The sequence below is a fragment of the Vibrio aestuarianus genome (genome assembly GCF_028858425.1).
Classification (GTDB): domain Bacteria; phylum Pseudomonadota; class Gammaproteobacteria; order Enterobacterales; family Vibrionaceae; genus Vibrio; species Vibrio aestuarianus.
The window spans coordinates 346,030-403,700 of sequence record NZ_JAKNYQ010000001.1 but is presented as its reverse complement, the minus strand read 5'-3'; the positions used below and the strand labels follow the sequence as shown (position 1 = coordinate 403,700).

46 protein-coding genes and 5 tRNA genes (1 of these 51 running past the window's edge) are annotated in these 57,671 nt (G+C 42.9%); 25 read left to right on the top strand and 26 right to left on the bottom strand.

What is annotated here, in order from left to right:
- Together murP and murQ are read right to left on the bottom strand one after the other, a co-directional pair.
- Positions 1-181: the 5' portion of a PTS N-acetylmuramic acid transporter subunit IIBC gene (gene murP, locus MCT08_RS01995; RefSeq protein WP_053309730.1), read on the bottom strand. The gene continues 1,271 nt to the left of window position 1, outside the view; 181 of the gene's 1,452 nt are visible here — the first part of the coding sequence; it begins with the start codon at positions 179-181; its stop codon lies off the left edge, out of view.
- A 27-nt stretch (positions 182-208) separates the two neighbouring features.
- Positions 209-1,111 carry an N-acetylmuramic acid 6-phosphate etherase gene (gene murQ, locus MCT08_RS01990; protein WP_168787091.1) on the bottom strand — a complete coding sequence of 301 codons (903 nt, stop codon included), beginning with the start codon at positions 1,109-1,111 and terminating at the stop codon, positions 209-211.
- Positions 1,112-1,351: 240 nt separating this feature from the next.
- On the opposite strand from murQ, the gene MCT08_RS01985 reads away from it, so the two are divergent.
- From MCT08_RS01985 to MCT08_RS01960, 6 genes are all read left to right on the top strand, one after another.
- Entirely contained in the window at positions 1,352-2,200 is an 849-nt protein-coding gene (locus MCT08_RS01985) for an SIS domain-containing protein (protein ID WP_274673471.1), read from the top strand.
- A gap of 165 nt (positions 2,201-2,365) precedes the next feature.
- Entirely contained in the window at positions 2,366-3,205 is an 840-nt protein-coding gene (gene kduI, locus MCT08_RS01980) for a 5-dehydro-4-deoxy-D-glucuronate isomerase (RefSeq protein WP_274673472.1), read from the top strand.
- A 43-nt stretch (positions 3,206-3,248) separates the two neighbouring features.
- Positions 3,249-4,238: a TRAP transporter substrate-binding protein gene (locus MCT08_RS01975; RefSeq protein WP_274673473.1), complete on the top strand. Its 990-nt coding sequence runs from the start codon at positions 3,249-3,251 to the stop codon at positions 4,236-4,238.
- Between the two features lie 52 nt (positions 4,239-4,290).
- Positions 4,291-4,815 (top strand): TRAP transporter small permease, encoded by a 525-nt coding sequence (locus tag MCT08_RS01970; RefSeq protein WP_172533467.1) that lies wholly within the window; start codon positions 4,291-4,293, stop codon positions 4,813-4,815.
- Between the two features lie 11 nt (positions 4,816-4,826).
- Positions 4,827-6,134, top strand: a complete 1,308-nt coding sequence (locus MCT08_RS01965; RefSeq protein ID WP_172533458.1) for a TRAP transporter large permease — start codon at positions 4,827-4,829, stop codon at positions 6,132-6,134.
- 261 nt (positions 6,135-6,395) lie between these two features.
- Positions 6,396-7,166, top strand: a complete 771-nt coding sequence (locus tag MCT08_RS01960; RefSeq protein ID WP_172533459.1) for an IclR family transcriptional regulator — start codon at positions 6,396-6,398, stop codon at positions 7,164-7,166.
- 12 nt (positions 7,167-7,178) lie between these two features.
- Here the strand turns inward: MCT08_RS01960 and MCT08_RS01955 are convergent, their stop codons facing one another.
- Together MCT08_RS01955 and recQ are read right to left on the bottom strand one after the other, a co-directional pair.
- Complete coding sequence (locus tag MCT08_RS01955) at positions 7,179-7,481, bottom strand: DUF3630 family protein (protein ID WP_274673474.1); 303 nt, start codon at positions 7,479-7,481, stop codon at positions 7,179-7,181.
- Positions 7,474-9,312 (bottom strand): ATP-dependent DNA helicase RecQ, encoded by a 1,839-nt coding sequence (recQ, locus tag MCT08_RS01950; RefSeq protein WP_274677769.1) that lies wholly within the window; start codon positions 9,310-9,312, stop codon positions 7,474-7,476. The genes MCT08_RS01955 and recQ overlap by 8 nt, the downstream gene beginning before the upstream one ends.
- Before the next feature lie 268 nt (positions 9,313-9,580).
- On the opposite strand from recQ, the gene rarD reads away from it, so the two are divergent.
- Both rarD and MCT08_RS01940 read left to right on the top strand, forming a co-directional pair.
- Complete coding sequence (gene rarD, locus MCT08_RS01945; RefSeq protein WP_261916379.1) at positions 9,581-10,510, top strand: EamA family transporter RarD; 930 nt, start codon at positions 9,581-9,583, stop codon at positions 10,508-10,510.
- Positions 10,511-10,524: 14 nt separating this feature from the next.
- Positions 10,525-11,184 (top strand): LysE family translocator, encoded by a 660-nt coding sequence (locus MCT08_RS01940; protein ID WP_053309735.1) that lies wholly within the window; start codon positions 10,525-10,527, stop codon positions 11,182-11,184.
- 770 nt (positions 11,185-11,954) lie between these two features.
- On the opposite strand, the gene uvrD is transcribed toward MCT08_RS01940, so the two are convergent.
- Entirely contained in the window at positions 11,955-14,129 is a 2,175-nt protein-coding gene (gene uvrD, locus MCT08_RS01935; RefSeq protein WP_274671360.1) for a DNA helicase II, read from the bottom strand.
- A 311-nt stretch (positions 14,130-14,440) separates the two neighbouring features.
- On the opposite strand from uvrD, the gene MCT08_RS01930 reads away from it, so the two are divergent.
- The 4 genes from MCT08_RS01930 to MCT08_RS01915 all read left to right on the top strand — a co-directional run bounded on the left by MCT08_RS01930 (position 14,441) and on the right by MCT08_RS01915 (position 16,926).
- Complete coding sequence (locus tag MCT08_RS01930; RefSeq protein WP_053309737.1) at positions 14,441-14,698, top strand: BufA1 family periplasmic bufferin-type metallophore; 258 nt, start codon at positions 14,441-14,443, stop codon at positions 14,696-14,698.
- A 103-nt stretch (positions 14,699-14,801) separates the two neighbouring features.
- Positions 14,802-15,704 (top strand): MNIO family bufferin maturase, encoded by a 903-nt coding sequence (gene bufB / locus MCT08_RS01925; protein ID WP_274677768.1) that lies wholly within the window; start codon positions 14,802-14,804, stop codon positions 15,702-15,704.
- Positions 15,701-16,474, top strand: coding sequence for an HvfC/BufC N-terminal domain-containing protein (locus tag MCT08_RS01920; RefSeq protein WP_274677767.1), 774 nt, complete (start codon positions 15,701-15,703; stop codon positions 16,472-16,474). Before bufB ends, MCT08_RS01920 begins: the two co-directional genes overlap by 4 nt.
- Before the next feature lie 2 nt (positions 16,475-16,476).
- Positions 16,477-16,926 (top strand): DoxX family protein, encoded by a 450-nt coding sequence (locus MCT08_RS01915; RefSeq protein ID WP_425609350.1) that lies wholly within the window; start codon positions 16,477-16,479, stop codon positions 16,924-16,926.
- 64 nt (positions 16,927-16,990) lie between these two features.
- Here MCT08_RS01915 and prlC read toward each other — a convergent pair whose 3' ends face one another.
- Complete coding sequence (gene prlC / locus MCT08_RS01910; protein ID WP_274671356.1) at positions 16,991-19,033, bottom strand: oligopeptidase A; 2,043 nt, start codon at positions 19,031-19,033, stop codon at positions 16,991-16,993.
- A gap of 182 nt (positions 19,034-19,215) precedes the next feature.
- On the opposite strand from prlC, the gene MCT08_RS01905 reads away from it, so the two are divergent.
- From MCT08_RS01905 to MCT08_RS01880, 6 genes are all read left to right on the top strand, one after another.
- The gene (locus MCT08_RS01905) at positions 19,216-20,055 is read left to right on the top strand and encodes a 23S rRNA (adenine(2030)-N(6))-methyltransferase RlmJ (protein ID WP_274677765.1); all 840 of its coding nucleotides are present in this window, start codon (positions 19,216-19,218) and stop codon (positions 20,053-20,055) included.
- Between the two features lie 50 nt (positions 20,056-20,105).
- Entirely contained in the window at positions 20,106-21,464 is a 1,359-nt protein-coding gene (gene gorA / locus MCT08_RS01900) for a glutathione-disulfide reductase (RefSeq protein WP_274677764.1), read from the top strand.
- 95 nt (positions 21,465-21,559) lie between these two features.
- A complete protein-coding gene (locus MCT08_RS01895; protein WP_096037394.1) occupies positions 21,560-22,879 on the top strand; it encodes a tyrosine-type recombinase/integrase in 1,320 nt (439 codons plus the stop codon).
- On the top strand, positions 22,872-24,623 hold the full coding sequence (locus MCT08_RS01890; protein ID WP_274677763.1) for a hypothetical protein: 1,752 nt from the start codon (positions 22,872-22,874) through the stop codon (positions 24,621-24,623). Before MCT08_RS01895 ends, MCT08_RS01890 begins: the two co-directional genes overlap by 8 nt.
- Positions 24,610-26,670: a hypothetical protein gene (locus MCT08_RS01885; protein ID WP_274677762.1), complete on the top strand. Its 2,061-nt coding sequence runs from the start codon at positions 24,610-24,612 to the stop codon at positions 26,668-26,670. Before MCT08_RS01890 ends, MCT08_RS01885 begins: the two co-directional genes overlap by 14 nt.
- Before the next feature lie 2 nt (positions 26,671-26,672).
- Positions 26,673-27,131 carry a hypothetical protein gene (locus MCT08_RS01880; RefSeq protein WP_274677761.1) on the top strand — a complete coding sequence of 153 codons (459 nt, stop codon included), beginning with the start codon at positions 26,673-26,675 and terminating at the stop codon, positions 27,129-27,131.
- Between the two features lie 347 nt (positions 27,132-27,478).
- On the opposite strand, the gene MCT08_RS01875 is transcribed toward MCT08_RS01880, so the two are convergent.
- From MCT08_RS01875 to MCT08_RS01815, 13 genes are all read right to left on the bottom strand, one after another.
- A complete protein-coding gene (locus MCT08_RS01875) occupies positions 27,479-28,630 on the bottom strand; it encodes a response regulator (RefSeq protein ID WP_274677760.1) in 1,152 nt (383 codons plus the stop codon).
- Positions 28,623-29,084: a response regulator transcription factor gene (locus MCT08_RS01870; protein WP_274677759.1), complete on the bottom strand. Its 462-nt coding sequence runs from the start codon at positions 29,082-29,084 to the stop codon at positions 28,623-28,625. Before MCT08_RS01870 ends, MCT08_RS01875 begins: the two co-directional genes overlap by 8 nt.
- The gene (locus MCT08_RS01865; protein WP_274677758.1) at positions 29,071-32,439 is read right to left on the bottom strand and encodes a GHKL domain-containing protein; all 3,369 of its coding nucleotides are present in this window, start codon (positions 32,437-32,439) and stop codon (positions 29,071-29,073) included. Before MCT08_RS01865 ends, MCT08_RS01870 begins: the two co-directional genes overlap by 14 nt.
- A gap of 599 nt (positions 32,440-33,038) precedes the next feature.
- On the bottom strand, positions 33,039-33,944 hold the full coding sequence (locus tag MCT08_RS01860) for an SPOR domain-containing protein (RefSeq protein ID WP_274677757.1): 906 nt from the start codon (positions 33,942-33,944) through the stop codon (positions 33,039-33,041).
- Positions 33,945-34,169: 225 nt separating this feature from the next.
- A complete protein-coding gene (locus tag MCT08_RS01855) occupies positions 34,170-35,108 on the bottom strand; it encodes an ABC transporter permease (protein ID WP_053309745.1) in 939 nt (312 codons plus the stop codon).
- 2 nt (positions 35,109-35,110) lie between these two features.
- Positions 35,111-36,088 carry an ABC transporter permease gene (locus tag MCT08_RS01850; protein WP_053309746.1) on the bottom strand — a complete coding sequence of 326 codons (978 nt, stop codon included), beginning with the start codon at positions 36,086-36,088 and terminating at the stop codon, positions 35,111-35,113.
- 197 nt (positions 36,089-36,285) lie between these two features.
- On the bottom strand, positions 36,286-37,842 hold the full coding sequence (locus tag MCT08_RS01845; protein WP_274677756.1) for an ABC transporter substrate-binding protein: 1,557 nt from the start codon (positions 37,840-37,842) through the stop codon (positions 36,286-36,288).
- Positions 37,843-37,950: 108 nt separating this feature from the next.
- Positions 37,951-39,666: a dipeptide ABC transporter ATP-binding protein gene (locus tag MCT08_RS01840; protein WP_053309748.1), complete on the bottom strand. Its 1,716-nt coding sequence runs from the start codon at positions 39,664-39,666 to the stop codon at positions 37,951-37,953.
- A gap of 743 nt (positions 39,667-40,409) precedes the next feature.
- Positions 40,410-40,486 (bottom strand) — tRNA-Pro (locus MCT08_RS01835).
- Between the two features lie 8 nt (positions 40,487-40,494).
- Positions 40,495-40,570, bottom strand: a tRNA-His gene (locus tag MCT08_RS01830).
- A gap of 42 nt (positions 40,571-40,612) precedes the next feature.
- Positions 40,613-40,689: transfer RNA gene (locus MCT08_RS01825), tRNA-Pro, on the bottom strand.
- An 85-nt stretch (positions 40,690-40,774) separates the two neighbouring features.
- Positions 40,775-40,850: transfer RNA gene (locus MCT08_RS01820), tRNA-His, on the bottom strand.
- A gap of 43 nt (positions 40,851-40,893) precedes the next feature.
- Positions 40,894-40,970 (bottom strand) — tRNA-Arg (locus MCT08_RS01815).
- A gap of 295 nt (positions 40,971-41,265) precedes the next feature.
- Here MCT08_RS01815 and MCT08_RS01810 point away from each other — a divergent pair.
- Entirely contained in the window at positions 41,266-41,673 is a 408-nt protein-coding gene (locus MCT08_RS01810; protein ID WP_053309749.1) for a c-type cytochrome, read from the top strand.
- Between the two features lie 75 nt (positions 41,674-41,748).
- On the opposite strand, the gene rep is transcribed toward MCT08_RS01810, so the two are convergent.
- A complete protein-coding gene (gene rep, locus MCT08_RS01805) occupies positions 41,749-43,764 on the bottom strand; it encodes a DNA helicase Rep (protein WP_274674937.1) in 2,016 nt (671 codons plus the stop codon).
- Between the two features lie 169 nt (positions 43,765-43,933).
- Here rep and MCT08_RS01800 point away from each other — a divergent pair, with 169 nt between their 5' ends.
- The 4 genes from MCT08_RS01800 to ubiK all read left to right on the top strand — a co-directional run bounded on the left by MCT08_RS01800 (position 43,934) and on the right by ubiK (position 49,147).
- A complete protein-coding gene (locus MCT08_RS01800; protein WP_274677755.1) occupies positions 43,934-44,515 on the top strand; it encodes a TetR/AcrR family transcriptional regulator in 582 nt (193 codons plus the stop codon).
- An 18-nt stretch (positions 44,516-44,533) separates the two neighbouring features.
- Positions 44,534-45,640 carry an efflux RND transporter periplasmic adaptor subunit gene (locus tag MCT08_RS01795; protein ID WP_168524768.1) on the top strand — a complete coding sequence of 369 codons (1,107 nt, stop codon included), beginning with the start codon at positions 44,534-44,536 and terminating at the stop codon, positions 45,638-45,640.
- An 11-nt stretch (positions 45,641-45,651) separates the two neighbouring features.
- Positions 45,652-48,774, top strand: a complete 3,123-nt coding sequence (locus tag MCT08_RS01790; RefSeq protein ID WP_274674935.1) for a multidrug efflux RND transporter permease subunit — start codon at positions 45,652-45,654, stop codon at positions 48,772-48,774.
- 121 nt (positions 48,775-48,895) lie between these two features.
- The gene (gene ubiK / locus MCT08_RS01785; RefSeq protein WP_168524770.1) at positions 48,896-49,147 is read left to right on the top strand and encodes a ubiquinone biosynthesis accessory factor UbiK; all 252 of its coding nucleotides are present in this window, start codon (positions 48,896-48,898) and stop codon (positions 49,145-49,147) included.
- Positions 49,148-49,490: 343 nt separating this feature from the next.
- Here the strand turns inward: ubiK and ilvC are convergent, their stop codons facing one another.
- On the bottom strand, positions 49,491-50,975 hold the full coding sequence (ilvC, locus tag MCT08_RS01780) for a ketol-acid reductoisomerase (protein ID WP_274673503.1): 1,485 nt from the start codon (positions 50,973-50,975) through the stop codon (positions 49,491-49,493).
- Between the two features lie 144 nt (positions 50,976-51,119).
- Between ilvC and ilvY the strand changes: the two genes are divergently transcribed.
- Positions 51,120-52,010 (top strand): HTH-type transcriptional activator IlvY, encoded by an 891-nt coding sequence (gene ilvY, locus MCT08_RS01775; protein ID WP_168787098.1) that lies wholly within the window; start codon positions 51,120-51,122, stop codon positions 52,008-52,010.
- A gap of 49 nt (positions 52,011-52,059) precedes the next feature.
- Here ilvY and hemN read toward each other — a convergent pair whose 3' ends face one another.
- The 5 genes from hemN to MCT08_RS01750 all read right to left on the bottom strand — a co-directional run bounded on the left by hemN (position 52,060) and on the right by MCT08_RS01750 (position 56,606).
- The gene (gene hemN / locus MCT08_RS01770) at positions 52,060-53,448 is read right to left on the bottom strand and encodes an oxygen-independent coproporphyrinogen III oxidase (RefSeq protein WP_274677754.1); all 1,389 of its coding nucleotides are present in this window, start codon (positions 53,446-53,448) and stop codon (positions 52,060-52,062) included.
- A 139-nt stretch (positions 53,449-53,587) separates the two neighbouring features.
- On the bottom strand, positions 53,588-54,076 hold the full coding sequence (locus tag MCT08_RS01765; RefSeq protein ID WP_274677753.1) for a DUF2489 domain-containing protein: 489 nt from the start codon (positions 54,074-54,076) through the stop codon (positions 53,588-53,590).
- An 8-nt stretch (positions 54,077-54,084) separates the two neighbouring features.
- The gene (gene yihI / locus MCT08_RS01760; protein WP_053309758.1) at positions 54,085-54,636 is read right to left on the bottom strand and encodes a Der GTPase-activating protein YihI; all 552 of its coding nucleotides are present in this window, start codon (positions 54,634-54,636) and stop codon (positions 54,085-54,087) included.
- A complete protein-coding gene (locus MCT08_RS01755) occupies positions 54,636-55,274 on the bottom strand; it encodes a class I SAM-dependent methyltransferase (RefSeq protein WP_053309759.1) in 639 nt (212 codons plus the stop codon). Before MCT08_RS01755 ends, yihI begins: the two co-directional genes overlap by 1 nt.
- Positions 55,275-55,988: 714 nt before the next feature.
- The gene (locus MCT08_RS01750; RefSeq protein ID WP_053309760.1) at positions 55,989-56,606 is read right to left on the bottom strand and encodes a c-type cytochrome; all 618 of its coding nucleotides are present in this window, start codon (positions 56,604-56,606) and stop codon (positions 55,989-55,991) included.
- Positions 56,607-56,773: 167 nt separating this feature from the next.
- Here MCT08_RS01750 and yihA point away from each other — a divergent pair, with 167 nt between their 5' ends.
- Positions 56,774-57,454 carry a ribosome biogenesis GTP-binding protein YihA/YsxC gene (yihA, locus tag MCT08_RS01745; RefSeq protein WP_053309761.1) on the top strand — a complete coding sequence of 227 codons (681 nt, stop codon included), beginning with the start codon at positions 56,774-56,776 and terminating at the stop codon, positions 57,452-57,454.
- Positions 57,455-57,671: the final 217 nt, after the last annotated feature.

Genomic DNA, 57,671 nt, shown 5'->3' with positions numbered 1-57,671 from the left:
GGTCACTTTCCACCACACCCATTACACCGGGAATCGCTTTTATGGTCGCTTGATCAGCCAAGGCATTATCATTCAATGTTAAACGTAAGCGCGTCATACAGTTGCCGCACTTGCTAATGTTATTGCTACCGCCCACTGCGCTCAGGAGCTTCACAATCATGCTTGAAGTTATTTTTGCCATGAGGACATCCTTTGGATAAATCCAGTTTTATTGGTCGTTAAGTGCCGCGCGAATAAATCCATTATGCTTAGCGAGTTTTTGTGTCGCTTGCTCAGCATTCATATCGGCAAGAATCATTAAAATGGCGGTTTTGCAATGACGCTGACAAGCATTGAGCGCCTGTTCTGCTTGATCGCTATTACAACCCGTTGCTTCGACAACAATGTTATTTTGACGCTGAATTAATTTGGCATTGGTGGCTTCAACGTCAACCATCAAATTACCAAACACTTTTCCAGAGCGGATCATGGCACCACTGGTCAGCATGTTGAGGATCAGTTTTTGCGCAGTGCCCGCTTTCATACGCGAAGAACCAGTAACTACTTCAGCGCCAACCACGGGGATAATCGCAATGTCGGCTTGTTGTTGCATCGCACATTGTGGGTTACACGCAATAGCCACCACCGTAGCCCCTACCGACTTGGCGTAAGCCATACCACCTAACACGTAAGGTGTACGGCCACTTGCTGCAATACCGACCACTACGTCTTTATCTGTTAGCTGGAGATGTTTCAGGTCGTCCTGCCCAAGCTCTGTATTGTCTTCCGCGTTTTCGACCGCTTTGAGAATCGCCTGATGGCCACCTGCAATTAAACCCACCACCAAATCTGGGTGAGAACCATACGTCGGCGGACATTCACTGGCATCTAAAATACCAAGACGACCAGAAGTGCCCGCACCCATATAAATCAAGCGTCCTCCCGCTTGGAATGCTAATACAATGGCATCTACGGCTTGTGCAACTTGAGGTAACGTTTTCTCTACAGCGAACGCGACTTTTTGATCCTCACGGTTGATCACTTGTAGCATTTCGAGTGTTGGAAGCGTGTCGATATCAGCACTGGCTGAATTGCGGCCTTCTGTGACCAACTGAGTTAAATCAATTTTCATCAAATCTTTCTCTATAGGAATTCGAAACTGAGGCGATTCTATGGAATAAAATATTCCAATTAAGTGACATAAATCACATCAAAGGTTATTCTTTGGGCTGTAAATGAGTGGAATAATGGTCCTTTATCGCGTGACCAAAACAACAGAAATAAAATAAATAAACATTAAATACAGCCACCTAGCTATTGGTTTAATTATTTCCACAGTGGAATAATTTATTCAAAAAATGAGAGGGAAATTATGTCTGTGATGAACAAGCTAATGAGCCGCCGTACGCAACTCTCTAGTAGTGGGTTAAAAATTGCGGATTGGATCATCGCTTATCCAGAAAAAGCCGCCACGGCGACTAGCCAAGCACTGGCTGACCACGCCCAAGTGAGCCAATCTAGTATTGTAAAATTCACTCAAAAAATTGGTTTTAAGGGATATAGCGAATTCAAGTTGGCACTGGCAGAAGAACTCGGCCGCAAGCAAGCGATGCACACCACCCCTTTGCACAGTAATATTTTGGTCGATGACCCCATCGCCGTTATCGCACAAAAACTAGTGCAGGCCAAAACTGACGCCATGTTCCACACCACCAATGCACTTTCATTTAGCCACTTTAACCAAGCCATTCAATGGATAAACCTTGCAAGCCGAGTACAAATAGTGGGGATCGGAGGCTCAGCTCTTACCGCAAAAGATTTAGCCTTCAAGCTGTTAAAGTTAGGCATCACTGCATTAACCGAGCAAGATAGCCACGTTCAAATCGCTACTGCACGTACTCTTTCGGCGCAAGATATCCAAATTGTGATTTCATTTTCTGGAGATAGGAAAGAGATTTTGGTGGCCGCAGAATCGGCTAAAGAGCAGGGTGCAAAGGTCATTGCTCTCACTTCACCGACAAAAAATCGATTACGCGAGCTGGCGGATCTCTCCTTTGATACCATCGCAGACGAAAGCGAACATCGCAGCTCTTCTATCGCTTCGCGTACCGCTCAGAACGTTCTCACCGACCTGATATTTATCACCCTAGTTCAACAAAGAGATGAATCCGCTCGGCAGTTGATTGATGATATTTCATCGGACATTCGGCAGATTTTCTGAAACTATCCTGTCCTTGAGTTGATTGCAAATCGATCAATGTCATGAAAAGAAACGGTGGTTCATAAAAAATAACACCACTGATCACAAATACAATTATTTATATATGAACGATATTGATCGTATTTGAAATGCGGGTAATCTGTTTTCATCATCAAGGAGACAGTTATGTTTATTAATTACAACAACAACCCCATCGACACTAAGCATTATGATACGACACGCTTAAGAGAAGAGTTTCTAACAGAAGAGCTCTTTAAAGAAGAAAGTATCGTCATGGTTTATAGCCACATTGATCGTGTTGTAGCGATGGGAGCTAGCCCTTCAATAAACACCTTGAAACTCAATGATTTTGTTGATGAAAAAGCATTTGGCACCGATTTTTTCTTACAACGCCGTGAATTAGGCATCATCAACCTTGGGGAAAAGGCCGAAGTTCGTTGTAAAAATCAGACTTATGTTCTCAACCATTTAGATGCACTTTATTTAGGTAAAGGAGAAGAGAATATTGAGTTTACATCGCTAGTCGATGGCAAGGTCGCAACGCTATATTGCTTAAGCGCGCCAGCTCACCATCAATATCCTTCAAGAATAATCAAGCGAAATGAAGCGAAACAAGTTGAGCTTGGCACACAACAACAAGCCAATGCTCGCATAATCAACCAATATTTACACCCAGACGTGTTACCAACTTGCCAACTATGCATGGGAGTCACGCACCTACAGACAGGCAGTGTCTGGAATACCATGCCAGCGCACACTCATGAAAGACGCATGGAAGCCTATTTGTATTTCAATATTAAACCAGAACAAGTTGTATTCCACTTTATGGGTGAGCCAAAAGAAACACGCCATATCGTGGTTCGTAACCAACAATTAATTTTGTCTCCAAGCTGGTCAATTCATTCAGGTTGTGGCACGCAAAACTACAGTTTTGTGTGGGGAATGCTAGGAGAAAACCAAACCTTTGACGATATGGATTTCGTTGATATGAACACTATCCGCTAATTCTAATACTTATAAATCTATACCTTACTTTGGAGACATCAAAATGTTTAAAACTAAAACGTTAAAACTTGCCACTATTGCTGCTGTTGTTGGTAGTACTTTAAGTTTTTCATCATTAGTGAGCGCTGCGACTGAAATCAAAGCGGCGTTCAATCAATCAGACAAACACCCACAATATCTCGCCCTAAAAGAATTTGGCCAGAAGCTCAATCAAGAAACAGAAGGTCGCTACAAACTAACAATTTATCCAAATGAATTACTGGGTGATCAGCGTGCAGCACTTGAATTGGTGCAAAATGGAGCAATTCAACTCGCTGTTGTAGCAAACCCATTGGTAGAAAATTACGACAAAACTTTCCGTGTGATTGGTTTGCCGTACATTTACACAGGCCCACAACACCAAGAAAAAGTATTCACATCAGGCGAGCTTGATCCACTCTTCAGCTCTACATCCAAGTTTGGTTTTGAAGTACTGACAGCGTATACCGCTGGTGCACGTAGCATGTACACCAAAAATGGCCCAGTAAGAAACGTTGTTGACATGAAAGGTCAAAAAATTCGCGTTATGCAATCTGACACTATGATTAAAATGCTTTCTTGTATGGGCGGTACCGGTGTACCAATGAGCCAAGGTGAAGTATATACCGCAGTGCAGCAAGGCGTACTCGATGGTGCTGAAAACAATGAAATTACCTATGCCGATCTAAAACAATACGAAGTTGCACCTTACTTCTCAACAACTCGCCACCTAATGGTTCCAGATTTAGTGGTGGCAAGCAGCTACTTCATCTCTAGCATGTCAAAACAAGACCAAGCGACTCTAAAAAAATTGGCTAAAGAGAGTACGGTTGCACAGTTCAGCATGTGGAATCAACAAATTGAAACAGCAAAGAAAACAGCAATGGATAAAGGGGCAACCTTTACTGAAATTGATAACACACCATTCCAAGAAAGCTGTAAGAAACTGCAAGATGACCTAATTGAAACAGCAGAGCAAAAAGCCTTATTCAAAACAATTCAATCAATGCAGTAATACCAGTAATTAAGGCTGGATACTTTCCAGCCTTTTAAGGATTTGATAAGTGATGACCAATAACAATGGCTTTTTTAGTAAAGTCGAAACCCTAAAAAGCTGGGTAGATAAGATTGTTTCTAGCATTTGCATTGCCGTAGTGGGAGCAATGACAATACTGGTGACTTACCAAGTTGTAGCGCGATACTTATTTAATAGCCCCAGCGCAGTCAGTGAAGTGTTATCGCGATACCTCTTCATTTGGTTGATTCTATTCGGCAGTGCTTATGTTTTTGGATTACGCGAGCACATGGCAATCACATTTATTAAAGATAAATTTAGCGAAAAAACCAAAGTATATATCGAAATGTTCACTGAGCTTGCTACGGTGGCTTTTGCTCTATCAATAATGATTTTTGGTGGTTACAGCAGTGCAGTACGTCAAATGTGGCAGCTTGATTCTGCATTACAAATTCCAATGGGCACGATTTACGCAGCCATTCCAATCAGTGGCGGATTAATGGTGTTCTACTTCTTGTACAACGAATTACGTTTATTCAGTCATTTACAACAACTGAACCGTTCAGTCACTCATTAAGAGGCTATGTTATGGATTTAGCATTAACAGCAGCCCTAATTATGTTTTGTGGTGCTCTATTTTTCCTAATTATTGGCGCCCCAATCAGTATTAGCGTTGGTATATCATCATTTGCCGCTATGTTGTCTATTTTACCCGCTCAAGGAGCGATGGTGACATCAGCACAGCGCATGTTTGTTGGCTTAGACTCTTTTGCTTTGCTCGCAATCCCTTTCTTCATATTGGCTGGCAACATTATGAATAATGGTGGTATCGCGATACGGCTTATCAATTTTTCAAAAATAATCAGTGGGTTTTTTCCTGGTTCACTTGCGCAAACTAACGTTGTTTCGAATATGTTGTTTGGCTCTATCAGTGGTTCAGGGGTGGCGTCAGCGGCTGCGGTTGGTGGCATTATGTCACCAATTCAAAAGAAAGAAGGCTATGACCCTGCATTCAGCACTGCGGTTAACATTGCTTCAGCACCAACTGGAATGTTGATTCCACCGAGTAATACTCTGATTGTTTACGCCACCGTCGCTGGCAGTGTTTCGGTTTCAGCACTATTCATGGGTGGCTATTTGCCAGGGATCTTATGGGGTTTAGGCGTCATGATCATGGCTGGCATTATGGCTAAACGTCGTGGTTATATTACTAAACACTCAATGACCTTAGCCGATTGTGCCAAAGTGACACTAGACGCGATTCCTAGCCTTTCACTGATTGTAGTGGTGATTGGTGGTATTTTAGGTGGAGTATTTACGGCTACTGAAGCATCAGCGATTGCAGTAGTTTACGCACTATTTTTGAGCCTCTGTTATCGAGGTATCGATTTAAAAAAATTGCCAAATATCTTCTTAAATACAGCTAAAATGTCGGCTATTGTTATCTTTATGCTAGCAACATCGTCCATCATGTCATGGGTAATGGCCTTTACTCAAATTCCAGGCATGATAGCTGATGGGCTACTTTCTCTAACCGATAATCCTATTATCATTTTATTGATAATCAATCTGGTGTTACTGTTTGTCGGCACCTTCATGGACCCAACACCGGCAGTCTTGATTTTTACCCCTATTTTCCTACCGATTTGTATGGGACTAGGCATGGATCCAGTACAGTTTGGTATTCTGTTGGTGTTTAACTTATCACTAGGGACGATTACGCCACCTGTAGGCCCAATATTATTTACCGGATGTAAAGTCAGTGGCATTAGCATTGATAGTGTTATCAAAACCTTGTTGCCATTCTTCGCTATTATCTTTTTAGTCTTGATGCTAGTGACTTATGTCCCTGCCATTTCAATGGCAATCCCTGAGATGATGGGGTTAATTAAGTAAGTTATTTACCATCCGTTTAAAAAGCGCCTCTTATGAGGCGCTTTTAGTTGATAACCCATCAATGATTGTATGTAATGCTTCTAGATGAGTTAATCTCCAACCTTATACCCAAACTACTTGGATTTGCAGGTAGACGACAAGTGAGTGCCCCCATGAGCATAGATAAACTATGTAATTGGGGGGAACGAACGCAGCCAACACCGTGGCGACTTCAAGTAGAATGGGGATAGTTTCTATATTACGTAATAATGATGCCCTTCAATGGAAAACAATAAGAAAACTGAATACAGAGCTCCAGCCTTAGAAAAAGGGTTAGAGATCTTAGAACTGCTAGCCTCTCATGAAGAGCCTTTAACTAAAAAGCAAATTGCCGATAAGCTAAACCGCAGCATCAATGAAATATTCCGGATGCTCTCCGTGCTTATCGAAAAACAGTACATTGAGTTTAATGACGACTCTTCTAGTTACTCTTTAACATTAAAAATGTTTGCCCTTTCCAACCAACATCCGCCCATTTCTCAACTTCTAAAGCGAGCAACACCTTTAATGGAGCAGCTATGCTATAAAGTCAACCAATCTTGCCATTTGTCCCGCTATAACAATGGAGAAATGGTAGTCATTGCGCGTCAAGAAAGCCCTTATAAAATGGGATTTGGTCTCAGGTTAGGGTCACGAATTGATGTCTGTTCATCTGGGTCTGGTATTGTATTAATAAGTTTCAGTTCAGAACAACAACGGGCAGAAATTTTATCCAAAGCAGTAGCAACCAAAGAAGAGATAAGCCATGCCCTCAGCCATGTAGAAGACACGCTCACAAATGGGTTTTATGTTGGGGCTAGTCCTCAAATATCAGGCGTAACCAATATTAGCGCACCGATTTTTGGCGTCCAAGGCGATATTTTTGCAGTAATCACCATTCCATTCATGACTCTGAACTCTCGCACCGTACATCACCACATTGAAGATATTGAAAATACGAGAATTGAACTGCTAAAAGTGGCCAAACAGCTCAGCCAAAACTTAATAAGTTAGGTCGTGGTGGCCTTACACACCACGAGCAAAAAGCTGCGCCAAGAAATCCATCTCTTGTTGGCTCTCTTTTATCGACAGTGCTTCTAACCACATACATTCGCTGTAATGTTCTGCTTTCAGAAATAGCTGACAACCTTCAAAGTCAATCAACCATGAATGAATGTCAGCGTCCCACTGTTTTTCAATGACGCTTGCCGAAAGCAAATCAACCAAACGCTCCCCAAATTGAGGAAAAGTATCAAAATCAAAACGTGGGGCGCTCAGGATTAGTCGCCCTTCCTCTTGTAGATAATGCGCTAAACCAAACTCAGCCATGGTGGGTTAAATGCTCCTGAATTAAGTCTAAAAATGGGTCGGCATATTTTTCAAGTTTGCGTTGCCCCACCCCATTAACCGCCAACATTTCACCATAAGAAGTTGGTAATATTTCTGCCATATCGATCAAGGTGGCATCACTAAACACCACGTAAGGAGGCAGACCATCTTCATCAGCGATCGACTTACGCAACTTACGTAACTTGGCAAACAGAGCTTTGTCGTAATTCTTATTGGACAATTTATCTGATTTCGCAGCACGAGCAGCAGTATCAAGTCTTGGGATAGCAAGCTCTAACGACATTTCACCACGCAATAATGGCCGCGCTTCTTCGGTAAGCTGCAAGGTCGAATTGCGGGTAATATTTTGTTGCAGCAATCCTTTGTGGATCAACTGACGAAAAATACTGACCCAGTAGTCGTGGCTGTGATCTCGACCGATGCCATAAGTAGTGAGCTTATCGTGGCCATTTTCACGAATACGGATATTTTGCATACCGCGCATCACTTCTACTACGTAGCCAATACCAAACCCTTGATTGACACGATAAACACACGATAACGCTTTTTGAGCCTCTTGCGTGGCATCGAAATGTTTGGGTGGATCTAAGCAAATATCGCAGTTACCACACGGCTTCTCACGGTACTCACCAAAATAATTCAACAGTACTTGGCGGCGACAGGTTTGTGCTTCAGCAAACGCATTCATTGCCCCCAGTTTATGGCTTTCGACCTGTTTTTGCGGCCCTTCTGGTTTTTCATCTAACATACGACGAAGCCAGCTAATATCGGCCGGGTCATAAAGCATCATCGCTTCAGCCGGTAAGCCATCACGCCCTGCTCGCCCTGTTTCTTGGTAATACGATTCAATGTTGCGTGGGATATCAAAATGGGCAACAAAGCGTACATTGGGTTTATTGATCCCCATACCAAACGCCACCGTTGCCACCACGATTTGAATATCATCACGTTGAAAAGCTTCTTGTACATAAGCGCGCTCATCCGCATCCATCCCCGCATGGTAACTGGCCGCGCGAATATGGTTGTTGCACAGTTTTTCAGTCAACATTTCAACTTTTTTACGGCTACCACAATAAATAATGCCGCAATGACCTTTTTGAGTATCGAGATAACGGATGATTTGCGAAACCGGCTTATGTTTTTCAACCAAGGTATAGCGAATATTCGGGCGATCAAAACTGCCCAAGTAAACATGAGGTTCTTGCAGTTGTAGACGATGTAAAATGTCGCTGCGAGTAGCATCATCAGCGGTGGCGGTTAAAGCCATAAATGGCACATGCGAAAATTGCTGTTTTAACTGGCCAAGGGCGGCATATTCAGGTCGAAAATCATGCCCCCACTGTGAAATACAGTGCGCTTCATCAACCGCAATCATGGCTAACGGTAAGCTGTGTAAACGCTCGATAAAATCACGCATCAACACACGTTCTGGCGAGACATAAATCAGCTTTAGCTGCCCTGAATTCATCCGGTTATAAACCGAGATCAACGCCTCTCGTGACATGGTTGAATTGACACATTCAGCCGCCACGCCATTAGCTTTAAGTTGGTCTACTTGATCTTTCATCAGAGAAATCAGCGGCGAAATGACCAACGTAATGCCATCTTTCACTAAAGCGGGGATCTGATAGCAGAGTGATTTACCACCACCCGTCGGCATAATTACCAAGCTATCTTGCCCTGCTAATGCCGCCTCAATGACCTCTTGCTGGCCAACGCGAAAAGTCTGATAACCAAAAACAGTCTGTAAAATACTGCTTGAGCTATCAGGCGCGGGATCAGCTTGTTGAGCAATTAAAGTGGCGGTCATGAAGTTTCCAAGGTGGTAGTGATAAGCAACGGCAGCGGAGCTTGTTCAAGCCCAAGCAACAAAGCGTCTTATTGTAGTGGTGTTCGATGGTGAATAAAACCGCAAAATGTGTGTGCTATACAATTGATCGGCGTTGTCATGCTTTCTCACCAACTGTGCTGGCCAGCCTCTTTAGCTTATTAACAAAGATGCAACTAAAACTCGGATAGGTATATACTGTCGAATCGTTTCGCTGCACAGCGGTCACCCCCTCCGAGAAAGATAGTAAATGACTCCAGAAGAAGAACAGCAACGCTCACGACAGGGTGTTCTATTAGCCATCGGTGCTTATACCATGTGGGGCATTGCTCCCATTTATTTTAAAGCGATCGGCGCGGTTTCCGCGTTAGAGATCCTCAGCCACCGTGTCGTCTGGTCATTTTTCCTGCTCGCTGCATTATTGCATTTTGGCCGTAGTTGGCGCAGCGTACGCGATGTGATGACCAATAAAAGCAAAATGCTCTATTTAATCACAACCTCGCTTTTGGTCGGCAGCAACTGGCTTATTTTTATCTGGGCAGTCAATGCCAACCATATGCTAGATGCCAGCTTAGGCTACTATATCAATCCACTACTCAATGTGGTGCTTGGGATGCTATTTCTTGGCGAGCGACTGCGTAAACTGCAATGGGTCGCCGTTGCACTGGCTGCGATTGGAGTAACCATTCAGCTGGTGGTTTTTGGTTCAGTGCCCGTTGTGGCCATCGCGTTAGCCACCACCTTTGGTTTTTATGGATTGTTGCGTAAAAAGGTAGCACTGGATGCACAAACTGGTTTGTTCATTGAAACCTTAGTGATGCTGCCTGCGGCGGCTATTTATTTGCTATTTATTGCCGATTCAGCCACCTCAAACATGGCTACTAACCCCACAAGTCTTAACATTTTGCTGGTTGCAGCAGGGGTTATCACGACTCTACCACTGTTGTGTTTTACCGGTGCTGCAACTCGTTTAAAACTATCTACACTGGGGTTTTTCCAATATATCGGCCCAAGTTTGATGCTTTTACTCGCCGTTTTGGTTTATGGAGAAGCCTTTACTAGTGACAAAGCGATCACTTTTGCCTTTATTTGGGGCGCGTTAGTGCTGTTTAGCTTTGATGGTTTGACTTATAAGCGCAAGCTGACTCCTGAAATAACCACAACCTCATCAAAACTCTAGAGAAATCACGTTACATGAACGAAACCAGTATTTTAATTACCCTTGCCAGCGTCCACTTTGTGGCGCTAATGAGCCCAGGGCCAGATGTCGCGTTAGTAGTACAAAACGCCACGCGCTATGGCCGTCAAACAGGTGTATTCATTGCACTTGGGTTGTCATGCGGCATTTTATTTCACTCCCTACTCAGTTTGACGGGGGTGAGCTACCTAGTGCACCAGCATCCAACGTTATTTGCCATTCTACAGTTGGCTGGCGGTAGCTACCTGCTTTACCTTGGGATAGGAGCACTAAAAGCCACATACTCTCAGTGGAAAAGCCCTTCAAGTAACGAGATTATCGAAAACCCTGCGTTATTGTTGAGCAATAAACGCCAAGCTTTCTCTCGTGGCTTCATGACTAATATCCTTAATCCCAAAGCTTTGGTGTTTTTTATCAGCCTGATGTCGAGTTTAGTCCCTGCTGGCATGTCGCTATCCGGCAAGGCAAGCGCACTGCTCGTTCTATGGGGGCTTTCATTGCTGTGGTTTGCCAGCCTTGCTTGGATGCTGTCAACTAAGCGATTACAAAAGCGTTTACAATCACTTAGCTCCTACATTGATGGCCTGTGTGGGGTTATTTTCACTGCTATTGGCGGGCTTATTGTACTGCAAGCATTCACGGTCTTTGCAGCCTAATGCAGTGATCAACGTTCCTTCTTGTGAGAGATCTCTTACAAACAAGTAAGCAAATATCACTTTTTCCATAGAAGAAACACCCACAAAATAAGATAACCATTTGATTTATAACAAATATAGTACTGTAAGCCAAAAAAAAACATTACGAAATCGTTTTCCTAGCATTGCCGATAAATTAGAGATGGGTAATATGTACCTCGTCGGAAGGATTCTGACACGGAACAGGAAAGCACCAAGGATTTGGTCATCTTCAGGATGAAGAGACGACTACTCAGGATGAATGGTCGGCATGGAAAGCGAATTGGACATTGAATGGACGCAATAGTAACTAGGATGGTTGCTACTAAGGAAAGACAATGGACACCTCTGGATGAGGCAAGGACTGAACATCAGGATGATGTAAAGGACACCGCTCAGGGAACAAGTGATGAACGCTAACGTGGATTGTTGGCAGACCAGGAAGGTCAAAAAAGGACACCGCTAGGAAGGCGACGTAAGGAATAAGCTGACGGAATACAGCACACTATCATGGATTTGATGCATGGAGCACTTTTGTAGCTGGATTGCTGCGAGTAAGACTATAACCCCGCAGGGCTTTTGCCCTCGGGGTTTTTCTTTATTGGGCTATATCCAAATATCTCGTCTTACAAAGACTCTTGCTTCATTCAATGCATTGCCTTAAGCATATGTATAACCAATGCTCAAGGAAGCCAATGGCCTAATAGTAAGCGTTTGTGCCATTGGCCAGTCGACCATCAGTTACTTAGTGATCATAGCCTTTCTAGTTTAGCGTAAGCCGTCACTAACCATTTAATACCTTCGCCGTTAAAAGCCACTTGAACACGACTTTGTGGACCACTGCCTTCAAAGTTGATAATGGTACCTTCACCAAAAATCGGGTGTTTGACGCGCGCCCCTAAACTAAAACCCGTTTCGTTAAAAGTCTCTTTAACCACGCTTTGACTAAAGCGTCCGGCGCTGGCTGGTCGACTGACTTGCGCTTTCATACGAACTTCATCTAAGCAAGCTTCTGGCAGTTCACGAATAAAACGCGAGGGTTTATGGTATTTATCTTGACCATACAAACGGCGAATTTCAGCATAAGTGATGTACAACTTTTGCATGGCTCGTGTCATACCAACGTAGCAAAGGCGGCGCTCTTCTTCCAAACGCCCTGCTTCCTCAGCCGACATTTGGCTAGGGAACATACCCTCCTCAACCCCAACCATAAATACCAATGGGAATTCCAATCCTTTGGCACTGTGCAGGGTCATTAATTGTACCGCATCATCAAACTCGTCGGCTTGGCCATCACCAGCTTCAAGTGCCGCATGCGTCAAAAATGCCGTCAGCATGCTCATTTCATCCGCTTCTTCTGGCTTTTCAAACTGACGTGTAGCAGTCACGAGTTCTTCTAAGTTCTCAATGCGCGCCTTTGATTTTTCGCCTTTCTCTTGCTCATACATGGTGTATAAGCCCGATGTTTTGATCACATGGTCGGTCTGGGTATGCAATGGCATCTCTGCGCTATCATCTTCTAGCGCATTCACTAGCTCAATAAAGCGGCTCAACGCACCCGCTGCGCGGCCAGTCAGTACTTTCTCATCAAGTAGAACTAAACTTGCATCCCACATGGTGCAGCCGCGATCGCGCGCTGCAAAACGAATAGTTTCTAGCGTTTTATCACCCAAACCACGCGTCGGTGTATTCACCACACGTTCAAAAGCGGAGTCATCATTGCGGTTTGCCATCAAACGTAGGTAGCTTAGCGCGTCTTTGATTTCCTGGCGTTCGAAGAAGCGCATACCGCCATAAATTCGGTATGGTAAACCCGCTTGAATTAATGCTTCTTCAAGTACACGTGATTGGGCGTTATTGCGATACAACATTGCACAGTCGTTAAGTGAGCCGCCTTTATCTTGCCACTCTTTGATTTTATTGACCGTAAAACGCGCTTCATCAAGGTCGTTATATGCTGAATAAACGGAAATAGGTTCGCCTTCAATGCCGTCAGTCCACAATTCTTTACCCATACGCTCGGTGTTGTTAGCGATCAGCGCATTGGATGCATCCAAAATGGTTTTGGTCGAACGGTAGTTTTGTTCCAGACGAATCGTATTCACACTTGGGAATTCTAGCGTGAACTTCTCGATATTCTCAATTTTAGCACCACGCCAACCATAGATAGATTGGTCGTCATCCCCAACAATCATCACGTGGCAATCACGACCAGCCATCATGCGCAGCCAAGCGTATTGGATGTTATTGGTGTCTTGAAACTCATCCACCAAAATATGTTTGAAGCGAGCCTGATAATGCTCGCGAATGTGCTTTTTATCGCGTAGCAGTTCATGCGTGCGCAGTAATATTTCGGCAAAATCGACTAACCCTGCGCGGTCACATGCGTCTTGATACGCGGTATACAGTTGCAAGTAGGTTTGCGTAACTGGATCGCGATACGCGTCGATATGCTGCGGACGTAACCCCTCGTCTTTCTTGCCGTTAATCCACCAGCAAACTTGTCGTGCCGGCCACTGCTTCTCGTCGAGGTTCTGCGCTTTAATCAAACGTCGTAGCAAACGCTGTTGATCTTCTGAATCTAGAATTTGGAAATCTTCTGGCAACTTAGCATCAAGATAATGTGCACGCAGAATGCGGTGACAAATTCCGTGGAATGTCCCGTTCCACATGCCAGATGCGCTGCCCATCATTAACTCTTCAATTCGACCGCGCATTTCTGCGGCAGCTTTATTGGTAAAGGTCACCGACATGATAGAAAACGGTGAAGCTTGTTCAACCGACATCAACCACGCAATGCGGTGCACCAATACGCGTGTTTTACCACTCCCCGCACCGGCAAGTACTAATAGGTTTTCTAAAGGTGCAGCAACAGCTTCACGCTGTTTATCGTTCAAACCATCGAGTAAAAGAGAGGGATCCATCATAACTAAGCTACTGGTTATTTATACATAATTGCGATGATTATAACCTCAAATGGCGTAAAGATGCTCGTTTCTATCGCAATTTATTGTTATGGATAAACTGCCACTTCATGATTTTATTTCCATATTTATCAAAATTTAATCACTTAAAAATCAGCCACTTCAATAAAAATTGAGAATGCATTTCGGATTTCTCATTCAGGAGGTGAAAGTTTTTGCGTGCTTTTTCCATCTTTTCTAGTAAGCAAGTTGAACGTTAACAAATTATTAACTTGCGAACTCAACTACATGGACAAAGTCTCGAGGAAATTATTATGAAAAAATCTAATCTTGCTGTTACTGCTGCGGTTACTGGTCTACTTGCTCTAGGTGGCACAATGTTAACAGCGGCTCCTGCTTTCGCTGCTGAGAAAGAAAAATGCTATGGCGTGGCTAAAGCAGGCAAAAATGATTGCGCAACTAAAACAAGCTCTTGCGCTGGCACAGCAAAAGAAGATCACCAAAAAGACGCGTTTGTTGTGCTACCAAAAGGCTTGTGCGGCAAACTGGCTGGCGGCATGACTGAAGGTTAAACCTCGGCTTTATAAGAGGTGTGCTGCGGCTCAACCAGCGCACCTTCTTTTTAGGGTTAACAACCTTTCAGATTTACAGCACATCCGTTTGGGAGAGTGAATTGTGACCAACACACAACAGCACACTACGCAATGTCCACCAGCACAATCTCACACAGAACAACACCGTAAAGTCGGCGTTGGTTTACGCCATCCACATCTCGATTTTTTCACTGAGCAACCCAATCTAACTGGCTGGCTTGAAATCCACAGTGAAAATTATTTCCAACCACATTCGAATGCTCGCCAACAATTGCAAAACTTAGCTCAGCGCTACCCTATTAGCTGCCACGGTATTGGTTTATCTCTCGGTTCGGTAGAACGAGTAAGCCGCAAACATTTGCAGCAGTTAAATGCATTGGTACATGAAATCGAGCCTATTTTTATTTCTGATCATTTAAGTTGGAGCCAAAATGGCGGCCATTACTTCAATGATTTGCTACCGCTTCCCTACACCGAAGAAGCCCTACAAGTGTTTTGCCGCAATGTGCTAGAGGTTCAAGAGTATCTTGGTCGTCCATTGTTGATTGAAAACCCGTCGAGCTATTTGAAATTCCAACACTCAACCATCAGCGAGTGGGATTTTTTAAGTGAAGTGCATCAACGCACCGATTGCCGCTTATTGCTCGACCTCAATAATGTACATGTCTCCGCCTTCAATCACGGTTTTAGCAGCGAAACATATCTGGCTAACATTCCAGCGCAAGCTGTCGATGAAATTCATTTGGCGGGTTTTACCATCAAACACCTCGACCAGGGCGAGCTGTGGATAGATACCCATAGCCAACCAGTGAGCGCTGAAGTATGGCAACTGTTTGAGTCGTGGATAGCACAACACGGTACTTGTCATACCCTTATTGAATGGGATCTTGATATTCCACAACCGCAAGTGCTGTTAGCTGAAGCGAGTAAAGCAAGCGAGAGAATGCTCACCACCGAACTCCGCGCGACAAGGAGAGCCTCATGAGCCCTTCTCTTGCCGATATACAAACACAATTTGCGCAAGCATTGCGCTACCAAGCCAGCGCAGATGACTGCCATATTGTTAGCGACCATTTTTCTGCCGAACAACGGATGCAGGTGTATCGCAATAATTTCGTCATCAGTTTAAGTGAGGTGCTTCAGGCTACCTATCCAATGCTGGAAGCCTTAGTGGGAGAAGAGTGCTTTGCCGGTTTGGCTCGCCAGCATGTACTGACTCACCCTCTGCAGGAAGGAAGTGTCACTCACTATGGTCAAGGGTTTGATCAAACCGTTAATCAGTTTCCTGCCGTCATTGAGGCTGCGCCTTACGCCAGCGAAGTCGCGCGTTTTGAATGGGCGAATGATCTCGTACAACAATATTACGCAAATGCCCCTTCCCATACTTACCAACCTTTAACGCAACTGGCCGCTATAGAGGAAGAAAAACACGGCCAGATCATCTTGCATGTCAAGGCAGACGTTATTGCCTTTGATTCCCCTTACGCACTTTTTGCGCTGCAAAAGGCCATTCAAACTGAACAATTTTCAGGGCTGGATATTCATCGTCAACAACGCGGTGTTATCGCTTGTAATGAGGATGGCTCACCTTGGTGCCAAACCCTGGATCTAGGCGCTTATCAGTTGCTGTTACTTGTGCAACAAAATCAGCCACTCGACTTGATTGAAGCACCTTTGCTTGCTCATCTCAATACGCTGTTGGCTTTGAATCTTATCGCTGGTTTCACACTGTCTGGCACAAAGGAAAACTCATGAACATGACATTAAAAACTTGGCTAACGCGCTATGACTACAGCGTTGAAAATATTCAACACACTATCGTTCCCTTGCTGTTGTTGTTTTGTCGGCTGTGGGTCGCATGGGCTTTTTTCAATTCAGGCTTGGTGAAAATTGCCTCGTGGGACAGCACCTTGTATCTATTCGAATTGGAGTACCAAGTACCGATTCTACCTTGGGAACTGGCCGCCTATTTGGGAACGGCCGCAGAGCTGACATTACCCATATTCGTGGCATTAGGTTTGTTGAGCAGACCGATGGCATTGGCGTTGTTCATTTTCAACATTGTGGCAGTGATTTCGTACCCCGTGTTATGGGAACAAGGTTTTTATGACCACCAATTATGGGGACTGATGCTATTACTTGTGGTGATATGGGGCGCAGGGCCAATTTCTTTGGATAGAGTGTTAAGACAGCAGATCTCAAAGTAGACAAAAGATAAATGGTATGGATAGCAGTACTCTGCATCCATACCATTAACGGACTTAGGCTTAATTAAGCGGCAATACCAGCATGACGCAATAAAGCATCGATTTGAGGTTCACGACCACGGAAGCGTTTGAATAGCTCCATTGGCTCTTCACTACCGCCCATCTCCAAGATATTCTTTAGAAAGCTATTACCCGTCTCTTTATTGAAAATACCTTCCTCTTCAAAGCGAGAGAATGCGTCAGCCGACAACACTTCTGCCCACAAATAGCTATAGTAACCAGCACTGTAACCACCAGCAAAAATATGGCTAAAGCTGTGCGAGAAACGATTCCATTCTAGGCTTGGTAACACCGCCACTTTTGCTTTCACTTGCGCTAACGTTTCCAAAATCCGTGGCCCTACTTCCGGGTCGTACTCGGTGTGCAACGTGAAGTCGAACAATCCAAATTCAAGCTGACGTAAAATAAACATCGCCGACTGGAAGTTTTTCGCCGCGAGCATTTTATCGAGCATCTCTTTGGGTAGCGGTTCACCCGTTTCGTAGTGACCGGAAATAAACGCCAGCGCCTCTTCTTCCCAACACCAGTTTTCTAGGAACTGACTCGGTAGCTCGACCGCATCCCAAGGCACACCATTAATCCCCGATACAGCGCCAACCGTCACTTGCGTTAACATGTGGTGGATGCCGTGGCCAAACTCGTGGAATAACGTCACCACTTCATCATGAGTAAAGAGTGCCGGTTTATCACCAACTGGGCGATTAAAGTTACACGTTAGGTAAGCGACTGGCGTTTGAAGCTCACCATTTAAGGTAATACGGCGGCCACGACAGTCATCCATCCATGCACCGCCACGTTTGTGTTCACGCGCATACAGGTCGAGATAGAAACTGCCACGCAACGCACCTTCAGCATCAAAAATATCGAAGAAACGCACCGATTTGTGCCAGGTATCAACACCTTCACGCTCTTTGACCGTCATGCCAAATACTCGGTTCAGCACTTCAAATAGACCACTCACCACTTTCGATTCAGGAAAATAAGGGCGCAGTTCTTCGTCTGAAATTTGGAACAAATGCTGTTTCTGTTTTTCGCTGTAGTAAGCGATATCCCACAGCTCAAGCTCACTCACGCCAAATTCACTGTGCGCAAACTGACGCAGCTCTTCGACTTCACGCTCGCCTTGTGGTTTTACTTTGCTGGCAAGGTCATTCAAAAAGCCCAGCACTTGCGCTGGTGTTTCCGCCATTTTAGTGGCTAACGATTTTTCGCTATAGGTACTAAAACCGAGCATACGGGCAATTTCGTGGCGCAGCTTTAGCTTCTCGGCAATCAGTTCACTGTTGTCCCATTTGCCAGCATTTGGACCGCGGTCTGAAGCTCGTGTCACGTAGGCTTCGTAAAGTTCTTTACGTAGCGCCTGGTTATCACAGTAGGTCATTACAGGTAGATAAGACGGGATATCGAGTGTTAAAAGATAGCCTTCTAGCTCTTTCGCTTCAGCCGCCGCCTGCGCCGCTGCTAATGCAGATTCTGGCATGCCCGCTAATTCGTTGACGTCAGTGACGTGTTTAGTCCAACCCATGGTGGCATCAAGTACGTTGTTGGAAAACTTAGACCCCAATTCAGACTGACGTTTGCTGATTTCGCCATAGCGCTTTTGCTCGACAAGTGGCAAACCAATGCCTGACAGTTCAAAGTCACGCAGCGCATCGCTAATGGTCTTTTTCTGTGCTTGAGAAAGCGAGGCAAACTCCTCACTGGCTTTAATGCTTTTATACGCTTCAAACAACCCTTTGTGTTGCCCTACCCATGTGCCGTATTCAGATAAAAGTGGCAAGCAACTTTCGTAAGCATCACGCAGCTCGTCGCTGTTCATCACTGAATTGAGATGGCTCACGGGCGACCAAATACGACTTAAGTAATCATCCACTTCTTCAATTGGTGCAACGAGGTTATCCCATGTTGGGTGAGTATTGCCGTCAAGCAGTTGATCTATTTTTGCTCGACAATCGTTGATCGCTTTCTCAACCGCTGGCTTTACGTGCTCCGGCTTAATGGCAGAAAACGGAGGCAGATCCGTAAAGGTAAGAAGTGGATTAGACATAGAACATTCCTTTTGGCTTAAAAACGATAACCGCCTGAACTGGGGTTATCATCTTCTTTGTTTTTCATTGGTCTAAAATAGTAAATATAGGTAGGTTCAGCAATTTTCAATAGTGACGTATAATCAGTCAATAAATCTGATCCACTAAACACACTCGACGCTGAGTGTTTTGAGAGCCTATTTTGCTAAGTTATCGTCACAGCTTTCACGCTGGCAACCACGCTGATGTGTTAAAGCATATCGTGCAAAGCCTTATCCTCAATGCTTTGCAGCAAAAAGACAAACCGTTTGTCTACCATGATACTCACTCTGGTGTAGGTCGCTACGATTTAACCCACGAATGGTCAGAAAAAACCGGCGAATACAAACAAGGTATCGCTCGAGTATGGGCGCAAAACGACATTCCACAAGATATTCAAAGCTATCTTGATGCTGTTAAAGCACTGAATGAGGGTGATGAGCTACGTTATTACCCAGGATCTCCGCGTGTAGCGCGAGCTCATTTACGCGTAAACGATCGCATGGTACTGACTGAATTACACCCAAGCGACTACCCTTTGCTTGAGCAAGAGTTTCATCGTGATCGTCAGGTTTCAATCTATAAAGAAGATGGCTTTCAACGCCTCGTTGGCAGTTTGCCACCGAAAGAGCGCCGTGGCTTAGTGTTGATAGATCCACCTTACGAATTGGCATCAGAGTACCGTGATGTGGTTAAAGCGATTGCAAGAAGTTATAAGCGCTGGGCAACGGGTGTGTACGCGATTTGGTACCCAGTTGTTAACCGCGACACCATTGACGACATGCTAGAAGGTTTAGAAAGCCTTGGCATTCGTAAAATCTTACAAATTGAATTAGGTGTTTCACCTGATACTAATGAGCGCGGCATGACAGCTTCAGGCATGATAGTCATCAACCCGCCATGGAAATTAGAAAGCCAGATGCAGGAAATTTTACCTTTCCTTAAGCAAGCAATTGCGCCAGCAACCGGTCATTTTAAAGTTGAATGGGTTGTACCTGAATAAACTGACCCAATGTATCAAACAATAATTCTAAAAGAATAACGGAGAAAGTAATGGCAACGCATTTTGATTATATCTGTATCGGTGGTGGTTCTGGCGGTATCGCATCGGCCAACCGTGCTGCAATGTATGGCGCCAAAGTCGCACTAATTGAAGCCAAAGACCTTGGCGGTACTTGTGTCAACGTAGGTTGTGTACCAAAGAAAGTGATGTGGCATGGTGCTCAAGTTGCGGAAGCGATGAATTTATACGCCGCTGATTACGGCTTTGATGTCGATGTAAAAGGCTTCAACTGGAGCAAATTAGTTGAAAGCCGCCAAGCTTATATTGGCCGCATTCACCAATCTTATGACCGCGTGTTAGGCAACAATAAAGTCGAAGTCATTCGTGGATTTGCTAAATTTGTTGATGCGAAAACCGTTGACGTTAATGGTCAACATTACACTGCAGATCATATCTTGATTGCTGTCGGTGGCCGCCCATCGATTCCAAACATTCCAGGTGCGGAGCATGGCATTGATTCAAATGGTTTCTTTGACCTAGCAGAACAACCAAAACGCGTTGCTGTGGTTGGTGCAGGTTACATAGCAGTAGAAATTGCTGGCGTACTGAATGCGCTTGGTACAGAAACGCACCTTTATGTACGTAAAGAGTCCCCACTGCGCAGCTTTGATCCGATGATCATCGAAACACTCACCGAAGTAATGGCGGCAGAAGGCCCAGCACTACACACTCATTCAGTGCCAAAAGAAGTGGTAAAAGAAGCCGATGGTAGCCTGACTCTGCACCTTGAAAATGGTCAAAGCCAAAATGTCGATACGCTGATTTGGGCAATTGGTCGCCATCCAGCAACGGATGCTATCAACCTTGCAGCAACTGGTGTTGAAACCAATGCGCAAGGCTACATTAAAGTGGATGAGTTCCAAGCAACCAACGTACCTGGCATTTACTGCGTGGGCGATATCATGGAAGGTGGTATCGAGCTGACACCTGTCGCAGTTAAAGCAGGTCGTCAACTTTCTGAGCGTCTATTCAATGGTAAAACCAACGCAAAAATGGATTACAAGCTGGTCCCTACCGTTGTCTTCAGCCACCCACCTATCGGCACAATTGGTCTAACGACTGAAGAAGCACAAGCGCAATACGGCAAAGACAATGTGAAAGTATATACTTCTGGCTTTACCGCTATGTACACCGCTGTGACCTCGCACCGTCAGCCATGTAAAATGAAGCTGGTATGTGCTGGTGAAGAAGAGACTGTTGTTGGACTACACGGCATTGGCTTTGCCGTTGATGAAATGATTCAAGGTTTTGGTGTAGCCATGAAAATGGGCGCAACTAAAGCGGATTTCGATTCAGTGGTTGCCATACACCCGACCGGCAGTGAAGAATTCGTTACCATGACGGGTTAGTGTAGGAAAAGCATCTTACACACATAAATAAATCTGGAAAATAATCAATCACTGACTATGCTGTATGTATGGTCAGTGATTTTCTAGGTGAATTTATGTTTCTCATACAATCAAGCAATGTCTATAAACAGACAGAACTATCAATCAGTGACAACACCTGTCAATGCTCTCCTGAGAAAGGGAATATTGGATCTCTCCCAACTCTGTTCAATGGTGATGGTTCATTCAACCATGAAGCCAATAGCTACCTCTTTTACCAAAAAGCGGTTAAGGATGCTAAAGACCTTAGCCCCTGCTCCCAAGCTCTTTATGCCTATTATCAATTCCTTGAAGATGAGAACTTAGCATGGGATACATTCCCTACCGTCAAAAGGCTAAAACCGACTTATCTATTCCGCTCTCACCTGCTAAAGCAAATTAAAAAAGGTAACTTGGCACATAGCACAGCAAGCGTTCGCATGAACCAAATTGTCAATTACTATAAGTGGTTAATGCATGACGGTTACCTAAAGATAAGGAACGAGAAAGAAGCTCCATTCAAAATGGAATTTGTTTCTGTTCAGAGTACGGGAATGTTGGCTCACGTTTCACCCACTTTTACCGTAGAAACAAGTGACCTACGCATTAAAGTCCCTAAAGATGCCGACAGTAGCAACATCCGGCCTCTAACTCCGTTGAGTCAAGAGTCACTGAGTATTCTCACTCAATATCTACCCAAAGCTTCTGAGGAGCTGCGCTTACAGGTGCTTATTTCTATTGATACTGGTATGCGTATCCAAGAGATAGCCACGTTATCCACTAGAGCTATCGAGACAGCGAAGCCTGTAGCTGAAAGTAAACACCGTTTTGAGTTGTCGCTATCACCTCAAGCAACAGGTGTCATGACCAAATACCTCAAATCTCGCCAAGTGGAAATCTCTGCCGAGTTATTATCGACATTGAATGAATATCGCGTTTCAGAGCGAAGAATCAAACGGGTAAACAAGCTTGACCAAAAACTTGAAGCACTACCAGAAACGGCTGACACGCTAAAGAAAGAGGCGCTTGAGCGATTGGAGCTATCTGAGCGTCACGAACCTTTGTTCGTCAGTGAACAAGGCAATCCCGTAACCGCTAAGTCGATAGAGGCTCGCTGGACAGAGCTTAGAGCCGAGATAAAACAGACCCACCCTACATTCACGCACCGCTTTCATGATTTGCGCTCGACTTATGGCACTTATCGACTCAATGACATGCTTGAAGCAAGGCTATCTTCATCAGAAAGTTTGGGACTACTGATGGGATGGATGGGGCACCGAAACGAATCTACCACCTGGAAATACTTGCGCTACCTGAAGCGCAAAGAGGCTTTCAAAGTTAAATTCGGCATTTTAGACGGCATCATGCATGAAGCGTTAGGCGGTGAGGATGAGTAATGTCGCTTATTTGCACGGCTGGAAGCCAGAGCTTTGTATTCAATTAGATGACGAACATAACTGTTTGGCCGACTTTAATCGCTTCATGGTTAAAGGGTTCCCCTCGACAGCCTCATTACAACAGGGGGGGCGCTTTGAAGATGCAAACAGGGAAGATTTTATCCTTCAAATGAAATCTCGCTTTGATGATTTAATGGATGAAGGTAAAAGCCATAAGTCACTGTACAGCACCTATTCTGCATGCTCTCTTTATCTTCGTTGGTGTGATGAATACAATGAAGAGGCATTCACACAAGGTTCCATTGAAGCTTACTTTGGGCTTCTTTATAGAGAGGTATTACTAGGAAAAATAAAGCGCTCTACCTTCAAAGTGAAACGCACTAAGATGCTGCGTTTATTTTGTGATTACTTAGACCTGCCAAGTACGCTCTTTGACAATATCACCATCACGGATAGTAGTGACGCTGAACCTTATGAGGCATACACGCGCAGCGACTTAAATCAATTACTGCCTTTTTTGCGCAGCCTATTCAAGCAAACTACCAAGCAGTTTATAGAAAATCCAGAAAAGCACATAAATGCCCATAAAAGCACTCCTACCATGACATTTGACTGGAAGGGAGAACAATACAAACTATGTGGTGGCATCAGCAAAATGATGTGTGCTGGCATTTATCTTCTTGCCTACTACACCTACGCCAATACCAGTGATTTATTCCAATTAATGCAACCTAATAACGTCTCTACATCAATCGGTGAAACTTGGTATACCATGCCCGCTTTTAAGCGGCGAGCATTCAAAACAATTCAAGTTGAAATGGGTGATCATGAGCTGGATATTCCTAAATACGCGATGAATTTCTTTGATACATTACTCGAAGCATCGCGCCTTATTTCTACAGGCTCCAACGCTACATTATTTCAAACAGTCGCCTCAAAAGAATGTAAGCAACTCAAGACAGGTACATTGCAGAGTTTTTTAAGGGTATGGGTAGAGAAACACTTTGCCTTTACTGACCAGACGGGTCGTCGTTTGCGCCCTGTTATCAGTCGATTTCGAGAAACGGGCGCACAAATCACGACTTACTATCAAGGTGAGTTGGTGAACGACATCATGCTCAACAACACTTCCAATACGAGAAAGCAAAACTACAGTAAGGGAAACCGAACTGCCAATAATGGGATGATACAAGATGCGATGTCCTTGCGAGAGCAAGAGATTAAGCACGGTGAAAGCACGAAAGAAGCTCAAAAGAGCTTAGGCATTGATGTGTTGGTCATCGAGGCAGAAAACAAAATCAATCTCCCTAACTTAAGTCGTACTCCAAACGGAGGAAGTTGCTCCGAGCCTTTTGGTGAAAAATCAGAAAAGTACACAAGAAAAGCGCTCAAGCATGGATTGATTAAAGACGGTGAGAGATTGGCGTGTGCCGACTTACTTGGTTGTTTTGGTTGCCCAGACCAGGTCATAGTTCAATCTCTCTCAGACATTTGGTGCCTATTAAGCTTCAAAAGCTGTATTGAAGAATCCCTATATCGCCACCTTGATGCTCATCACTACAAGAAGAACTTTGAAGACATCATTGTATTCATTGATACCAAAATTCTGCCAAACATTAAGTTCTCTCTGCTCAGAGCGGCAGAAGAAAAATTGGACGATGAGGGCTTACACCCGAATTGGGATGATGCCGAGTCAGTACTTAACCTCATTCCATCACAGGAGACATCAAATGAGCAGCGATAAATTCAATACTGGCCATTTATATCTTGCTGACTTTCCCGTTGAGCATAAAGTCCAGCCTACCGATATTGTCACCTTGTACCATGAGCAGCGATTCGATGAATTGGATGCCGTGGTGGTTTGCCGAGACAAAGACGGTAACGTCACCGCCACCTTCGGCCAAAACAGTTGGGATTGCTTTGCTTTTTCTCGTAAAAAAGGAAAGAACAATCTTAATTTTTCAAACTTAGATGCCCATCCAGAATTACAACGAGAGTTGAAGTTGTTCACTTACGGCTGGTTGTTTAATTTCTCTCCTCAAAACAAGAAGGCTGCAAAGTTTGCAACCATCCACTCTCGACTTGAAAAGGCCATGATATCCTACCGATTTCTTGCGCGAGAAGGTGAGCATTCCCTCTCTAAGCTTTCATATACCAATATGCGTCAGAGGTTCGATGAGTATCTTATGGAACATGAGTTAAGCTCCGGCACGCTCGTTAAAGTATTCGTAGCTATCAATAAAGCCATGGAGTACACAGCTTGGCACAAGGTAACTTTGGGTTTTGAACGCATAGAACCAGTAAATGAAGCTAAGCGGTTGAATGGCATAGGACAGCAACAAACTCTGGTTATTCCCGAACGTCTTTGTCACACCATCTATGGCAAAGCAATGGCTCTTATTGAAGAAGCTCTCCCTCATGCCACACTCATTGCCGATACTGAACGTGACCTCCAAGATAACTACATGCAAGGTAAGCAAATCTTAGAAAGTAAGTTGATAGCTGGCAGAGTCTTCGCATTCATGAATTCAGACGGAAGCAATGATTCCCATAAGCTTGCTATAGCCACTAGGGACAATCAACCCAGACAACCAAATGAGCTGATTAAGCCACTGGCAAGAAAGCTACCGAACATCCCCTTGAGGAATGGCACTGATTTTCAGCGATACTTAGGGCAACTAATCACGGCAAGTTACATTGTGTGCGGGGGATTTAGTGGTATGCGCGATAGCGAACTCGATAAGCTCACTGCGAACAGTTATTACCAAGATTCGCTCAATGGTCGAGTGCATCACCTTCTTCAATCTCATGCGTTTAAGTTAGGCGAAAAACGAGAAACGTGGATAACGGCATCCATATCAAAAACAGCGATTGATTTAATGTCCATACTCACTAAAAAGTGGCGAGATGAAACGCAACTCCCCAATGAGAAATACACAAATACACTTTGGGTAAATCAAACACTCCGCTCTCATGCACCGAAATTGATCACGAATTGGAACCAGCGACTACGACAGTTTTGTAAGCAGTTCAATTATGTTGTTACTGAAGACGATTACCAAGAGTGTGTGAAATCGAACCCTTGCTCACCGGTTAAAATTGAAAAGAGCGTTGTGGTCGGTCAACCTTGGCCAATGTCCACTCACCAATTTAGACGCACGTTAGCCTTTTACTGCGTTAAGAACCGATTGAGTTCACTGGTTGCACTTAAGCAGCAATTCAAACACTTGTATCTGGCGATGACAGAGTGGTACACGAATGGGGGACAGTTAGCTAGCCTTCGTGATTTAAAGATTGATCCACAAATCCAACAAGCGCTTGATGAAATTAACGCTGAATCCACTGCCAATAAAATTTTCAAACAATGGCATTCTGATGAAAAATTATCGGGCTCACATGGCAAAGCCATCATGAAGATGCGAGGTGATGTCCCTACAATCTACAGCTCTTGGGACACCATTTATAAAGCGGTAAAAAACGGTAAACTCACGCTTCATGGTTCACTGCATAGCTACTGCAAGAGTGGCTATGATTGCGATATGGATGGCGTAGTTGCACCGCAGTTTTGCGTCGATTGCTCGTCTGGAAGCAGCATTATTGATGAGCAACAAGCAAAGTGGTGGCAAAAGAGGCATCGTAGTTTATCGACCTATATGGCAACAGGAGACGATATTACGGTCACGGATAGAAGCCATTACATTACTCAAATTAGAGCGGCAGAAAACGTTATGCGTGACTTTGAAATGGAATTTACCCCTTTTGAAGCCGAACTCAATATTACGGAGGTTTAAGCATGGGTAAGAGTGAAAATACATTAGTCGCCCTTGAGGCAGCGTTAGACCGAATAACCAACGGTAAGCCGAAGCACATCCCCAAAAGCCGCAAATTGAGTGTGAGAGCGGTTGAAGAAGAAGCTAAACTCGGCAATGGCAGTGGTTATTACTACCCTGAGTTTGTTGAGAAGGTGAAGCAGACCAAAGTTAATATTGCAGAAGGAAAAGGCGAATACGTTCAACCAGAAATACAAGCGGTGCGGGGTAAGCTCAAAGAGCAAAAGCGCATTAAAAGTAACTTCAAAGACAAGTATGAGGCGGAGCGAGAGAAGTTAGCCCTGTTTGCGGCTGCACAGCATCACCTGAATGATAAGTTAGTTAAGGCACTGGCTCGTATTGATGAACTTGAATATGAGAATGCGGAGCTTCGGGAGAAGCTTGCCAAGCTAAAAAGGAGTACGGTGGTGCCAATTAAGTAGTTCCACCGCTGCCCACTCTCTGACAATTGAGTGGGCTCACCATCTAATCACACTCGGCACCCAAGCAACTCACACCCAACCAACTCTTTCAAACTCGTTTTTGGACATGATCGTTTCAACGACTTTACTAATTTAGCTTGTGACGAAGAACTAGAAGTATGTCAAACCTACAATTGAGTAGCGAAAATATGTCGCCCATTAAAGTAATTCGCACTGTAGAACTAGTTGATGACTTCGAAGGTGAGCATAGAGGAGTCTATCTATCTTTCTAATAGTTGAATTATTCAACGGATAGGTGGCAAGCCTAGAATTTTGTAAGCTTACCATCTACTACACTGCGCAAGATTTTAAACCAATAAATAGATTGTTAGAATTAAAAGAAAAACCACCAATAAAGCTGGTATGTGTCGCGTATACAGTAGTATTTCGATATTTTCACGTAGGGAAGAAAATTTTCTCTCATCGTATTGCTCCCCTTCACTTTCAAAAATTGCCGGTAACCAGTACTTATCAATGAAGCCTTCATCTCTATTGAAAAAGTCGTGTCCGCCTTTATAAAATCGATTTATAACGCTAGTGCCAATAAAGCCACTCCTACCGGCCATTCCCATGTCTACGCACGTGTAATGGCTCAATAGTAGAACATTATCATTATAGCCACATTCATTGTAAATCTTGTTGATAGAGAATCTCTTTATCAGTTTCTCGAAGCAATAGTTTGATTTCATAACAGAACTAACCAAAAAAAGCTTATCTACTTTTAAATCACAACTAACTGGCAATTTTTCAAGAGCTTTGACTATCGCGTAAGTTCCAAAACTATGCGAAAATACAATAAACTTTGAATCTGGATATTCTTCTACCAGTTTCTCAATTTTATCAGACAAATCATTTATTACTATATCCCGATATCGAGGAAAAAGTAGTTGGATCGCTGAGAAATAATTATACCTATATTTTTCAACTAAAGGTTCGTCGTTATGGCTCTTAACTGAACTTTCTAATTTATTCTGCCAATGACCTAAAGTTCTAATTCCATGTACAGAAAAAATAATATCTTTCCCCGACATTCTAGGCTTAGAAGCATTCGATGACAGATCCCATGCGATTTTGTTCTGTAAAGCCTCTTTCCAATCACTTAGTTCAAAATCATATAGTGAGAAGCAAAGGCTCTCAAACTCTGAACTTTGTTCTTTTTTTAAGTATTCGTATGATGTTAAACCAATAATTTGTTGTGGGAGATTGTATTTATTTGGATTCCCTTTCAACTTACTTAGCAGTGTTATACCACCACGCTCAACCGGCTTTCCTTTTTTCGTCATAGGCAGATTCAAATCTAGAATCACCATTGAATAAATATTGAATTTTAAAAGAGTTGTTGCCTCATTCACGGAAACGACATGTTCGATATGATTATTGCTAACATTACCTTTTAGCAATTCGCTTTTTACTTCCTCGAATTTATCAAGGTTATCTTCAACTATTAAATACTTACCCATTGATTATTTCACTTGTTATTTTTAATAACTCTTGCTCCCAACTTTTACTTTGGGTATTGTAATAAACACATCCCATAAATACTTCTGGAAAGTCTTTCTTTAAGTCATCACTTAATTTATCAATACTCACAGCATCACTATGACGCCCAAAAATATCGAATTGAGTAACTACTATCACAGGAACTGATACCTTTCGGTATTGCATTGTAGTCATTATATCTTTCCCTGCTAGAGCTTTTAGTGATGGTTTTCTTCCAGGCTTGGGATCGAAATTAGGCATCGACATATCAAGTATGATGATGTCAAATTGTTGACTTTTTATTTTTTTAGCTGTCCCAGAATAAGAGACTGAATATTCAAAGTTAGCATCTGGATACTTATCCTTAAGAACTGCAACTATGGCATTGGATTTATCTTCTTGGTCTTCTGCAACTAGAATATTAATATATCTCATCAAAAATACCTCCTTCATCCATGCGTATCGCCACACTAAAATCAAACCCAGTAAGTTCTAGTTCAATAATATTATCTACTTTTATATCATTGGAAATAACTTTCTTAATTTTAAATAGTCCGCTACCTGATTCTTTATTGGCATCGTCAATGTAAGCTAAGTTTATCTTTTCATTTATAACTTTAATCTTTTCAACACTAATTCTGTTATCATCTGGGTCAATCTTATTTGCTATAGTAAGCATAATGAAATTATCCTTACTATCAACATTGACTGATAAACTAGCTACTTCTTCTTCTTTTGTATGAACAACAGCATTATCAATCAGAATCAAGAAAATCATAACGAATTTTCTAAAGTGCTCGCCTTTAATGAATTTCTTATTTATATCTTGAAATTCAATATTAACCTGTCTATTTGGGTGTAATTCAAGTATCATTTCTTTTGCAGCATCAACAGAAGACCCTAGAAGAAAGCTCTGACTAGCTTCATTTTTCCACTCCATCCAGTCCATCAGCTCATCTACTTTTTCATTTATCTCTCTTTGTGCAAGCCGTATTATCCTGGTAAGTTCTTCAAACCTATATCTAGATGCCACTACCACTCCTTTAAGGGTATCAAAGAGTTGGTTAATTCCACTACGGTAGTTCCCATCAATATACTCTTTTAATGAAGCTAAGGATTCGTCAGTTATTTCAATCAAGTTATCTATTATTTCTTCTACAATATCCTCAACCAAAGAGTCCTTGGTTATACTATCTATTAGTCTTTCTATAAAATCTTGGTCCGTAAAGTAGTTAAAGGCTTTTTCATTATCATTGAACTCGCCAGTATTAATATGTATATAAGATTTAATTTCTTGTATTTTCTTATCAAGACCAATAGAAAAGTCTCGAAAAGCATTATCTAATTCAATTCGAGTCTTAGGCGTCATGTATGGATTTTGATGAAACCAATATTGATTTTTTTCAAAATGACCTTTATCTGTTTTTAAGTAACATAGGTTGTGTTTCTTAGCAGGTCCCCATAGCAAATTTACAATACCACCGTGTCTAATGTTCATATTTAGAAAATAGTCTAAACCATTCGTAGGGCTTAAAGTAAAAACATCTCTTACTTGAAGATAAAAATCCAAAATATCAACGAAGTATTCATTATTACTAACAGTAAAAGTGCCTTTTTTGGTCACTACTTCAGTGTAATCACTATCACTAACCTTTTTCTTCTCTGATATTTTTAATGAATCAAAAGTATTACTTAGGAGTTTAATTAACCCACTTTTAACAGAAAGAAAGTCGACCTCTATTTTTCCCAACCCACACTCAGTAATACAGGTTTCTTTAATTAGCTTCTCCAAGTTTCTGAATAAATCTTCTCTTAACTCACTATCATCCAGCTTGATAAGTAAGGTTTTAATTATATAAAACCTAAATATATAAACCTCTTCAGAGGACTCGAATATATCTATTTTTTCCAAAGCTGCCGGAGAGAGGACTTCGCTAAAGAAGTATGTGAACTCTTCACCATCAGGGATTTGAATGCTATTTGCATCTTCAATTCCCATTAGGTCCAATATATCCTCACAAATTAGACCTAATATTTCACCATCTTTATTTCCTAAAAGCCTATAATATTGGTCACAAACTATAGCTCTATCTATCAACTCAAGCTCGGATAGACCAGACTTATCTTCCTTATAAATATAATCATATATCTCTTTGACTGGTAATAAGTTCTGACCTTTCCCATCAACAATCAATCGCGATAAGCTATGAATAGCTTTGTCATACAGGCCTAGATTGTAATAGCAAGAAATCAATTTTGATTGTGCATGTTCAGAAAATAGAAAATCTGAACTTCGACTTAATTCATCATAATATTCTATACTTAAACCAAAATTGTGATCTTTGTAGTGACTATCACCGATAATTTTAAGTCTTCTATTCTCATCAACCAGATCAAAACTATCCAAGCTTTCTTCGGGATTAAGCAGTACCCTTTGAGAAATATTTTTAAACTCCAGATCTAAAGAGTTTTCTAGTTTAGTAAACGGATTAAATAATGAGCTATATATGTCAATGTAGCCATATAATTTTTCTACATTGAATTGTTCAGGGCCGTGGGAAAACTTGTCGCAGTGAAGTTTTATAAAATATGACCAGTCTGTATGGTAGAACCTAAGATAATATTTTTGGAGAGTTACTATAGACTTCCTCTTGTCAGAAGTAGTGTATAAACCAATGATCTCATTAAATATATCACCAATTAGATTATCCAAACTAGACTTTAGCCCACATCTAATTAGAGATTTTATGTAAATTTCATTTATTGACACAAAATTAGGTCTTAATGATAGTATCCGTTCTGACTCAACAACCACATCACCGTATTTCCCTTCTACATATAAGTCGCAAACCTTTAGCAATTCTTTATCAAAACTATCTGCAATTGCGTTGGGCTTTGTAATTAAGGCGGAAATGTTTTTGAGTGGTTTATCGTTGACCTCTCTTGCAAGGCCTTCAATTGAATCTAAGTATTTAAACAACTTCACGTTATTTAAGAAAAGAGAGTATAAGACTCTCCTAAATCCCAGAAACCTATCGACTATGTTGCTTGCAGAGTTTTCAGAAATGACGTTAGAGTAATCATCATATTTGGTTGCAGGAGAGAAGAAATGCGAGAAGTAGATTAAATCATTATTTCCTTTTGCCCCAAACTCCTCTGATTGATGCTGAATTGAAAATGAATACCTTTCAAATGAAACACTTTTATCACACCTAATAAATGGATAATTGGAATAAACCTCAGATAAGCTGTCAGAACCATTTGTAGAGAAGAAATCAATCACCTCATTTCTAAATAATTCAGATTCACTATGTAACCCTTTTTCGTAAAAAAGATTAAGCTTAGATGATATATACCAGTTGCTGTATCCGAAGCTGTCAAAAATTTCTTTTAACTTAACTTCAGCTCCATCTAAATCAGACAGCAATATTAATGCATCATATTCATCTGAAAGCTCTACAAATCGTGATATTTCAAAAGAAAAGGACTTTAATATCTGGCATTCAAAAGCAATGTCGAAATCTAAACCATGAGGTGAATCCATATACCTTAAATTGCTTTTGATATGGAAATCAGTAGGAAACTTGCAATCTATCGCACGATCTCGAAGCTCAGGCTCTGCGAGCATGTTGCAAAGCTGATGCAATGCTTCTTTCTCAGGCAATCCCCTAGTTAAAGACAGTTTCAATCTAGTAGTCTTAGGTGAAGTTTTTTTCTTCAACCCTACAACTTGCTTAACTATCTTTGATTGAAGACTCAACCCTTTCTTCCGATTTCTTTTCTTCGCCATACTACCACCCAATACATAACCTTCTGATATTACGCTCTTTCATATGATTATCACAATAGGTTCATATGAAAAAAGAAGGAGCCCATGTGGCTTTATCGACGGATTGTTACCGTGTTTAGCCACTAAACCACAGTGCTTATAGAATATGTACCAAGGAAATTGCTAGACGTGTTCGTATTACTCCGGAGGTGTCAGAGAATTCCGGCGTCCAATCTGTTCACGCCCACAATGAGTAGCGTTTGCCCTCTTTAATCGGATTAGATTTGATAGGGTAAATATATATTTACCCTTAATAGGGCATTTGCTCTAACTGATTTCGGGGAAAAAATGAGTTTGTTCCCGCAAGGCATCACCCCGCCACGCCTCAAAAGTGCGCCTTTAAGAAGTGACTAATTTTCTGGAAACTGATAGCATCAAAGTTCAAGATTTAGGAAAAATAGCTAAAAATTACTGTTTTTCTGGAAAAGGCTCGTAAGTCTTATCACACAAATTTTTCCAGATTTATTGCTGAAACCACCTGTGTAGGTACTCTGTTACCATGAGGTAACCCTTTGTATTAATTTAAAAATCCCGCGAAATGCGGGGTTTTTAGTTAAATGCTACTTCACACAAATAACATTGAGTAGCGATGAGCCTTTGAGCTGACTGACCTTACCACTGGTAAACAACCCTTTTTTACCCCATCCCCAATATGGAAGATGCATTGGCCATTGATCACTTTTCATCAGTTTTGAATCAAGCAGACGCTGCCACTCTTCTTCAGTAGCCAAACGCATGTTGAGTGTGGCACAGGTTTTTTCTGCCGAATCATAACTTAAACGATTCCAAGCTAACCCATGTTCCATATAAAACTGATCATCACCAGAGGTGATATGCGGCACTTGGTATTCAATGCCATTGGTTGTAGCGCTCAAGCGAATAGTCATATTGCTAGCCGCTGTCGCTTGAGCTTTAGGAACTTCCGTTAATGTTTTCGGCTGTGCTTTGGGTTTAGCCTGAGGCTTTTTAGTGGCAACAGGTGCTGGCGCTTTCGGTTTTTGTACTGAAGCCGCAGCCTGACCATTGCTTCTTTGCACTTCACGAATAAACGCTTCTTTGTATCCAGGTACTTTTTGTATTAACGGTAGCTCTTTCTGTGCTTGCGCATAGTCAGTATAAGGGCCAATCAAACAGCGGTAGGTGTTGGCTTCTGGTTTAAGCCAAACGTCGGTAGAGATATGTGCATAAAACAATTTAGCTTTTTGTAGCGGCAAAGGCTTACTCAATACTCCGCATTGAATCCAAAAATTTGAAGACTGACTTTTGGGCTTTTTTTTGCCCCATAGCCCTTGACCAATAGGACATGCCTTATCCAAAACCGGCAATTGATTGGTCGATGCTTGTGTTGCATCACAGAGAAAATCTTCCGCCCATACGGGTTGGAAAAAGGCAGGAAGAGCCAATAGTGTCAAACTCGAAACGGTGCGAAGCATATTTTTCAGCATCAGACCCATACTCATATCCATATTATTTGTTAATTATAGTAACAACATTGCTCGTTCAATGTTCAACATCTTCATACCATACCCTAACTATTTGAAACTTCTGTGAGATAGCAAACGAATGAAAATTAACTCGTCAAAATAATGCTAGCAAATAGCGCGAGTACAAAAATCATGCAAAAAAAGAGCCGCATTATTCTGCAGCTCTTAGTGTAGGTATCTTTTGATCAAAAAATCAATGAATTCACATCACCCTTTATAGATCTTAGGGTTGAACACATCGCGTAACCAGTCACCGAGTAAATTGATAACCAAAACCAACGTGACCAACACAAAACCTGGGAATGCAGTAATCCACCACGCGCCAGAGAATATGTAGTTAAAACCAATACTGATCAGCGCACCAAGTGACGGTTGGTCAACCGGCAAACCTAAACCAAGGAAAGAAAGTGCCGCTTCAGACATGATGGCGTTGGCAATTTGTACCGTAGAGATAACCAAAATTGGCGACAAACAGTTCGGTAGAATATGACGGAACATAATGCGTGGCGCTTTAAAGCCCATCACACGAGCGGCTTCCACATACTCTTTCTTCTTCTCTGCCAATACAGAGGCTCGAATGGTACGTGCATATTGCGGCCATTCTGCAACGCCAATAATCACTACCAACATTACTACAGCGTATTGACTGTAGAACTCGCTGCCAAAACTAGCTTTAAAAATAGCCGAGACAATGATCGCCACCATCATGGTCGAAAATGACAACTGAACATCAGCAAAACGCATCAAAAAGCTATCAATACGGCCACCAAAATAACCGGCAGAAAGGCCAATCACAATCCCCAGAATTAACTGTAAACCAACCGCAAGAAAGCCAATCGTCAATGATAAACGAGAGCCATAAAGCATGGTTGAGAATATATCGCGACCTTGCTCATCAGTGCCCAAAATAAAGCGTTCTTCTCCACCATCCATCCATGATGGTGGTAATTCAGCATCCATAATATCAATCGATGACAGATCGTACGGGTTGCTTGGCGCAATTAATGGTGCCGCGATAGACAGAGTTAAGAACATCAGGAAGATGGCAAAACTGGTCATCGCGACTTTATCGCGCAAGAAATGATAAAGAAAATCAGACTGTTTGAAACGCTCCCAACGAGATGGAGCAGCAGCAAATTGGCTCATGGTTAAGCTCCTTTTCCAGTTAGGTTAACGGTTGGGTTAATAAGCCCATATAGCAGGTCAACAATGGTATTGGTCACCACGAAAATCAAACCCACAAAAATAACGTAGGCGGTGATCAACGGAGTATCGACACGGTTGATGGCTTCAAGGAAAAGAAAGCCTGTACCCGGCCACTGGAAAACAGTTTCGGTTAAAATGGTGTACGCCACCATAGTACCGATTTGGACACCACCTACTGTTAATACTGGTAGCATGGTGTTCTTCAACGCATGTTGATAATAAATTTTGTTCAATGCCAAGCCTTTTGCTTTGGCAAATTTAATGTATTCAGAACTCAATACCTCTAGCATTTCAGAACGCACCAAACGGATAAACAGCGGTAGCATGATCGATGCCAGTGATACACACGGCAAAACAAGGTGCGCTAACCCATCAAGAGTGAAAAAGCCTGACTCCCAACCTAACCAGTTAGCGGTTTCGCCACGCCCGTAAGAAGGCAGCCAGCCCAAGGCGATAGAAAATACATACATCAACATAATCGCGGTCAAAAACACGGGGATGGAAATACCGATACTACTGCCGGCCATCACGACCTTAGTAAAGAAGCTCTTAGGATGAATGGCGGTATACACACCCAAAGGAATCGAGCAAACAATGATGATGATGGTTGCACCTAGCACGAGCTCTAGCGTGGCAACTAACTTGTCTAAAATCACGTCAACGGCTGGACGTTTGAAGAAATAAGATGTGCCTAAGTCACCTTGAACGGCAGCGGTAATAAAACGAGTGTATTTGGTAACGAAAGGATCATTGAGGCCCAGTTCGTCACGCAGTGCTTGACGCTCGGCTTCTGAAACAGATTGCCCAACAAGCTCACGCAACGGATCGCCCAGGTTATCCTGAATGGCAAACGCCACTAAACTGATCACAAACATCACTATCAGTGCCTGAAACAGGCGCTTGACCAGAAACGAAAACATTCCTTGCCCCTTAACTATCCATGATGGTTCTTTTTAAAATTTAATAACTTTAATAGGAACGGAGAAATTCAGTCTTAAAAATGGCACCTAACCCGACTGAAACAAAGCTAAGTACCTAAATCTTAATAAGGCATCCAACTGCGGATGCCTTGAATGGCTTAAGTGCCGCTACCGAAGTAACGGCATTGCTTAAGTAATTATTCGCTTACGACGAGGTCACCGAAGTAAGGGAATTCCATCGCGTTAACAATTGGTTTGATATCCAGTGTAGATTTCGCACCCCACGCTAGGTTCTGCCAATGTAGAGGAACAAATGCTGCATCGTTGTATAGCGTTGTTTCTACTTTTTGTAGCATCGCAGCACGTTTTGCAGGATCAGTTTCTACGTTTGATGCTTCAACTAACTTGTCAACTTCAGGGTTTGAGTAGTGACCACAGTTGTACTGACCTTTACCTGTCTCTTCGTTACGAGTCATGGTTAGGAATTCAGAGAAGTTCGCTGAATCTTCAGTATCTGAGTGCCAACCGATCATCAACATATCTGCTGCACATTTATCAAACTCTGGCCAGTATTGCGCTTTTGGCATGGTTTTTAGATCAACTTTAATGCCGATCTTAGACAGCATAGCTGCTGCCGCTTGCGCTACTTTCGCATCATTCACGTAACGGTTGTTAGGAGCGATCATTGTCAGTGTGAAGCCTTTTTCGTAACCGGCTTCTTTCATCAACGCTTTCGCTTTTTTCAGATCGTAACGTGGAACAAGGTTGGCATCATAACCTGCATAGCCTGAAGGGCCTTGTTGACCAGCCGCTGTTGCAAAACCTTTCATGATCTTATCAACAATACCTTCATTGTTAATCGCATGAACGATCGCTTGACGTACTCGTACATCTTTCAGTGCTTCATTGCTATTTTGGTTCATTTGGAAAGTAATGATACGTGTACCAGGTAAGGTCACTAGATCAATACCTTTCGCTTGCTCAACACGTTTGTGGTCATTCGGTGCAACTGGTGCAATCATATCAACATCGCCAGAAAGCAGCGCTGCAACACGTGTTGCATCTTCTTTAATTGGCACCAACGTTAACTTATCAACGTTACCTTTAGATGCTTTATCCCAGTAATCATTGAAGCGTTCAAATTCAACTTTTACGCCTTGCTCACGCGAAGTTACGATAAATGGACCCGTACCTGAAACATGAGTTGAAGCGAAAGAGTTACCATGTTTCACCACTTCAGACTTATCTTTACCATCGTCCGTTTTGCCTGAATAGAACTTGCTATCCATTGGGAAAATGTAAGTCGCCGTTTGCAGAACCAATGGGTAAGCACCTTTCGATACGATTTCGACGGTGTAATCGTCTATTTTTACCATTTTCTCATAAGGTTCAAAGATAGCTTTGAAGTCAGGAGAGTTTTGTAGTCGCTCAAACGTCCATACCACGTCGTCTGCCGTTAGTTCGTTACCAGAGTGGAACTTAACACCTTTACGTAGGTTAAAGCGGAAGGTTGTTTCATCAACACGCTCCCATTTTTCAGCAAGGCGAGGTTCAAAATCAAATGTCTGGGTGTAACGAACTAGAGGATCAAACACCATGTGAGACATTTGCAGTGTGCCGCCAGATAGCTGCTCATGCGGGTCAAGTGACACTGGGTCAGCATCGTAAGCGACAGTAATATCTGCCGCGCTTGCTGCAAAGCTCAAACCTGCAGCCATTAAAGCCACTGCTAATTTGCTTTTCATGGTTTTCATTGCATAACTCCTTATGCGGGAATCCAAATCCCTAGTTGTTGTATTTGCTTCTGTTTATTAATCCCAAGCAAGCTTGGTGGTTATATATCAGTTAGTCATTATTGCGGCTTATGCCGTTACTACATCTTCTCTTAAACCTGTAAATTCAGGCATTAAAGAAATCAAATGCTGGCTATATTCATGCTGTGGTGAAGTAAACAATTGCTCGGTAGGAGCAACTTCCAGCAAGGTTCCCATTTGCATCACCCCTACGCGGTCGCACATCTGGCGAATAACCGGTAAATCATGGCTGATAAACAACATGGTTAAATTCAACTCATCTTGAAGATCTTTCAGTAGGTTGAGAATTTGTGCTTGTACCGAAACATCCAATGCTGAGGTTGGTTCATCACAAATCAATAGACGAGGACGAGTAGCCAAGGCACGAGCAATAGAAATACGCTGACGCTGGCCACCAGAAAACTCATGTGGGTATTTCACCCCTGCCATTTTACCAAGACCAACATGCTCTAGAAGATCATTAACAATTTGGCGTGTTTCTGATTCGCTGTTGGTTAATTTATGAAAACGGATTGGTTCTGCGATGATATCGAAGATTTTCATGCGCGGGTTCATCGACGTATATGGGTTTTGGAAAACCATCTGCATTTGTCGACGCATTGGGCGACGTTCTTTTTCCGATTTAAGACCCGTCAAATCAATACCTTCAAAACACACTTTGCCAGAATTCGGTGCGTACAGTCCGGCAATGACTCGCGCAATCGTCGATTTACCAGAGCCAGACTCCCCAACCAAACCAAAGGTTTCACCTTCAAATACATCAAAACTGACATTATTCGAGGCTTGCACGTATTCACGACGACTTTCAAATAGCGAATCTTTGGTAGTAAAACGAAGATTGACGTTTTCGACAGTCAGCAGTGGACCTGTGTATTGACGATTGTCCTGACTTTGACCTAGCCAGTGGTTTTTCACATCTAACGGCTTTAGCTCACTAGCTTCTTCGATATAACTTACCAGTGGGAAACGGTCGAGTTTCTTATCTGAACGTGGCACCGCAGAAATCAAGCTGCGAGTGTACGAGTGATCAGGCGCGCCCAAGACTTTAGCGGTTGGGCCAAATTCAACTAAGTCACCGCGATACATTACCGCAACTCGGTCTGTAACATTAGACACAACGCCCATGTCGTGGGTAACCAACATACAACCCACGTTGTTCTTTATGCAAAGATCGCGGATTAGGCTTAGAATTTGGTCTTGAATCGAAACATCTAGTGCTGTGGTTGGCTCATCGGCAATGATGAGATCAGGTTCGCCAGCAAGCGCAATAGCAATAACCACACGCTGACGCATACCACCAGAAAATTGGTGCGGATACTGCTTCAAACGATTTTCAGGTTGAGGAATACCAACCTGATTCATTAATGAAAGCGCTCGTTGGTAAGCTTCTTCTTCGCTAACCTTCATGTTAGCGTGAATCGTTTCAGTGAGTTGGTGTTCAACCGTGAAAAGAGGGTTTAATGATGTCATCGGATCTTGGAAGATGAAACCGATTTTAGAACCGCGTACACTGCGCATCTGCTCAGGAGATAAGCCCGATATTTTTTCGCCATCGAGGAATACCTCACCACTGGCGATCAGGCCAGGAGGGCTCAATAAATCGATAACAGCGTTACCTACGGTTGATTTCCCAGCGCCAGATTCACCGACCACACCAACAATTTCACCTCGTTCAATATTGAACGACAGTGATTTTACTGCAGCATGCACACCATGACGTGACGGATATTCTATACGCAGGTTTTTAACTTCTAAAAGTGACATCCCAGACCTCTACGGCTTTGGCAATATTCTGCCCTGTCTGCAACTAACTCAAACCAAATTAGGCTCAAAGTCAGTCAAATTGAATCCATTCTTACCAGTACAATATTCTGGTAATTTATAAGCCCATCAATTTGGCAAATATTTCACAGAAAAGCAACATCCATAGGATAAAAAATCGATATCACCTAAAAGCAAAGCAGTAAAATCGTATTTTTATGCATGACATATGCATGAAGCATTGGTCTTACCAATATTCTGGCACCTTATTAATCACCTTTAAATATAGCCTTAATCGCTACAAAATTGCCCACCATCGATATATTATAAAAAAAATACCAGAATAAAATCTCAAACTATTTTACGGCAAAAAACGCAACATAACAGAAACAAAAACTAGATTTTCAAACCGAATGCCAAACTAAAAACCACCATACAGCATAAATGGCAGTTGATTAGTCTAAGTTCAAATTTGAGATTTATGGATAAGAAAATAATAATCCACTGCCATAATGAGTAAAAAATCAATAGCGGTATTCGTACGTTAAAATTGAGGTAAGAAGTCAAACACAGATGCAAAAAGCCCCAGTCTTTCGACTGAGGCTTCTTTATAGTGGTCGATGAAGAGCCAGATCTGGAACATCAGGCGAACCCCCGACCCCATTCTATCGTTACTAATACAATACACTGATGCAAAAAGCATAGATGTAAAAAAGCCCCAGTCTTTCGACTGAGGCTTCTTATAGTGGTCGGTGAAGAGGGATTCGAACCCCCGACCCTCTGGTCCCAAACCAGATGCGCTACCAAGCTGCGCTATTCACCGAAAATCAATGGGGTGGCTAACGAGATTCGAACTCGCGACCACCGGAATCACAATCCAGGGCTCTACCAACTGAGCTATAGCCACCACTAATTTTTTATATAACCGCTATTGCGATTATTGAAATAGTGGTCGGTGAAGAGGGATTCGAACCCCCGACCCTCTGGTCCCAAACCAGATGCGCTACCAAGCTGCGCTATTCACCGACGAATTTTATTTCGATTCTTGGGATGTTGCTTGAATCAAAACTGGAAACTTTCATTCACTAAGTAAATGGAGTTACCTAAATAATGGGGTGGCTAACGAGATTCGAACTCGCGACCACCGGAATCACAATCCAGGGCTCTACCAACTGAGCTATAGCCACCACTATTTTTGCCAATTTGCCACTTACTTAGTAAGCGTCCGGATGGCGCGCCCGAAAGGATTCGAACCTTCGACCTTTGGCTCCGGAGGCCAACGCTCTATCCAGCTGAGCTACGGGCGCATGCCCTATCGGCGGAGTGGAATAATACGTAGTTCACACTAGGGCGTCTAGTATTTTTTCAACTTTTTTTATCGTTTGGCGGCTTTTTCAGCAGATAATAACCATTATCTGTACATTACAGATGTGACTCACCCCTTGAAGATCGCAACTTGTTGTTTATTGCAACAACTTCTCAGGATATAATCACCCAATATTTACATTGATTTAACAGGTTTTATCACTTTTTAAATCAACCACACTCTAAGTATAAAAACAGGTAAACGTGAATTTACCTCTGGAATGTAAAGTGAGTTTAATTGATATGTCTCGACGAATCATAAGCGTTTTGTTCGCTGCTTTAACTTTTTCTACGGCCGCGATGGCAACAAGCCAAGCTGACTACGATGCTATTGCTGAACGCATTAAACCTGTAGGTGATGTCTATCTAGCTGGCAGTGAGCCTGTCGTTGAAGAGCCGACTGGCCCTCGCGATGGTGCAAAAGTTTACGGCACTTTTTGTATTGCTTGCCACGCTTCTGGTGTTACTGGCGCACCAAAAGCTGGTAATGCCGATGAATGGGCCCCTCGTATCGCTCAAGGTATGGACGTTCTGAAAAACCACGCAATCAACGGTTTTAATGCCATGCCAGCGAAAGGAACCTGTATGGATTGTTCTGATGATGAGATCGTCGCAGCCATCGAGCACATGATAAAAGACTTGTAGTGTATTATCTTTAAATAAAGAAGGCTTGGTATCTGACCAAGCCTTCTTTATTTGTATCGTATAATCTGTATCGAGCTACTTCTTAAACATCGCCCGTAGGTTAGCTATATGACTTTGTCCTTTAGCCATTCGCTCTTCTTGGCTAACTGGTTTTTTAGATTGTTCCCATTCAACATCATCGAACGGCAATTCATCTAAGAAACGACTTTGTGTTGGCTTAATCAACTCACCGTATTGGCGGCGCTCTTTACACATGGTGAAAGTTAACTCTTTTTGCGCACGCGTAATGCCAACATACATTAATCGTCGCTCTTCTTCGACGTTATCCTCATCAATACTGGTTTGGTGAGGCAGTATGCCTTCCTCCGTTCCCATTAAATAAACATAAGGAAATTCGAGGCCTTTGGAAGCGTGCAAAGTCATCAACTGCACCGCATCACTATCATCTTCCCCTTCGCTGCGTTCCATCATATCTCGTAACGTTAGACGCTGAACCACCTCTTTTAGTGACTTTTCTTGCTGATCATAATTATCACCCTCTAGATCAGCCACAATCCAAGAGTAAAGATCAGAAACGTTTTTCATGCGCATCTCTGCCGCTTTGGGGCTAGAAGAAGTTTCGTATAGCCAATCTTCATAATGGATGTCGCGTACTAATGAACGCACCGCTTCAACGGTATTACCACGCTCTGCTTGGTCTGAAATGGTCACGAGCCATTGGGTAAAGCGGCGTAAGTTTTCCAAACCTCGACCAGAGAGGTGATGCTCTAATCCAAGCTCAAAACTGGCTTCATATAGGCTTTTGCCGCGCATATTGGCATAACTACCCAGTTTTTCTAACGTAACCGGACCAATTTCTCGCTTCGGCGTATTTACAATTCGCAAAAAGGCGTTGTCATCATCTGGGTTCACGAGCACTCGTAAATACGCCATGATGTCTTTAATTTCAGCGCGCGCAAAGAAAGAGGTTCCACCGGATAATTTATAAGGCACTCGGTTTTGCATCAAATACTTTTCAATCAAGCGAGACTGATGATTGCCACGATACAAAACCGCGTAATCACGATACTCAGTGCGGTTAAGGAATTTATGAGCAATCAGTTCCCCAGTAATTCGTTCAGCTTCATGCTCTTCATTTTTCGCTATCAGAACTTTGAGCTTTTCACCTTCGGGAATTTCAGAGAAAAGTGTTTTCTCATAAACGTGCGGATTATTCGCAATCAATATATTGGCCGCCTTTAATATGCGGCAGGTTGAGCGATAGTTTTGCTCTAACTTAATCAGTTTGAGATTAGGGTAATCCTGTCCGAGCAACACCAAATTTTGGGGCTTAGCTCCGCGCCATGAATAGATCGATTGATCATCATCCCCTACCACCGTAAGACGACCACGCTCTCCGACTAACAATTTAACCATTTCATATTGGCTGGTATTGGTGTCTTGATATTCATCAACCAATAGGTAACGAAGTTTATTTTGCCAACGTTGACGGACCTCTGCATTGTTTTGCAGCAGTACAACTGGCATCAAAATCAAGTCATCAAAATCCAATGCGTTATAGGCTCGCATCTGTTTTTGATAGAGCTCGAAACAGTGGGCAAAAAGCTGTTGCTGCTCTCCTTGAGCGAAGCCTTTAGCTTGCTCTGGAGTGAACAGGTCATTTTTCCAATTAGAGATAGTACTGAGTAATTGTCGAAGTAGGTCTTTATCGCCGTCTAACTGCTTCTCGGTCAATTCTTTCAACAAAGCGAGCTGATCTTGGTCATCAAACAGTGAAAACCCCGCTTTTAGCCCCAAGAACTTATATTCACGACGAATGATGTTGAGACCTAATGTATGGAATGTTGACACCATTAGGCCTTTAGATTCAGATTTACCGAGAGTCTGACCGACACGTTCTTTCATTTCTCGTGCGGCTTTATTGGTGAAGGTCACCGCGGCGATATTGCGCGCTTTATAGCCACATTGTTGCACCAAATAGGCTATTTTATTGGTAATTACGCGAGTTTTACCTGAACCAGCCCCCGCCAATACTAAGCATGGCCCAGATACGTATTTAACAGCTTCGTCTTGTCTTGGGTTGAGCTTCATTCGGTACTCATATCACTTTTAATTTGGCTGCCTATGATAATGCCGTGTCTTTTGGATTACTACGTCATCAAGGATAAGATTTTTTTCTTTTTACTGCACTGGTGTATTGCATAATGGGTTATAGTTTGGTCTATAATGAACAAACGTTCATTCACCGTGAAATATCAGCATGTCTAACTGTATTCACATCGATAAATACCAACAAATCTTAACTGCGGCAGAAGCACTAATCGCAGAATCCGGATTTCAAGGTTTATCGATGCACAAATTAGCCAAAAAAGCGGGTGTTGCGGCAGGAACCATCTATCGTTATTTCGACGATAAAGATCATCTTCTCATCGCGGTTCGTCTTCATGTTTGCCAACAAATCGCAGACGCAGTACAAGCCAATATCGATGATGAAATGCCTTTGAAAGAACGCTTTACTGCAATGTGGTTAAACATTTGGGAATTAGCACAATCAAGACGTGCAATACTCAGCAATCGAGTTCAATATGAATCATTACCAATAACAACTAGTTGTAATGTTAGGGAACTTGAACGGAAAATGTTTACCCAATTTGACTTGTTATTCGATCAAGGCAAAGAGCAGGGGTTATTCAAACCGTTGGATAACCAGGTTTTATCTGCTTTAAGTTTTGAAACAACGGTAGCCCTTGCCCGTAAACAAGCAATGGAATGTTATCAACTGAATGAGCAATCACTGCATGCCGTGATTGACGCCAGTTGGGATGCAATTACTCAACACTAACTTGGAGTTCTGATTAGAATGAAAAAGTGGACATTCTTTATGTTACTTATCGCTATCCTACTATTTGGTAGCGTGATAGGTTTCAATTTATTTAAACAACAAAAAATTGCCGAATACATGGCTAATCGTCCTGAAGCTGAATTTCCAGTTACCATAACGGAAGTGGAATCAGTTGATTGGATCCCGGTCATTGCAGCCATTGGTTTTATTGAGCCAAATCAGGGCGTGACACTCACTACCGAAACGAGTGGCGTGATCGATAAAATTTTATTTGAGTCTGGTACACAAGTAAAAGAAGACCAATCTCTCGTACTTTTGGATTCAGCCGTTGAGAAAGCCAACCTAAAAAGTTCGCAAGCTCGTCTTCCAGCGGCAGAAGCAAAATACAAACGTTACAAAGGTCTATACAGCAAGGGTTCTATTTCAAAAGAGGCTTACGATGAAGCTGAAGCTAACTACTTCTCTTTATCTGCTGATATTGAAAGCCTAAAAGCTTCTATTGAACGCCGTGAAATCAAAGCACCATTTGCTGGTGTAGTTGGTATCCGTAATGTGTATTTAGGTCAATATTTACAACCAGGTACTGACATTGTTCGTCTTGAAGATACCAGCGTAATGCGCCTACGTTTTACAGTTCCACAAACCGATATTTCTCGCATTTCGATGGATCAAGAAGTTGATATCTTTGTTGATTCTTACCCAGACTCACCATTTAAAGGCTCAATCACAGCTATCGAACCAGCTGTCAGTGTGCAAAGTGGTTTAATTCAGGTTCAAGCTGATATTCCAAATAGTGATGGCAAGCTTCGCAGTGGCATGTTTGCCCGTGCGAACATTATTTTGCCTAAATTGGAGAACCAAATAACACTGCCACAAACTGCTATCACCTTCACGCTATACGGTGACAACGTTTATATTCTAGGCGAAGAAAATGGTGAAACACGCGTTAAGCAAAGCATTGTGAAAGTTGGTGAACGAACAGCAGACATCGCGCACATTCTCGAAGGTGTGAAAGCGGGTGATAAAGTTGTCACATCAGGTCAAGTTCGTTTAAGTAATGGAGTTAAAGTACGCGTCGTAGAAAGTGACGCAACCACTCCACCAGCTGAAACACCAATGCTTTAACCGGAGGAATCATGCGCTTTACTGATGTTTTTATAAAACGTCCAGTTTTGGCGGTATCTATCAGCTTTTTGATAGCCTTGCTCGGTTTGCAAGCAATGTTCAAAATGCAGGTCAGTGAATACCCTGAAATGACGAATACGGTAGTAACGGTCACCACCAGTTACTACGGCGCAAGTGCTGACTTGATTCAAGGCTTTATTACTCAGCCATTGGAACAAGCTGTTGCACAAGCCGATAATATTGACTATATGACTTCATCTTCCGTATTAGGTAAATCAACCATTACGGTCAATATGAAGCTCAATACTGACCCAAATGCGGCCTTGTCTGACGTATTAGCCAAATCGAACTCGGTTCGTTCTCAGCTACCAAAAGAAGCTGAAGACCCAACCGTAACCATGTCGACCGGCTCAACAACGGCTGTAATGTACATCGGCTTTACCAGTGATGATTTAAAGTCGAGCCAGATTACGGACTACTTGGAACGCGTTATTAACCCTCAGCTATATGCGGTAAATGGTATTGCCAGTATCGACCTTTATGGCGGTCTGAAATATGCGTTACGTGTATGGCTTGATCCGGAAAAAATGGGCGCATTGAAACTCACTGCAACAGATGTAATGAGTGTACTCAATGCCAACAACTATCAATCAGCAACGGGGCAAGCAACCGGAGAGTTCGTTCTCTACAATGGTAGCGCCAATACTCAAGTATCCAATGTAACTGAGCTTGAAAACCTAGTGGTTAAATCCAATGATGGCCAAATCACACGTTTAGGTGATATTGCCAAAGTCACATTGGAAAAAAGTCACGATATTTATCGAGCAACAGCAAATGGTAATGAAGCAGTAGTAGCCGCGATTAATGCGGCACCTAGCGCCAACCCAATTAATATCGCCGCAAGCGTACGGGATATGCTACCGCACCTACAACGCAACCTTCCTAGCAACATCACCATGAACATCATGTATGACTCAACCATTGCAATTAATGAGTCTATCAATGAAGTTATTAAGACGATTGCGGAAGCCGCTTTGATCGTTTTGGTGGTGATCACGCTATTCTTAGGGTCACTTCGTGCCGTTATCATCCCTATTGTTACTATCCCGCTATCACTTATTGGTGTGGCGATGGTTATGCAAACAATGGGATTTTCGTGGAACCTGATGACTCTGCTTGCCATGGTTCTGGCTATCGGCCTGGTCGTTGATGATGCCATCGTTGTTCTTGAGAACGTCGATCGACACATTAAAGAAGGTGAATCACCGTTTCGTGCTGCCATCATCGGTACACGCGAAATTGCGGTTCCTGTTATTGCCATGACACTAACCCTAGGCGCGGTATATGCACCGATAGCATTAATGGGTGGTATTACCGGTTCACTGTTTAAAGAGTTTGCCTTAACCCTTGCAGGTTCGGTGTTTGTATCAGGTATTATTGCATTAACATTATCACCAATGATGTGTTCAAAAATGCTTAAGGCAAACGAAAAACCAAGCAAGTTTGAAAGCACCGTTCATGCTGCATTGGAACGCATGACCAATCGCTACGAGAAAATGTTGCGTGCGGTTCTTGCTCACAGACCGGTTGTCTTAGCGTTTGCTGTTATCGTGTTTATGAGTTTACCTTTATTGTTTAAATTCATTCCAAGCGAACTGGCACCTTCAGAAGATAAAGGCGTGGTGATGATGATCGGTACGGGTTCTTCAAACTCGAACTTAGATTACATGCAAAACACCATGAATGACGTCAACAAGATTCTGTCCGATCAACCAGAAGTTGCCTTTGCACAGGTATTTACTGGTGTTCCTAATTCCAACCAAGCGTTTGGTATCGCTTCGATGGTTCCATGGAGTGAGCGTGAAGCAAGCCAGGCAGAAGTGACCAATCGCATTGGTGGATTAGTGACTAACATCCCTGGTATGGCGGTAACTACCTTCCAAATGCCAGAATTACCAGGTGCAGGTTCTGGATTACCAATTCAGTTTGTTATTACCACACCAAATGCGTTTGAAAGCTTATTTACTGTTGCCTCTGATGTACTTGCAGAAACAACAGCAAGCCCGCTCTTCGTTTATTCAAACCTCGATTTAAACTACGATTCGGCAACGATGAAGATTAATATCGATAAAGATAAAGCGGGAGCTTATGGCGTTACCATGCAAGATATCGGTATTACTTTAAGTACTATGATGTCTGATGGCTACGTTAACCGTATCGACTTAAACGGTCGTTCTTATGAGGTAATCCCGCAGGTTGAACGTAAATGGCGTCTGAACCCAGAGTCAATGAACAACTACTATGTTCGTTCAGCAAACGGCGAAGCAGTGCCATTGGGCAGTTTAATCTCGATTGATGTAGTAGCAGAACCTTTATCACTGCCTCACTTCAACCAGTTGAACTCAGCAACTGTGGGCGCAGTACCATCACCAGGAACTGCTATGGGCGATGCAATTAATTGGTTTGAAAACACCGCACAAACCAAACTGCCTTCAGGCTACAACCATGACTATATGGGTGAAGCTCGTCAATTTGTGACGGAAGGAAGTGCACTGTATGCGACCTTTGGTTTGGCACTGGCGATCATCTTCTTGGTATTGGCGATTCAGTTTGAATCACTCAAAGACCCATTGGTGATCATGGTATCAGTACCGCTTGCTATTTGTGGGGCATTGATTGCTCTAGCATGGGGAGCCGCGACGATGAACATCTATTCTCAAGTCGGCCTGATCACGCTGGTGGGTCTGATTACCAAGCACGGTATTCTGATTTGTGAAGTAGCGAAAGAAGAGCAGTTACATCACAAAAAGTCTCGTATGGAAGCGGTAACGGAAGCGGCGAAAGTTCGTCTTCGTCCAATTCTTATGACAACCGCTGCAATGATTGCGGGTCTAGTCCCATTGATGTACGCAACTGGTGCAGGTGCAGCTCAGCGCTTTAGTATCGGTATCGTTATCGTGGCAGGTCTTGCAATTGGTACGATCTTTACCCTGTTCGTATTACCGGTTATTTACAGCTACTTAGCAGAAAAACACAAACCACTACCAGTGTTTGTTGAGGATAAAGACCTCGAAAAGCTAGCAAGAGTTGATGAGGCGAAAGCTGCACACCGTCAACTGGCTGAAAATAAGTAACACGATAAAGTCATAATCACATTAAAAAGGTCACTTCGGTGGCCTTTTTCTTATTGCAAATAACGACATTCTTAACACAATTGCTTAGAATGAGTACAAATTGACAGGAGTGTAAGCCACGATGTTTGATCCAAAAAAACTAGAGCAAATTGCCAAACAAATTCACGATTCAATGCCTCAGCCAGTCAAAGACCTCGGCGCAGACGTTGATCAAAAAGTTCGCCAAGTTATCCAAGGTCAGCTAAATAAGCTAGATGTGGTCAGCCGTGAAGAGTTCGATGTACAGACTCAAGTACTGATGCGTACTCGTCAGAAGTTGACTGAAATGGAACAAAAGCTCGCTGAACTTGAAGCGAAACTGACAGCTAAATAATACCGTTTTGAGCGTGTCCGGCAGCAAAAGGTCAACACGCTTTATACCAATCACAGTAAATAAGTGATCAGAAATAGCGCAGGAAAAAGGCTTGAGAACAAGGCAGAATTTTTCGATAAGTAGTTATTCTACAATCAAAAATTCTAACGCAGTTATCGAGCATTTTAACCAGCTAGGATGAACAGTTATTTACTACGATTGGTATTACACATCGCAGAGATAAAAAAGGCTTGGTCAACAGCGACCAAGCCTTTTATTTATGTTGTATTTGCTTTTGTATTTATCGACCCCTATCTGTATGGGGTTCTATCAGCTGTAGATTATTAAGTTACAAACTTAGCAATTAGCCGCCAACTGCGATACGCTGCATATCAGTCATGTATCCACGTAGCTCTTCACCAATGTACTCTACAGGGTGGTTACGAATAATGTCATTCACTTCAATTAAGGTTGCGTTGTCAACTTGGTTAGAAGTTTCACCCAGGCCTTTACCAATCACATCAGTACCCACTTTAGGCATGAACTTCTCACGTAGAAGCGGCGTTGCTACGTTGGCAAATAGGTAGTTGCCGTACTCTGCTGTATCCGAGATAACCACGTTCATTTCGTATAGGCGCTTACGTGCAACAGTGTTAGCAATCAGTGGTAGTTCATGTAGTGATTCATAGTACGCAGACTCATCAACAATACCTGATGCTGTCATTGCTTCAAATGCAAGCTCAACACCAGCGCGAACCATAGCAACCATTAGGATACCGTTGTCGAAATATTCCTGCTCAGAGATTTGAACGTCTGAATCTGGGTAGTTTTCAAAAGCGGTTTCGCCTGTTTCTGCACGCCAACCTAGTAGGTTTGCATCGTCATTCGCCCAGTCAGCCATCATTGTGCTTGAGAAGTGGCCAGAGATAATGTCATCCATGTGTTTGTTGTACAGTGGGCGCATTAATTCTTTTAGCTCTTCAGACAATTCAAACGCTTTAACTTTCGCAGGGTTTGAAAGGCGATCCATCATGTGAGTGATGCCACCAAACTTAAGCGCTTCAGTAATGGTTTCCCAACCAAATTGTAGCAATTTACCGGCATAACCTGGGTCAATACCTTCGGCAACCATCTTTTCGTAACATACGATTGAACCCGCTTGAAGCATGCCACATAGAATTGTTTGCTCACCCATTAGGTCTGATTTAACTTCCGCAACGAAAGAAGACTCTAGACAGCCAGCGCGATGGCCACCGGTGCCTGCTGCCCATGCTTTCGCGATATCCCAACCTTCACCTTGAGGGTCGTTTTCTGGGTGAACGGCAATCAATGTTGGTACACCAAAACCACGCTTATATTCTTCACGAACTTCAGTACCTGGACATTTAGGTGCAACCATTACCACCGTGATGTCTTGACGGATCTGCATGCCTTCTTCAACGACGTTAAAACCGTGAGAGTAACCAAGTGCCGCGCCTTTTTTCATCAACGGCATCACTGTTTCAACCACATTGCTGTGTTGCTTGTCTGGCGTTAGGTTAATAACGAGATCAGCTTGAGGGATAAGCGTTTCGTAGCTACCTACTTCAAAACCATTTTCTTTTGCATTCTTGTAAGATTGACGCTGTTCATCGATCGCCGCTTGACGAAGGGCGTACGCCACATCCAACCCAGAATCACGCATGTTCAGACCTTGGTTAAGGCCTTGCGCACCACAGCCAACAATAACGACTTTCTTGCCTTTTAGGTAATCGGCTTCACTTTCAAACTCCGAGCGATCCATAAAACGGCAGCGACCAAGTTGGTCTAGTTGTTGGCGTAGGTTTAAGGTATTGAAATAGTTAGCCATACTGGGCTCTCCTTTAAAGAATTGGTTCCATCAGGTCGGCCTCTGTGAGCCGAATAACCCCATACTAAAGCAGACATTAAGTTGCTTAAAGTGATATATTCACAATTAGTTATTGCAATTAATGCAACATCATGTGACCTATTTATGAACATTAAAAACCTACAGATGTTTATTCATCTGTGTGATAGTAAAAATTTCAGCAAGACTGCGGCAGCGATGCACATGAGCCCTTCAGCGCTTAGTCGTCAGATCCAAAAATTGGAAGACGAGACTGGGCAAATACTGTTTGTGCGTGACAATCGCAGCGTTGAGCTGACACCAGCGGGTAATAAGCTGGCCCCTGTTGCGTTAAAAATCATTGCTGAGTGGCAGCAATACAACGCCAAAATTAAGAATCAAGACCATGAATTACAAGGTGAAATTCGCCTGTTTTGCTCGGTAACCGCAAGCTATAGCCACTTACCCGAATTGCTGTCTGATTTTCGGGTGCGTCATCCATATATTGAATTTAAGCTCTCGACTGGTGACCCCGCTCAAGCGATTGATAAAATTTTGAACGATGAAGCCGATATCGCCATTTCTGCACTCCCCGATCAATTGCCAGCTCGCATCGAGTTTGAAACCATCAGTGAGATTCCTTTATCAGTAATCGCTCCGGTTGGCATTAGCAGTTTTATCGAACAACTACAAAGTGACAACCCCGATTGGTCGTTAATCCCTTTCATTGTTCCAGAAGCAGGAACAGCAAGAGACCGAGCCAATACGTGGTTTAAGAAGATGAAAATAAAACCTAATATTTATGCGCAGATCTCTGGGCATGAGGCTATTGTCAGTATGGTGGCATTAGGCTGTGGTGTGGGTATTGCACCAGATGTGGTGATCAACAACAGCCCTGTTCGGGATAAGATTCAACGACTCAAATTGGCACCGATAAAACCTTTTCAGTTGGGCGTTTGTTGTAAACGCTCTCAATTAGAGAATCCATTGGTCAAAGCGCTGTGGGATGTCGCAGCCAACAAGTACATCGCCCCATAAACAGAAAAGCCACTGATTTCTCAGTGGCTATATTGATTCAATTTATTGGTTAAATAACGCGAGAGAATTGCTGCTGACGTGCTCGGTTTCGTAGATATTTATCAAAACACATACAGATATTACGGATCAGCAGCCGACCACGTAAGGTAACACGAATTTGACTCTCATCGACCTCAACTAACTGATCATCAATGAAGGTTTGCAGTAATTCGAGATCTTGCTTGAAGTAGCGATCAAACGAGATGTTAAATTGCGCTTCGATTGCTGTTTTATCCAGCTTGAAATTACAGATTAGCTGCTTAATAACTTCACGACGCAGTAAGTCATCACTATCAAGCGCAACCCCTTTCCACAATGCGTGACGTAGTTCATTCACTTGCGCATAGTATTTTTTCAGCTCTTTTTGGTTCTGTGCGTACGCGTCACCAATCATCGAAATCGCCGAAACACCAAAACCAACTAAATCACAGTCACCTTGGGTGGTATAACCTTGGAAATTGCGATGTAAAATACCGTTACGCTGCGCCATTGCCAATTCGTCATCTGGCAGAGCAAAGTGATCCATACCAATAAATTGGTAACCAGCCCCAGTCAGAGTCGCAATAGTATCTTGTAAAATCGCCAACTTCTCTTGTGACGCAGGCAAATCTTCATCTTTGATTTTTCGCTGCGCTGCAAACAGTTGCGGCATATGCGCATAATTAAAGACCGACAATCGACCCGGTTTCATCTCCAGTACTTGAGCAAGGGTCTGAGAAAAGGTTTCTTTGGTCTGTTTTGGTAAACCGTAAATCAAGTCAAGGTTGGTGGAACGAAAACCCAGTTGTTTAGCACGTTCAACCATAGCAATAATGAACGCTTCATCTTGCTCGCGGTTAACCAGTTTCTGAACTTCTTTATTGAAATCCTGAACCCCGATACTCAGACGATTAAAACCTTCACTACGCAGGTGATCAAGCATGCTCAGTTCAATTTCACGCGGGTCAACTTCGATACTGATTTCTGCATCATTTTCAAACCGAAATTCACCACGTAAAATAGCCATCAGTCGGCTAATTTGCAGCTCCGTTAGAAATGTTGGCGTACCACCGCCAAAATGCAGTTGAGTCACTCGTCGCGACTGTAACAGTGACGCTCGCTGACGAATTTCATGTTCGAGAACATCTAAATATTCATCGGCTTTGTGTGAATGACGAGTGATAACCTTGTTACATCCACAGTAGTAACAAAGCTTATGACAAAACGGGATATGAATATAAAGCGAAATCGGCCTATCAGGATACTGAGTACACGCCATATCATAATCTGCAACCGTGAATGCCTCATGGAATTCAAGCGCTGTTGGATAAGAGGTATAGCGAGGACCTGAGTAGTTGTACTTATCTAAAACAGCTTGATCCCATACGATCTGCTGACTGGGTACGACTTGCGAAGACATGCTTTTGCTTTCCGTTTGAAACTTTGACTGGTTATTTTGCCACACGACCATGATGTACGTCGGGTAGCAAAACGAAATTTGTGTAGAAATGTTCGAAACTGCTAGCGTGATCACTCACCCAAAAAAGGTAGAGCCAAACTTACACCATTTGAATAGTGATTTGATTATTCAATGGTGCAATGCGTGTTTGCAACGCTTTCAATTCTTCAACAATCGCATCGGTTAAACGGCCTTCTGCTTTCTGGCGAGCCAAATTCTGCTTCATCCGTTCTTGCTTAGGAAGCTGCTGGCGCTCTTCTCCACGCGGCATATCTTTTACGATATGGTAAAGCTCTGAAATAGCAGGATACACGCTATCAAAATCGATGCGTTGCTCACCTTGGACATAATCCATGATGCAGTATACGCGAATGCTGATCTCAGAGAGATCGCATTGGCCTTGAATACCCGCCATGCATAGCGTATTGACGCTATCAAAAATATTCGCATTACGCTTTTCAATGGCCAATGTTTGGTGTTGAAGCTGCAAATCCTTTTGCTTTTTCAGTTGCAGCAGAAGGTAACCAGCGTAAGACGCTAAGCTGAGAATAATGACTCCACCAGCAATGGCTGACAAGGTTACATTCATCGCAATCTTTATCCTTTTAAGTCGTTGAGATCGAAGTCTTCGAAATCTGACAATAGGTCATCATCAGAGCGTGAAGCTTTTGCCTTTGTTACAGGTTCTAATGCTTCGTCTTCTTCTTGATCTTCTTCGTAAATGCCAAGCTGCTTCATTAACGCTTCAATGCGATCAAGCTTCTCGTCTACGTATTTTTGTAGACCAGCGCCTAGATTCTCACCACTATCGATACGATCAAGCAAGATATTCAACTGCGCATCGTTTTCTAGCATTTCCAGCTCTTGTGCTGCTGACAATCGACGCTCTTGTTTGGTCTGCTTTTTAACTGGCTCAACAATCAGCGGGACTTTCTTTTTGCTACCTAAACGAGGGTCGCGTGCTTGCGCTGCTGCGCGCTGTTTTTGCTCAGAACCATCTGAATGTCGGCTGCCCGCTTTAAGACCTTTCTTTTTCTTCAGTCTTTTACGTAGACGTCCTTCAACATCAGCTTCACTGCGGTTACGCGTTACAATCACGTCAGCATCAATGGCTGAACCAGGCTTTCTGGATTTCTTATTACGGCTCATTACTGGGGTTTCCTCAGTAAAATTACATCATTACCAATAAATTCAAGTTCAAGCTCATCCCGCTTGGCCAAGTACTGGAAGGTTTCACGGCTAAAAAATATCACATGTGTGAGATCATTTTTGTAGTGCCATCCAGCAAACGCGTCTACGTCTTTGACTAGCTTGGTCATTAACCCAATCCAGCCACCCGGCTTAACTAAATTTAACCATTGCTGCCAAACTTGGTGCGGCTCATGTAAATGCTCGATCACTTCAGTGGCAGTCATAAAATCATAGGTCGTTTGCAATACCTTTTCATCTGGATGAAAGAAGATATCGTATAACGCCATATTGTGCCCCGCTTCTTGCAACATAATCGATAATGTTGGACCGGGACCACAACCAAAATCTAACCCATTTGATGCAGGTTTAATCCTTTCTAACATTGGCTCACACACGCGTGATAAAAAGCGGCGGTAACCCATATCTTGTGGGTTATTGTTATGCAGATCATAAAATGCTTTTTCAGCTTTCGCGTCAAGGCGATGATCAGGATTGACGAACACTAGCGCACATTGTTGGCACTGGAGATAAGCGCGAGCCTTATCTTCAAAGTATGGAACAATTTGTTCACTAAAACATAATGGGCAAGTGTGCATACTGACATCCTCAAACAGGGATGCGCAACATACCAGAAACTGGCATTAGAGTGGAGAGTCACCGAGCATTTTTTCATCAGCTAAGTGAAAAAAGATAAAAAAAGCGATAGGTCACCCTATCGCTCTCTAAAATGTGCCACCTAAGGTGGCGAAACTGTGTTGCACTCATCGCGTGCACAATATTCCTTTTGTTCTTGGTGCTTTCCATGCAAAAGGTGTTGTTTTTCATCTTCCTGATGAATTTTGTCTATCCTGCTGACATCCTGCCACTGGGCTTATCCCAAGCCTGATCCTTTTCCCTGTCCGAACCTTTAGACGAGTCGACCATCCTTATCGCGCAAGCTCCCTTGCTTACGCTAATCCTTATTCCTAAAAGCAGCATCCTTTGCCTGCTCCTTGGAGACCACCTTGGTCTGAATTCCTTTACCAGCGTCTTGCCGATGTGGTTACTTTACTCGACAGCACATTTGACTCAACGTCAATTGAGCTATTTTTACACTCATTTTCAAAGTAACTATCCAGCTATCCATAAATTCAATAGCTTATAGAGTGACCATCATCGATTGCGCCATCAAGTATGGTCGATCTCTTACACAACAATGGGTCAGTTATCCGCTCGTGGTAAAAAACAGCCGGTGATCAAGCTCACAAAAGAAAACGCCCCAGCATAATACTAGGGCGTTTTCATAAAACTTTGCTCGAACGATGTAGGGATTAGTGCAGGCCACCAACGTATTTAGACAAAATTTCGATATCAGCATCGGTTAGCTTTTTAGCTACATCTTGCATCATGCCGTTCATGTCATTGTTACGTGAACCTTCACGAAATTTTTGCAGCTGAGCTTTGATGTAGTCAGCATGCTGACCAGAAATTTTAGGAAAACCTGAAAGCTCAGTGCCATTACCTCGCGGACCATGACAAGCGATACATGCGGTCAAACCACGCTCTGCATCACCACCGCTATACAATGCTTTACCAGTCTTAACGACATCTTCCGGCGTTGAGTTGGCTGAAATAGGTAAAGAGGCGAAATAAGCCGAAAGATCCGAAATATCTTCATCACTAAGCGGCATAGCCATACCACTCATGACCGGATCATAACGACCTTGCTTGCCACCGCTGGTCATACCAAGTCGCAATTCAATTAACTGCTTCTCCATATATTTAGCGTGTTGGCCTGCAAGTTTAGGATAGGTAGTAATTAAACTGTTACCGTCAGCACCGTGACAGGCAACACATGTTTGAGATTTTGCTTTACCAGCTTCGATGCTGCCTTGGGCCCACACTGAGCAGCTGGCTAAAAGACTCAAGATTAGCGCTAATTTCTTCATGACATTCCATTTATAATTATCAAGCTTCCAGTACCACCAGACAGTTGCTACTCACTCTCAGTGGCGACTCATGGTACAATAGGCGACCTTATGCCGAGCACGGTTATTTTACACAATTTCACAAAAAAGTAATCAATCGACTACACAAAGTCGAGATGGAGTTAACAGTGAGCGTAAAAATTCATTATCAAAACACGCATTTCATTACCAGTGCGCCTGACATTCGTCATCTACCTGATGACGAAGGAATAGAAATTGCGTTTGCAGGACGCTCCAACGCAGGTAAGTCAAGCTCGCTTAACCGCCTGACGAATCAAAAGAGCTTGGCGAAAACCAGTAAAACACCTGGTCGTACCCAGCTAATCAACCTATTTAAGGTGATGGACGGTTGCCATATCGTTGATTTACCGGGTTATGGCTTTGCTCAAGTTCCTCTAGAAATGAAGAAAAAATGGCAGAAGTCGCTCGGAGAATACCTACAAAAACGTCGCTGTTTGAAAGGGTTGGTGGTACTGATGGACATTCGCCACCCGATGAAAGATCTCGATCAGCAGCTTATTTACTGGGCAGTCGACTGCAACATTCCCGTACAAGTACTACTGACCAAAGCTGATAAGCTAAAAAGTGGTGCTCGCAAGGCTCAAGTGTTAAAAATTCGTGAAGATGCGCGAGCGTTTGGCGGTGATGTGAGTGTTGATGCTTTTTCTTCACTCAAAGGACTCGGTGTCGATATCCTACGCAATAAACTGGACACTTGGTTTGCACCAGCGTTAGCACATTTAGACGCAGAGCAAGCCGATGAAGAGTTAACAGAAACAACCTCTATCGACGATTCTCAACCCGAGTAATTCCATGTCGATAGATAATCTAGCCCTGCCATTTTGTTTGGTGGGGCTTTTTTTTGGGCGACGGATATTGAACCTTAACAGATTGCAGCAAAGGTTTATGTGCAGTAAAAGAGAAGTGATAAAAACAAAAATCCCCACCATCCTGGTGGGGCAACGGGAGAGAAAAATTAATCGTTATTCTTATGCGTTAAGCATTCCCTAATCCGCGCTCTTTTTC

Coding starts and splice junctions, on each gene's coding strand:
- uvrD (WP_274671360.1), bottom strand. CDS start 14,129: ATGATGGATCCCTCTCTTTTACTCGATGGTTTGAACGATAAACAGCGT.
- MCT08_RS01845 (WP_274677756.1), bottom strand. CDS start 37,842: ATGAAAACCATGAAAAGCAAATTAGCAGTGGCTTTAATGGCTGCAGGT.
- MCT08_RS01920 (WP_274677767.1), top strand. CDS start 15,701: ATGAGCCCTTCTCTTGCCGATATACAAACACAATTTGCGCAAGCATTG.
- MCT08_RS01765 (WP_274677753.1), bottom strand. CDS start 54,076: ATGAATGTAACCTTGTCAGCCATTGCTGGTGGAGTCATTATTCTCAGC.
- MCT08_RS01930 (WP_053309737.1), top strand. CDS start 14,441: ATGAAAAAATCTAATCTTGCTGTTACTGCTGCGGTTACTGGTCTACTT.
- MCT08_RS01865 (WP_274677758.1), bottom strand. CDS start 32,439: ATGGCGAAGAAAAGAAATCGGAAGAAAGGGTTGAGTCTTCAATCAAAG.
- ilvC (WP_274673503.1), bottom strand. CDS start 50,975: ATGGCTAACTATTTCAATACCTTAAACCTACGCCAACAACTAGACCAA.
- MCT08_RS01885 (WP_274677762.1), top strand. CDS start 24,610: ATGAGCAGCGATAAATTCAATACTGGCCATTTATATCTTGCTGACTTT.
- prlC (WP_274671356.1), bottom strand. CDS start 19,033: ATGTCTAATCCACTTCTTACCTTTACGGATCTGCCTCCGTTTTCTGCC.
- MCT08_RS01790 (WP_274674935.1), top strand. CDS start 45,652: ATGCGCTTTACTGATGTTTTTATAAAACGTCCAGTTTTGGCGGTATCT.
- MCT08_RS01890 (WP_274677763.1), top strand. CDS start 22,872: ATGAGTAATGTCGCTTATTTGCACGGCTGGAAGCCAGAGCTTTGTATT.
- MCT08_RS01915 (WP_425609350.1), top strand. CDS start 16,477: ATGACATTAAAAACTTGGCTAACGCGCTATGACTACAGCGTTGAAAAT.
- MCT08_RS01850 (WP_053309746.1), bottom strand. CDS start 36,088: ATGTTTTCGTTTCTGGTCAAGCGCCTGTTTCAGGCACTGATAGTGATG.
- ubiK (WP_168524770.1), top strand. CDS start 48,896: ATGTTTGATCCAAAAAAACTAGAGCAAATTGCCAAACAAATTCACGAT.
- MCT08_RS01750 (WP_053309760.1), bottom strand. CDS start 56,606: ATGAAGAAATTAGCGCTAATCTTGAGTCTTTTAGCCAGCTGCTCAGTG.
- MCT08_RS01970 (WP_172533467.1), top strand. CDS start 4,291: ATGACCAATAACAATGGCTTTTTTAGTAAAGTCGAAACCCTAAAAAGC.
- MCT08_RS01800 (WP_274677755.1), top strand. CDS start 43,934: ATGTCTAACTGTATTCACATCGATAAATACCAACAAATCTTAACTGCG.
- MCT08_RS01955 (WP_274673474.1), bottom strand. CDS start 7,481: ATGGCTGAGTTTGGTTTAGCGCATTATCTACAAGAGGAAGGGCGACTA.
- rarD (WP_261916379.1), top strand. CDS start 9,581: ATGACTCCAGAAGAAGAACAGCAACGCTCACGACAGGGTGTTCTATTA.
- rep (WP_274674937.1), bottom strand. CDS start 43,764: ATGAAGCTCAACCCAAGACAAGACGAAGCTGTTAAATACGTATCTGGG.
- MCT08_RS01755 (WP_053309759.1), bottom strand. CDS start 55,274: ATGCACACTTGCCCATTATGTTTTAGTGAACAAATTGTTCCATACTTT.
- kduI (WP_274673472.1), top strand. CDS start 2,366: ATGTTTATTAATTACAACAACAACCCCATCGACACTAAGCATTATGAT.
- MCT08_RS01895 (WP_096037394.1), top strand. CDS start 21,560: ATGTTTCTCATACAATCAAGCAATGTCTATAAACAGACAGAACTATCA.
- MCT08_RS01940 (WP_053309735.1), top strand. CDS start 10,525: ATGAACGAAACCAGTATTTTAATTACCCTTGCCAGCGTCCACTTTGTG.
- MCT08_RS01960 (WP_172533459.1), top strand. CDS start 6,396: ATGGAAAACAATAAGAAAACTGAATACAGAGCTCCAGCCTTAGAAAAA.
- MCT08_RS01880 (WP_274677761.1), top strand. CDS start 26,673: ATGGGTAAGAGTGAAAATACATTAGTCGCCCTTGAGGCAGCGTTAGAC.
- MCT08_RS01985 (WP_274673471.1), top strand. CDS start 1,352: ATGTCTGTGATGAACAAGCTAATGAGCCGCCGTACGCAACTCTCTAGT.
- MCT08_RS01860 (WP_274677757.1), bottom strand. CDS start 33,944: ATGGATATGAGTATGGGTCTGATGCTGAAAAATATGCTTCGCACCGTT.
- yihI (WP_053309758.1), bottom strand. CDS start 54,636: ATGAGCCGTAATAAGAAATCCAGAAAGCCTGGTTCAGCCATTGATGCT.
- MCT08_RS01840 (WP_053309748.1), bottom strand. CDS start 39,666: ATGTCACTTTTAGAAGTTAAAAACCTGCGTATAGAATATCCGTCACGT.
- MCT08_RS01870 (WP_274677759.1), bottom strand. CDS start 29,084: ATGAGATATATTAATATTCTAGTTGCAGAAGACCAAGAAGATAAATCC.
- MCT08_RS01795 (WP_168524768.1), top strand. CDS start 44,534: ATGAAAAAGTGGACATTCTTTATGTTACTTATCGCTATCCTACTATTT.
- MCT08_RS01875 (WP_274677760.1), bottom strand. CDS start 28,630: ATGGGTAAGTATTTAATAGTTGAAGATAACCTTGATAAATTCGAGGAA.
- MCT08_RS01855 (WP_053309745.1), bottom strand. CDS start 35,108: ATGAGCCAATTTGCTGCTGCTCCATCTCGTTGGGAGCGTTTCAAACAG.
- recQ (WP_274677769.1), bottom strand. CDS start 9,312: ATGACCGCCACTTTAATTGCTCAACAAGCTGATCCCGCGCCTGATAGC.
- MCT08_RS01965 (WP_172533458.1), top strand. CDS start 4,827: ATGGATTTAGCATTAACAGCAGCCCTAATTATGTTTTGTGGTGCTCTA.
- hemN (WP_274677754.1), bottom strand. CDS start 53,448: ATGTCTTCGCAAGTCGTACCCAGTCAGCAGATCGTATGGGATCAAGCT.
- ilvY (WP_168787098.1), top strand. CDS start 51,120: ATGAACATTAAAAACCTACAGATGTTTATTCATCTGTGTGATAGTAAA.
- gorA (WP_274677764.1), top strand. CDS start 20,106: ATGGCAACGCATTTTGATTATATCTGTATCGGTGGTGGTTCTGGCGGT.
- murQ (WP_168787091.1), bottom strand. CDS start 1,111: ATGAAAATTGATTTAACTCAGTTGGTCACAGAAGGCCGCAATTCAGCC.
- MCT08_RS01975 (WP_274673473.1), top strand. CDS start 3,249: ATGTTTAAAACTAAAACGTTAAAACTTGCCACTATTGCTGCTGTTGTT.